Annotated in this window: 51 protein-coding genes (2 of these 51 cut by a window edge); 21 read left to right on the top strand and 30 right to left on the bottom strand. The window is 69.4% G+C overall.

What is annotated here, in order from left to right; all coding sequences use genetic code 11:
* The 6 genes from E3T22_RS11945 to dapA form a co-directional block, all read right to left on the bottom strand.
* Positions 1-509: the 5' portion of a DNA translocase FtsK gene (locus E3T22_RS11945; protein ID WP_088457928.1), read on the bottom strand. 2,404 nt of this gene lie to the left of the window's left edge; 509 of the gene's 2,913 nt are visible here — the first part of the coding sequence; it begins with the start codon at positions 507-509; its stop codon lies off the left edge, out of view.
* Positions 510-653: 144 nt separating this feature from the next.
* The gene (locus E3T22_RS11940) at positions 654-1,880 is read right to left on the bottom strand and encodes an ABC transporter permease (protein WP_088455719.1); all 1,227 of its coding nucleotides are present in this window, start codon (positions 1,878-1,880) and stop codon (positions 654-656) included.
* A complete protein-coding gene (locus tag E3T22_RS11935; protein ID WP_134408859.1) occupies positions 1,877-2,611 on the bottom strand; it encodes an ABC transporter ATP-binding protein in 735 nt (244 codons plus the stop codon). The genes E3T22_RS11940 and E3T22_RS11935 overlap by 4 nt, the downstream gene beginning before the upstream one ends.
* Positions 2,608-3,672: a hypothetical protein gene (locus E3T22_RS11930; protein ID WP_174776450.1), complete on the bottom strand. Its 1,065-nt coding sequence runs from the start codon at positions 3,670-3,672 to the stop codon at positions 2,608-2,610. Before E3T22_RS11930 ends, E3T22_RS11935 begins: the two co-directional genes overlap by 4 nt.
* 203 nt (positions 3,673-3,875) lie before the next feature.
* Complete coding sequence (locus E3T22_RS11925; protein ID WP_088455717.1) at positions 3,876-5,552, bottom strand: ribonuclease J; 1,677 nt, start codon at positions 5,550-5,552, stop codon at positions 3,876-3,878.
* A gap of 86 nt (positions 5,553-5,638) precedes the next feature.
* A complete protein-coding gene (dapA, locus tag E3T22_RS11920) occupies positions 5,639-6,616 on the bottom strand; it encodes a 4-hydroxy-tetrahydrodipicolinate synthase (protein ID WP_088455716.1) in 978 nt (325 codons plus the stop codon).
* Between the two features lie 113 nt (positions 6,617-6,729).
* Here dapA and E3T22_RS11915 point away from each other — a divergent pair, with 113 nt between their 5' ends.
* From E3T22_RS11915 to E3T22_RS11895, 5 genes are all read left to right on the top strand, one after another.
* On the top strand, positions 6,730-7,191 hold the full coding sequence (locus tag E3T22_RS11915) for a thioredoxin family protein (RefSeq protein WP_134480652.1): 462 nt from the start codon (positions 6,730-6,732) through the stop codon (positions 7,189-7,191).
* A complete protein-coding gene (locus tag E3T22_RS11910; RefSeq protein WP_134480651.1) occupies positions 7,188-7,703 on the top strand; it encodes a DUF4395 domain-containing protein in 516 nt (171 codons plus the stop codon). The genes E3T22_RS11915 and E3T22_RS11910 overlap by 4 nt, the downstream gene beginning before the upstream one ends.
* 98 nt (positions 7,704-7,801) lie before the next feature.
* Positions 7,802-8,227, top strand: coding sequence for an OsmC family peroxiredoxin (locus E3T22_RS11905; RefSeq protein ID WP_088455713.1), 426 nt, complete (start codon positions 7,802-7,804; stop codon positions 8,225-8,227).
* 3 nt (positions 8,228-8,230) lie between these two features.
* Positions 8,231-9,115, top strand: coding sequence for a TIGR01777 family oxidoreductase (locus tag E3T22_RS11900; RefSeq protein WP_088455712.1), 885 nt, complete (start codon positions 8,231-8,233; stop codon positions 9,113-9,115).
* 211 nt (positions 9,116-9,326) lie between these two features.
* The gene (locus tag E3T22_RS11895; protein ID WP_134480650.1) at positions 9,327-10,307 is read left to right on the top strand and encodes a hypothetical protein; all 981 of its coding nucleotides are present in this window, start codon (positions 9,327-9,329) and stop codon (positions 10,305-10,307) included.
* 152 nt (positions 10,308-10,459) lie between these two features.
* On the opposite strand, the gene E3T22_RS11890 is transcribed toward E3T22_RS11895, so the two are convergent.
* Both E3T22_RS11890 and dapB read right to left on the bottom strand, forming a co-directional pair.
* A complete protein-coding gene (locus tag E3T22_RS11890; RefSeq protein WP_088455710.1) occupies positions 10,460-10,903 on the bottom strand; it encodes a tetratricopeptide repeat protein in 444 nt (147 codons plus the stop codon).
* The gene (dapB, locus tag E3T22_RS11885) at positions 10,900-11,739 is read right to left on the bottom strand and encodes a 4-hydroxy-tetrahydrodipicolinate reductase (RefSeq protein WP_088455709.1); all 840 of its coding nucleotides are present in this window, start codon (positions 11,737-11,739) and stop codon (positions 10,900-10,902) included. The genes E3T22_RS11890 and dapB overlap by 4 nt, the downstream gene beginning before the upstream one ends.
* A 59-nt stretch (positions 11,740-11,798) precedes the next feature.
* On the opposite strand from dapB, the gene E3T22_RS11880 reads away from it, so the two are divergent.
* The gene (locus tag E3T22_RS11880) at positions 11,799-12,290 is read left to right on the top strand and encodes a GNAT family N-acetyltransferase (RefSeq protein ID WP_088455708.1); all 492 of its coding nucleotides are present in this window, start codon (positions 11,799-11,801) and stop codon (positions 12,288-12,290) included.
* A 65-nt stretch (positions 12,291-12,355) separates the two neighbouring features.
* Complete coding sequence (locus E3T22_RS11875; RefSeq protein WP_134480649.1) at positions 12,356-12,730, top strand: nuclear transport factor 2 family protein; 375 nt, start codon at positions 12,356-12,358, stop codon at positions 12,728-12,730.
* A gap of 20 nt (positions 12,731-12,750) precedes the next feature.
* Here the strand turns inward: E3T22_RS11875 and E3T22_RS11870 are convergent, their stop codons facing one another.
* The 3 genes from E3T22_RS11870 to E3T22_RS11860 all read right to left on the bottom strand — a co-directional run bounded on the left by E3T22_RS11870 (position 12,751) and on the right by E3T22_RS11860 (position 15,870).
* Positions 12,751-13,353 (bottom strand): histidine phosphatase family protein, encoded by a 603-nt coding sequence (locus E3T22_RS11870; RefSeq protein ID WP_088457927.1) that lies wholly within the window; start codon positions 13,351-13,353, stop codon positions 12,751-12,753.
* Between the two features lie 55 nt (positions 13,354-13,408).
* Positions 13,409-14,776, bottom strand: coding sequence for a pitrilysin family protein (locus E3T22_RS11865; RefSeq protein WP_134480648.1), 1,368 nt, complete (start codon positions 14,774-14,776; stop codon positions 13,409-13,411).
* 65 nt (positions 14,777-14,841) lie between these two features.
* Complete coding sequence (locus E3T22_RS11860) at positions 14,842-15,870, bottom strand: aldo/keto reductase (RefSeq protein ID WP_241983673.1); 1,029 nt, start codon at positions 15,868-15,870, stop codon at positions 14,842-14,844.
* A 264-nt stretch (positions 15,871-16,134) separates the two neighbouring features.
* Between E3T22_RS11860 and E3T22_RS11855 the strand changes: the two genes are divergently transcribed.
* On the top strand, positions 16,135-16,638 hold the full coding sequence (locus E3T22_RS11855) for a glutathione peroxidase (RefSeq protein WP_088455704.1): 504 nt from the start codon (positions 16,135-16,137) through the stop codon (positions 16,636-16,638).
* Positions 16,639-16,648: 10 nt separating this feature from the next.
* Here the strand turns inward: E3T22_RS11855 and E3T22_RS11850 are convergent, their stop codons facing one another.
* A complete protein-coding gene (locus E3T22_RS11850; protein WP_088455703.1) occupies positions 16,649-17,311 on the bottom strand; it encodes a VOC family protein in 663 nt (220 codons plus the stop codon).
* Positions 17,312-17,472: 161 nt separating this feature from the next.
* Between E3T22_RS11850 and E3T22_RS11845 the strand changes: the two genes are divergently transcribed.
* Entirely contained in the window at positions 17,473-17,952 is a 480-nt protein-coding gene (locus E3T22_RS11845) for an Lrp/AsnC family transcriptional regulator (RefSeq protein WP_088455702.1), read from the top strand.
* A gap of 99 nt (positions 17,953-18,051) precedes the next feature.
* Here E3T22_RS11845 and E3T22_RS11840 read toward each other — a convergent pair whose 3' ends face one another.
* The 6 genes from E3T22_RS11840 to E3T22_RS11815 form a co-directional block, all read right to left on the bottom strand.
* On the bottom strand, positions 18,052-20,340 hold the full coding sequence (locus E3T22_RS11840; protein WP_088455701.1) for a polyribonucleotide nucleotidyltransferase: 2,289 nt from the start codon (positions 20,338-20,340) through the stop codon (positions 18,052-18,054).
* Between the two features lie 258 nt (positions 20,341-20,598).
* A complete protein-coding gene (locus E3T22_RS11835) occupies positions 20,599-21,627 on the bottom strand; it encodes a dihydroorotate oxidase electron transfer subunit (RefSeq protein ID WP_134480647.1) in 1,029 nt (342 codons plus the stop codon).
* Positions 21,627-22,649 (bottom strand): dihydroorotate dehydrogenase, encoded by a 1,023-nt coding sequence (locus tag E3T22_RS11830; RefSeq protein WP_198414997.1) that lies wholly within the window; start codon positions 22,647-22,649, stop codon positions 21,627-21,629. The genes E3T22_RS11835 and E3T22_RS11830 overlap by 1 nt, the downstream gene beginning before the upstream one ends.
* A 188-nt stretch (positions 22,650-22,837) precedes the next feature.
* On the bottom strand, positions 22,838-23,479 hold the full coding sequence (locus tag E3T22_RS11825) for an FMN reductase (protein WP_088455698.1): 642 nt from the start codon (positions 23,477-23,479) through the stop codon (positions 22,838-22,840).
* Positions 23,476-24,678, bottom strand: coding sequence for an LLM class flavin-dependent oxidoreductase (locus E3T22_RS11820; protein ID WP_134480646.1), 1,203 nt, complete (start codon positions 24,676-24,678; stop codon positions 23,476-23,478). Before E3T22_RS11820 ends, E3T22_RS11825 begins: the two co-directional genes overlap by 4 nt.
* Positions 24,679-24,797: 119 nt before the next feature.
* On the bottom strand, positions 24,798-25,949 hold the full coding sequence (locus E3T22_RS11815) for an ROK family transcriptional regulator (RefSeq protein ID WP_134480645.1): 1,152 nt from the start codon (positions 25,947-25,949) through the stop codon (positions 24,798-24,800).
* 229 nt (positions 25,950-26,178) lie between these two features.
* Here E3T22_RS11815 and E3T22_RS11810 point away from each other — a divergent pair, with 229 nt between their 5' ends.
* Positions 26,179-27,888, top strand: a complete 1,710-nt coding sequence (locus E3T22_RS11810) for an alpha-glucosidase (protein ID WP_134480668.1) — start codon at positions 26,179-26,181, stop codon at positions 27,886-27,888.
* An 86-nt stretch (positions 27,889-27,974) separates the two neighbouring features.
* On the opposite strand, the gene E3T22_RS11805 is transcribed toward E3T22_RS11810, so the two are convergent.
* Complete coding sequence (locus E3T22_RS11805; RefSeq protein ID WP_088455695.1) at positions 27,975-29,513, bottom strand: amino acid permease; 1,539 nt, start codon at positions 29,511-29,513, stop codon at positions 27,975-27,977.
* Positions 29,514-29,770: 257 nt separating this feature from the next.
* Between E3T22_RS11805 and E3T22_RS11800 the strand changes: the two genes are divergently transcribed.
* Positions 29,771-30,325, top strand: a complete 555-nt coding sequence (locus E3T22_RS11800) for a type 1 glutamine amidotransferase domain-containing protein (RefSeq protein WP_134480644.1) — start codon at positions 29,771-29,773, stop codon at positions 30,323-30,325.
* 16 nt (positions 30,326-30,341) lie between these two features.
* Here E3T22_RS11800 and E3T22_RS11795 read toward each other — a convergent pair whose 3' ends face one another.
* Positions 30,342-31,157, bottom strand: a complete 816-nt coding sequence (locus E3T22_RS11795; protein ID WP_134480643.1) for a fructosamine kinase family protein — start codon at positions 31,155-31,157, stop codon at positions 30,342-30,344.
* A gap of 97 nt (positions 31,158-31,254) precedes the next feature.
* Between E3T22_RS11795 and E3T22_RS11790 the strand changes: the two genes are divergently transcribed.
* Together E3T22_RS11790 and E3T22_RS11785 are read left to right on the top strand one after the other, a co-directional pair.
* Positions 31,255-31,578, top strand: a complete 324-nt coding sequence (locus E3T22_RS11790; RefSeq protein WP_134480642.1) for a hypothetical protein — start codon at positions 31,255-31,257, stop codon at positions 31,576-31,578.
* Positions 31,575-32,207, top strand: coding sequence for a hypothetical protein (locus E3T22_RS11785; RefSeq protein WP_088455692.1), 633 nt, complete (start codon positions 31,575-31,577; stop codon positions 32,205-32,207). The genes E3T22_RS11790 and E3T22_RS11785 overlap by 4 nt, the downstream gene beginning before the upstream one ends.
* Positions 32,208-32,314: 107 nt before the next feature.
* Here the strand turns inward: E3T22_RS11785 and rpsO are convergent, their stop codons facing one another.
* Positions 32,315-32,584 (bottom strand): 30S ribosomal protein S15, encoded by a 270-nt coding sequence (gene rpsO / locus E3T22_RS11780; protein ID WP_088455691.1) that lies wholly within the window; start codon positions 32,582-32,584, stop codon positions 32,315-32,317.
* A gap of 285 nt (positions 32,585-32,869) precedes the next feature.
* Between rpsO and E3T22_RS11775 the strand changes: the two genes are divergently transcribed.
* Positions 32,870-38,365: a DUF4011 domain-containing protein gene (locus tag E3T22_RS11775; protein ID WP_134480641.1), complete on the top strand. Its 5,496-nt coding sequence runs from the start codon at positions 32,870-32,872 to the stop codon at positions 38,363-38,365.
* A 142-nt stretch (positions 38,366-38,507) separates the two neighbouring features.
* On the opposite strand, the gene E3T22_RS11770 is transcribed toward E3T22_RS11775, so the two are convergent.
* The 5 genes from E3T22_RS11770 to E3T22_RS11750 form a co-directional block, all read right to left on the bottom strand.
* Positions 38,508-39,185 carry a maleylpyruvate isomerase N-terminal domain-containing protein gene (locus tag E3T22_RS11770; RefSeq protein ID WP_088455689.1) on the bottom strand — a complete coding sequence of 226 codons (678 nt, stop codon included), beginning with the start codon at positions 39,183-39,185 and terminating at the stop codon, positions 38,508-38,510.
* 47 nt (positions 39,186-39,232) lie between these two features.
* Positions 39,233-40,228 (bottom strand): dihydroxyacetone kinase subunit DhaK, encoded by a 996-nt coding sequence (gene dhaK, locus E3T22_RS11765; RefSeq protein ID WP_088455688.1) that lies wholly within the window; start codon positions 40,226-40,228, stop codon positions 39,233-39,235.
* 93 nt (positions 40,229-40,321) lie between these two features.
* Complete coding sequence (gene dhaL, locus E3T22_RS11760) at positions 40,322-41,011, bottom strand: dihydroxyacetone kinase subunit DhaL (RefSeq protein ID WP_088455687.1); 690 nt, start codon at positions 41,009-41,011, stop codon at positions 40,322-40,324.
* Positions 41,008-41,811: an HAD-IA family hydrolase gene (locus E3T22_RS11755; RefSeq protein ID WP_134409554.1), complete on the bottom strand. Its 804-nt coding sequence runs from the start codon at positions 41,809-41,811 to the stop codon at positions 41,008-41,010. The genes dhaL and E3T22_RS11755 overlap by 4 nt, the downstream gene beginning before the upstream one ends.
* Before the next feature lies 1 nt (position 41,812).
* Positions 41,813-42,670: a class II fructose-bisphosphate aldolase gene (locus tag E3T22_RS11750; RefSeq protein ID WP_088455685.1), complete on the bottom strand. Its 858-nt coding sequence runs from the start codon at positions 42,668-42,670 to the stop codon at positions 41,813-41,815.
* Positions 42,671-42,813: 143 nt separating this feature from the next.
* On the opposite strand from E3T22_RS11750, the gene E3T22_RS11745 reads away from it, so the two are divergent.
* Entirely contained in the window at positions 42,814-44,391 is a 1,578-nt protein-coding gene (locus E3T22_RS11745; protein WP_240632420.1) for a Na+/H+ antiporter, read from the top strand.
* A 55-nt stretch (positions 44,392-44,446) separates the two neighbouring features.
* On the opposite strand, the gene E3T22_RS11740 is transcribed toward E3T22_RS11745, so the two are convergent.
* Complete coding sequence (locus E3T22_RS11740) at positions 44,447-45,571, bottom strand: AI-2E family transporter (protein WP_088455684.1); 1,125 nt, start codon at positions 45,569-45,571, stop codon at positions 44,447-44,449.
* 278 nt (positions 45,572-45,849) lie between these two features.
* Between E3T22_RS11740 and fdhA the strand changes: the two genes are divergently transcribed.
* From fdhA to E3T22_RS11715, 6 genes are all read left to right on the top strand, one after another.
* A complete protein-coding gene (gene fdhA / locus E3T22_RS11735; protein ID WP_088455683.1) occupies positions 45,850-47,067 on the top strand; it encodes a formaldehyde dehydrogenase, glutathione-independent in 1,218 nt (405 codons plus the stop codon).
* A gap of 137 nt (positions 47,068-47,204) precedes the next feature.
* Entirely contained in the window at positions 47,205-47,936 is a 732-nt protein-coding gene (locus E3T22_RS11730) for a molybdenum cofactor guanylyltransferase (RefSeq protein ID WP_134480640.1), read from the top strand.
* A gap of 2 nt (positions 47,937-47,938) precedes the next feature.
* Positions 47,939-48,064, top strand: a complete 126-nt coding sequence (locus tag E3T22_RS19480) for a hypothetical protein (protein WP_255453157.1) — start codon at positions 47,939-47,941, stop codon at positions 48,062-48,064.
* Complete coding sequence (locus tag E3T22_RS11725; RefSeq protein ID WP_088455681.1) at positions 48,064-49,257, top strand: molybdopterin molybdotransferase MoeA; 1,194 nt, start codon at positions 48,064-48,066, stop codon at positions 49,255-49,257. The genes E3T22_RS19480 and E3T22_RS11725 overlap by 1 nt, the downstream gene beginning before the upstream one ends.
* A gap of 129 nt (positions 49,258-49,386) precedes the next feature.
* Positions 49,387-49,989 carry an NADPH-dependent FMN reductase gene (locus E3T22_RS11720; RefSeq protein ID WP_088455680.1) on the top strand — a complete coding sequence of 201 codons (603 nt, stop codon included), beginning with the start codon at positions 49,387-49,389 and terminating at the stop codon, positions 49,987-49,989.
* Positions 49,990-50,091: 102 nt separating this feature from the next.
* Entirely contained in the window at positions 50,092-50,406 is a 315-nt protein-coding gene (locus tag E3T22_RS11715; protein WP_088455679.1) for a DUF6457 domain-containing protein, read from the top strand.
* 51 nt (positions 50,407-50,457) lie between these two features.
* On the opposite strand, the gene E3T22_RS11710 is transcribed toward E3T22_RS11715, so the two are convergent.
* The 3 genes from E3T22_RS11710 to E3T22_RS11700 all read right to left on the bottom strand — a co-directional run.
* Positions 50,458-52,836 carry an FdhF/YdeP family oxidoreductase gene (locus E3T22_RS11710; RefSeq protein ID WP_134480639.1) on the bottom strand — a complete coding sequence of 793 codons (2,379 nt, stop codon included), beginning with the start codon at positions 52,834-52,836 and terminating at the stop codon, positions 50,458-50,460.
* Positions 52,837-53,262: 426 nt separating this feature from the next.
* The gene (locus E3T22_RS11705; RefSeq protein WP_134409551.1) at positions 53,263-55,038 is read right to left on the bottom strand and encodes an FAD-dependent oxidoreductase; all 1,776 of its coding nucleotides are present in this window, start codon (positions 55,036-55,038) and stop codon (positions 53,263-53,265) included.
* Positions 55,031-56,756 carry the 3' portion of a molybdopterin oxidoreductase family protein gene (locus tag E3T22_RS11700; protein WP_134480638.1) on the bottom strand. It continues 431 nt past the right edge of the window, so only the last 1,726 of its 2,157 coding nucleotides appear in the window; its start codon lies beyond the right edge, outside the window; the stop codon is at positions 55,031-55,033. The genes E3T22_RS11705 and E3T22_RS11700 overlap by 8 nt, the downstream gene beginning before the upstream one ends.

The following is a 56,756-nucleotide window of genomic DNA, read 5'->3' as shown; positions in this document are numbered from 1 at the left end:
GTGGGCTGCCCGCCGAAGATGTGGCAGAGGCCGGAGACCGTGACCAGGAGCAGCGAGAGGCCGATACCGATGCGGCCGTTGTCGTGCACGGAGCTCGGATTGCGGAACAGCCAGATGGCGAAGAGCAGCAGGATCACCGGCAGGGCGAAGGCCAGCCGGCCGAAGAGGGCGCCGAAGGTCCAAGCATCCAGGGTCTGGGCCACCGGGTCGTTGATCAGGAACCACTCGATCACGGCGCCGGCGACGGCCAGCAGCACGAGGAAGAAGGGCAGGCCGTCGCGGCGCTCCTCTTTGGAGAGCTGCTCGGGGCCGAGCGCGCGGGCGGCGCCGCCGGCGACGTGGGCCAGACCCATCCACATGCGCACGGCGATGGCCGGCTTGGGCTCGGTCGGGGCGAATTTGACGGTCTTCTGGGTCGCGGTGCTGCCGGCTTTGGTGCGCGCGGTCGTTCCGGTGCCGCGCGCAGGTGTGCTGCGGGCACGCCCGGTCGACTTAGTGCTCGTAGCCATGTGTTCCACGGTACCGCCGACGGCCGACATCGGTGTGAGCCCACGCCCAATTACCCGGTCGTGGAAGGTCCCACGGCTCGCGAAAGCGGCTGTATGGCTGCTTCGAGAGGGCCGTGGCGACCACCCGGCCGCTTTCGCGAATGGTCAATAGCGGATGGCGTCGATGACCTTGACGCGCACCGCCACCAGCGCGGGCAGCAGGCCCGCGAGGGCGCCCACGACGGTGGCGCAGACCAGGCCGAGGATGGCGGCCTCCACGGGGAACGGCGGAAAGTCGGTGACCATGCCCTGGCTGATGAACTCCTGCAGCATGGGATTGGTGACGATGAGCACGGCTCCGATCACCCCCACCACGCCGGCCACCAGGGTCGCCACGATGCTCTCCATCATCACCGAGAAGAACACCCGGCCGGCGGTGGCGCCGAAGCTGCGCCGCACCCCGATCTCCCGGATGCGCTGCTTGAGCGTGACCAGGGCGATGTTCACCAGACCCAGCGCGCCGAGCAGCAGCACCAGGCCGGCCACTCCCCCGACGAGCAGCTTGATCGACGCGAACGGGTCCTCGTTGTAGGCAGCGTAGTCCTGTCGACTCACCGACACGTTCGTGCCGGCGCCGAGCGCCCCTTGGGCATCCCGCTGCAGCGCAACGATCAGGTCCTCGCTGATTTCCGGCGGCACCCATAGTTCGTAATTGGGGACGCTGCCGCTGGCCGCGAGCTGGTCGGCGGGAGTGAGAGCGGTGATGGTGTCCATGAGCAGGTACATGGCCGGCTCGGTCTCCCAGACGCTCACCGGGTAGACCCCGGTGATCACGGCGGTGGTCGGGGTGGCGCCCAGCAGCGTGGTGGTGGGGTGCGTGGCCAGGTCGGGCCGGCCGAGTCGGTCCCAGAAGACCTGGTTGACCAATACCGCCGGTGCGAGGCGGTCGGCGTCGTCAACGCTGAACCAGTCCCCCTCGGTGAGTGCCACGCGGTGCATGGTGCCGTACGGCTGGTCGACGCCGATCGCCTGCACGGGCACCGCACCATCCGTGAACTGCACGGTCTGGGTGGTGTAGAGCACCCGGCTGGCGTAGTCGATGCCGTAGCGCTCGAGCGAGGTGTCCCAGAACTCCTGCATGACATCCGGGTCGATGGCGCTGCCGTCGTTCGATCCGGCGTAGAGCGAGAGGGTGGCGCTGCGGCCGCCGCTGCGTTCGTTCTGTTCCACGATGGACTGCTGGGCCACCGCGCCGAGGCCGACGACGGTGGTGATGGCGCAGACCGCGACGGCCACGCCGATGAGGGAGAGCATCACGCGGGTCTTGTGGATGCGCAGTTCCTGCCAGGCCTCCACGAACGAGCCGACCACGTTGCTGAGCAGCCGGTTCATGCCGGCACCGTCGCCAGCTCGTCGTCGCGGACGACCGGGGCCACCGGGCCGCCGGCCACGGTGAGCACGCCGTGGTCCAGGCGCAGATGCCGGCTGGCCAGCGCCGCGATGGCCGGGTCGTGGGTGATGGTGATCAGGGCCGCGCCGGAGCCGGTGGCGACCTCGTCGAGGAGCGCCATCACATCCGCCCCTGTCTCGAGGTCCAGGGCGCCGGTGGGTTCATCGGCCAGGATCAACCGCGGACCGCGCACGAGCGAGCGGGCGATCGCCACCCGCTGCTGTTCACCGCCGGAGAGTTTGTCGGGCATGGCGCCCAGCCGGTGGCCGAGGCCGACCCGTTCCAGCATCGCGGTGGCGATGCGGGCCCGCTGCCAGAATTGTTTGCCCTGCGCGTAGAGCAGCGGGGTCATCACGTTCTCGAGGGCCGTGCGGCCCTGGAGCAGGTTGAACTGCTGGAAGATGAAGCCCACGTCGCGGCCGCGCACCCTGTCGCGCTCCCCGGAGGAGAACGATCTCACCGGTCGACCGTCGAACTCGAGGTCACCCGAGGTGGGGTTGTCGAGCAGGCCGAGCAGGTTGAGCAGGGTGGACTTGCCGGAGCCGCTGCGGCCCACGATGGAGACCCTGTCGCCCACCTCCACGTCGAGGTCGACGCCGGAGAGGATCGTCAGCGGTGGGCCGTCGACGAGCTGGACGGTGCGGGTGACGCCGGCCAGGTGCAGGAGCGTCAATGGAGGGTCATTCCGGGCTCGGGGCAGACCTCGCTGCCGTCCGGGGCGGTGCTGCAGCCGCTCACGGCGGTGGCGCCGGGTACGAACTGGTTGATCAGGTCGCCCTCGGCCAGCCCCTCGACGATCTGCACCGAGGTACCGTCGTTCATCCCGAGTGTCACCGGGCGTTCCTCGGTTGTGCCGTCGGGCAGCACGAACCAGACGACCCCGGTTTCGGCAGAGCCCTTCACGGCCGTGGTGGGCACGACGAGCACGTTCTCGGCCTTGCCGCCGGCGATGGTGATCTGGGCGGCGAGGCCGGGGAAGACCGTGACCTCGGCCGGGATGGCGCAGCTGACGGTGGTGCCGCCCGCCCCGCCCGTGCCGGTGCCGGTGCCGGTGCCCGACGCCGGATTGGTGCCGCCGCCGGAGCCGCCGGCATCCGCCCCGGCCAGCGGGGTGGTGATGCGCAGGCCCGTGCAGGTGAACGGGGCCGGACCGTTGGTGATGGCGATGGACGCCTCGGTGGGCTGCGTGACGAGACGGTATTGCTGCTCGGGGCTGAGCGATCCGCTCACCGAGTAGCTGGGCGGCGCGACCTGGCCGGTGGTGTCCCCGATGGCGACGGACTGGCCGTGGATGACGGTGAGGGCGCTGAGCACGCCGTCGGCGGGGGCGAAGACCTTCTCGAAGGTGACCGCCGGTTTGGGCTGGGTGATGGCGATCATCCCGGTGGCGGGGTCCGTCGTCTCAACGGGGTCGCGCACGGTTTCGACCTTGATGTCGTAGATCTTGTCGCCGGCGGCGACGGTCGCTCCGGCGGCGAAGAAGATCTCGTCGACGGTGCCGGCCGCGACGGCCTTGACGGGCACGGCGGCATCCGCCGACACGGTTCCGGGCAGCGTCACATCGTTGGTGATCGTGCCCAGGGCAACCGGGATCTGCGGTTCCACGACCTGGCCGGTCGGCTGGGCCGGGTCCTGGGCTTCCGCGGCGTCGGCGAAGAACGCCAGCTTCACCAGGGCCACCGCGATGGCCGCGACGACGAGCAATCGGAGGATCGGAAAGACCCATTTGCGCATCACATTCACTGATTTCCCCCATGCTCGCATCGCACCTGACGGTGTCGACTGGCACGAGCCTAGGGGCAGTTCCGGCCCGTCGAGGCGGCTTTCGGGCAAAATCCTCCTGAAGGATGACCCCCGGTGTGCGGGGACCCAAGAACGCGTCAACCCCCGGCGCCGAGGGCGGCCGGGGGTTGACAGTGGTGCTGTGCAGCGGGCGGTTACGCCTCGATGATCATCGGAACGATCATCGGGCGGCGGCGGAACGACGCCTGCACCCAGCGGCCGACGGTGCGGCGCACGACCTGCGTGAGCGCGTAGGTGTCGTGGGTGCCGTTCTGCGCGGCCTCGGCCAGGGCGGCCTCGATCTTGGGCCGGACGGAGTCGAAGACCGAGTCGTCTTCGGCGAAGCCCTTGGCGTGGATCTCCGGGCCGACGATGACCTTGCCGGTGGACTTGTCCACCACGACGATGATCGAGATGAAGCCTTCCTCGGACAGGGTGCGCCGGTCGGTGAGGTCGGCTTCGGTGATCTCACCGACGGTGGAACCGTCGACGTAGACGTAGCCGAGGTCGAGCTGGCCGACCTTCGTGACGTTTCCGTCGCGCAGGTCGAGAACGGTGCCGTCCTCGGCGAGGATGGCCCGTTCGACGGGCACCCCGCTCTGCACGGCGAGCTTGGCGTTGGCCACCAGGTGGCGGTATTCGCCGTGCACGGGCAGCACGTTCTTCGGGCGGAGCACGTTGTAGACGTAGAGCAGCTCGCCGGCGGCGGCGTGTCCGGAGACGTGCACCTTGGCGTTGCCCTTGTGCACGACGTTCGCGCCGAGCTTGGTCAGGCCGTCGATGATGCGGTAGACCGCGTTCTCGTTGCCCGGGATCAGGCTGGAGGCCAGAATGACGGTGTCGCCGGGGCCGACCTCGATCTGGTGTTCCTTGTTGACGATGCGGCTGAGCACCGCCATCGGCTCGCCCTGCGAACCGGTGGACATGTAGACGATCTTGTTGTCCGGGATGTTCCCGGCCTTCTTGAAGTCGATGAGCACACCGTCGGGCACCTTGAGGTAGCCGAGGTCGGCGGCGATGGTCATGTTGCGCACCATCGAGCGGCCCAGCAGGGCCACGCGGCGGCCGTTGGCGTGAGCGGCATCGAGCACCTGCTGCACCCGGTGCACGTGGCTGGAGAAGCTGGCGATGACCACCCGGCGCGGGGCGCGGGCGATGACGTCTTCCAGGACCGGGCCGATGGCGCGCTCGGACGGCGTGAAGCCGGGAACGTCGGCGTTGGTGGAGTCGACCAGGAACAGGTCAATGCCCTCTTCGCCCAGGCGGGCGAAGTCGCGGAGGTCGGTGATGCGGTTGTCCAGCGGCAGCTGGTCCATCTTGAAGTCACCGGTGTGCAGCACGCTGCCACCCTCGGTCTTGATGGCGACGGCGAGGGCGTCGGGGATCGAGTGGTTGACCGCGACGAATTCGAGGTTGAACGGGCCGAGGCGTTCCTTCTGGCCTTCCTTCACCTGCAGGGTGTAAGGGGTGATGCGGTGTTCCTTGAGCTTGGCCTCGATGAACGCCAGCGTCAGGCCGGAGCCGATCAGCGGGATGTCCTGGCGCAGCTTGAGCAGGTAGGGCACCGCGCCGATGTGGTCCTCGTGGCCGTGGGTGAGCACGACGCCGACGATGTCTTTCAGGCGGTCCTTGATCGGGGTGAAGTCCGGCAGGATCAGGTCGACACCGGGCTGGTGCTCCTCGGGGAACAGCACGCCGCAGTCGACGATCAGGATTTTGCCGTTGATCTCGAAGGTGGTCATGTTCCGGCCGATTTCGCCGAGTCCGCCGATGGGCGTGACGCGGAGTGTTCCCTTGGGGAGCGCGGGCGGTGCGTATACGTCGTTGGGCATAAGCCCTCCTATTGTGGAGTTGGTGGTGCGTGAAGTTAGTGGTGGGTGGAGTTGGTGCTGCTGTTGATCCGTGGTGCGTTTATCTTTTAGCGTGTGGTTCCGGCGACCTTGGGCAGCGCCCCGCCGGCGGCGGCGTTGCGGTCGGGGCGGAAGTTGGTGAAGTCGACGCCGGGGATGTTCCGGACGAGGTCGATTTCGTCTTCGATCATGGCGGCCTCGGATTCCTCCGGGCCGACCAGGGGCAGGCGCACGCGTGGGCTGCTGATGCGACCCAGCCCGTGCAGGATGTACTTGGCCGCGACGGTGCCCGGCACGTGGGTCATCACGGCGCGCACGAGGGGTTCAAGCTGCTGGTGCGCGAGCGTGGCCGCCTTGAGGTCACCCGCGTTGACGGCATCCACCATCTGGCGGTACGGCTTGGCCGCGATGTTCGCGGTGACGCCGATCAGGCCGGTGGCGCCGATCGACAGGTGCGGCAGCACGTTGGGGTCGTCGCCGGAGAAGTAGAGCAGGTCGGTCTGGTTGAGCACCCGGCTGACCTGGGCCAGGTCGCCCTTGGCGTCCTTGACGGCGAGGATGTTCGGGTGCTTCGCGGCGCGCAGGATGGTCTCGTAGGTGATCGGGATGCCCGTGCGTCCCGGGATGTCGTACAGGATCACCGGCAGGTCGGTGGCATCCGCGATCATGCGGAAGTGCGTGAGAACACCGGCCTGGGTGGGCTTGTTGTAGTACGGCGTGACGATCATGTTGCCGTCGGCGCCGGCCTTCTCGCTCTGCTTGGCGAGTTGCATGGCGTGGGCGGTCTCGTTCGAGCCGCCGCCGGTGATGATCTTGGCGCGACCGGCCGCAACGTCCTTGCCGACCTCGACGAGCCGGATCTTCTCGGGGTCGGTGAGGGTGGAGGTCTCGCCGGTGGTGCCGGTGACGACGATGCCGTCGGCCCCGGCGGTGATGACGTCGTCGATGTGCTTCTCGACGTCGGCCCAGGCGACCTCACCGTCAGCGGTAAAAGGTGTCACCAGGGCGACGAGGACCTGCCCGAAGGGGTTGTAAGGAGTAGACACGTTTTACAGGTTATCGTCTAGCGCGCCCTCCCGCGCCTCCACGCCTGCCCTCGCGCGCGTCATCTGCCGTCATACGAGGGGTCTGAGGCCCGCCGCGGCGTAACCTCGCCTGCATGAACCCCGCCGCCGCCCTGCTCGTTCTGGTGTTGTTGGTCGCGTTGACCACCGCGCTGGGACTGGTCTGGCGCCGTCGGCAGGGCCAGCTCACGAGCTCGACCGACTCGGTGGATGCCGTCACGGCCGCCCAGCTGGGCCTGACCGTGTCGAACACGCCGATGGTTTTCGGCGCCGAGGCGACGCTGCTGCAGTTCTCCACCGAGTTCTGCGCCCGCTGCCCCGGCACGAGCGTGCTGCTGGGCCAGGTGGCGGATGCCCGCACCGGCGTGCGGCACGTGGAGGTGGACCTCACCCATCGCGCCGACCTCGCCCGGCGGTTCAAGGTTCTGCAGACGCCCACCACACTGGTGCTCGACAGGGCCGGCCGGGTGCGCGCCCGGGTGGGCGGTGTGCCGAACCGGGCCGCCCTGCACGCGCACCTCGATGACCTTGCCCGAAACGTTCAGGAGTCCCGATGACCCAGCCAGAATCCGCTGCGACGGCTTCCGCCGCCGCCGCTGCCGCTGCCGGGAAGCGGACGGGCATCGACCCGCGCGGCCCCCGGTTCGGCGCGGCCGTCACCGCCGTCGTGCTGCTGGCGGTAATCTTCCTCGCCCTCGTCGGAGCCTCCGACGCCGCCCTGGCGCTGCTCGCCGTGCAGACCGCGGTGTTCGCCTGGGGCACCATCGCCGGGGCCGCCCGGCATCCGTACGGGTGGTTCTACAAGGCCCTCGTGCGCCCGCGGCTCGGCCCGCCGGCCGAACTCGAAGACCCGGCCCCGCCCACCTTCGCCCAGGGTGTCGGCCTGCTGGTCGCCCTGACCGGGGTGCTGCTCGGCCTGGCCGGGGTGATCGTGGCCGTGCCCCTCGCGGCGGCGGCCGCGTTCGTGGCGGCCTTCCTGAACGCGGCCTTCGACTACTGCCTGGGCTGCCAGCTGTACCTCCTGCTGGTGCGGGCCGGCGTCCTCGGGCGCAGCCCGGCGGCGCCCTGACCGGCGGGACTGGCGAACCTGCCCGTCGCCCGAGGATTCCCTGTGAACGGTTCAGGCCCGGCGGATAGGCTGGTGCTCCACTTCCAGGAGGTATCACCATGGCCCTGACCAGCGAAGCAACCACCGTATGGACCGGAGACCTGACGACGGGTTCCGGCACCGTCACGCTCGATTCCTCGCACGGCGGGTCGTTCCCGGTGAACTGGAAGGCCCGGGCCGAGGGCACCGCCAATACGACCAACCCCGAGGAGTTGCTGGGCGCGGCGCACGCATCCTGCTTCTCGATGGCACTGGCCCTGATCCTGGCCGACGCCGGACACACCCCCACGAGCATCCAGACCACCGCGGCGGTCACGTTCGTGGCCGGCACCGGTGTCACCGGCAGCCACCTGCTCGTCAGCGCCAACGTTCCCGGTGTCACCGAGGCGGAGTTCGAGGCGTTCGCGCAGGACGCGAAGGTGAACTGCCCGATCTCGCAAGCGTTGACCGGCATCCCGATCACCATCGAAGCCGAACTGGCCTGAGCGGTGCGCGTACTCATCTCCGGAGCCTCCGGGCTCATCGGCACCGAACTGACCCGCCAGCTGGAAACGGCCGGCCACACCGTGCTGCGTCTGGTGCGACGCCCCGCGCGCTCCAGGTCGGAGGTGCGCTGGGACCCGGCGACACTGACCCTGGATCCCACCGTGCTCGACGGCGTGGACGCGGTGATCAACCTGTCCGGCGCGTCGATCGGGCGGTTGCCATGGACCAAGTCCTACCGCCGCCAGATCATGGAATCGCGGGTGCAGGCCGCTCGTACCCTCACCGACGCCATGCGCCGGGCCGGCACGCCACCGACGGTGCTGCTGAACGCGTCCGCCGTGGGGATCTACGGCAACCGGCCCGGCGAGGAGCTCACCGAGGAGTCCGCACCGGGCTCGGACTTCCTCGCCACCGTCGTCACGACCTGGGAAGCGGAGGCCCGGCTGGCCCCTGAGGGCACCCGGGTGGTGCTGCTGCGTACCGGCCTGGTGCTCGCCAAGGGCGGCGCGCTGAAGCCCCTCATGCCGATCGTCCGGCTCGGCCTCGGCGGACCGCTCGGCCGTGGCAGCCAGATCTGGCCGTGGGTAAGCCTCCACGACGAAGCCGCGGCGATCGTGCACCTGCTCACCTCGGAGCTGAGCGGCCCGGTGAACCTCACCGGCCCCACCCCGGCAACGGCCAACGAGGTGATCCGGGCCGTGGCCTCGGCGCTGCGCCGGCCGTTCTTCCTTCCGGTGCCCGAGTTCGTGCTGACCCTGGCGCTGCAGGATGCCGCCCGGCAACTGTTGCTCGCCGACCAGCGGGTGAGCTCGGCGAAGCTGCAGGCCGACGGGTTCCGTTTCACCCACCGTACGGCCGCCGAAGCTGTCACCTGGATGCTGCGCTAGGCCTTTGGGGGGCGCGATCTCGTTATGCGGGGTACGCGCCGTTATGCGGGTGGCGCGCCACCCGCATAACGGCGCGTGACCCGCACTACGCATCCCAGGGGGCCGCCCCGCGCGATGGCTGGGCAGTCCTCCACAGGGGCGCCGGCCCGATGTTGTGAACGACCACGGTTCGATCGCCGTGGCCGCGGCACCCGGCGCCGACACTCGCTGGATGACCGATCGTCGAGAACACCCGTCCTTCCCACCCGAAGTGCTCCTGGCCGCCGACTATCGGCGAGCCCTCGGCGCCGATCTTCGCCTGCGTCGCGGTGCCGAGCGCGGTTACCTGCACCGCATCGGCTGGGGCCAGCACTGCCCCGCGGCGGTCTGGGCCGGCCTCGACCGTGACCAGCGGTATGCACTGAGAGTGCGGGCGGCGGCGCTGGCCCGACGAGGCGCGTTGCCGCTCTCCCACCAGTCGGCCGCGGTGCTGTGGCACCTACCGCTGCAGGCACCGTGGCCCGATGAGGTGCACTTCCTGGGCCCGCGTGCAGCCGGCGGCCGCTCTGACCCGGGCATCCGCAAGCACACGGTGGGCTTCGACGCCCGCGATGTGGAGCTGAAAGACGGAGTGCTAGTCACCTCGGTAGCCCGCACGGTGATCGAGCTCGCAACGATTGTGGACCTTCGGTCGGCGGTCGCCGCGGCCGATCGGGCTCTGGCGGTGGATCGGACCGGTCGCATCCTGCCGCTCACGGACCGGGTGACCCTGCTCGAAACGTGGCACCGGATGCTGCCGTTCCGCGGTTCGGTGCGGGCGCGCACGGTGATCGACTTTGCCACGCCGCTCTCGGGCTCTCCAGACGAATCGGGCAGTCGGGTGACGATCGCGCTGGCCGGACTTCCCGAACCCGAGTTGCAGCATCCGTTCGTGATCGAGGACCGCACCGTCTTTTCAGACTTCTTCTGGCGGGGCGTGCGGGGTGTTGGCGAGAGCGACGGTCGAGTGAAGTACTTCGATCCCGTGCTGCTCGCCGGACGCACCCCGGCAGAGGTCGTGTACGAGGAAAAGCTCCGCGAGGATGCCATTCGGCTGCAGGTGCTCGGCTTCGTTCGCTGGGACCATGCCACCGGGATGAGCGTGCCGCGGTTGTCGGCGCGGCTGGCGCACCTGGGCCTCACGCCGGGGCGCCCCCGGCTGGCCGGGCGCTGAGCGGGCCGGTGCGGCGCGGAGCAGGCCGGGCGCGAGGTGGGCGACTCGAGGTATGCGGGTAAGGCGCCGTTATGCGGGTGGCATGCCACCCGCATAACGGCGCGGCACCCGCATGACGGCGCGGCACCCGCGCGACGGCGCACGCGCCGAGCTCAGGCCGCGGACTTCTCCAGGGCCATCGCGGTGCGAAGCGCCGAGCGGGCGCGGCGGCGGTCGCCCGACGCGTCGTAGGCCAGGCCGAGGCGGAACCAGGCCCGCCAGTCCTGCGGCGCGGCATCCACGGCCTCTTGATACTGCGGGAACTGAGCGTCCGCCGCCTCGCGGTATGGCCGGCCGCTCGGGCGGCTGGGTAGGTCGTTGACCGGCAGGGCACCCTCGGCGTCGAGCTGCTTGACCAGTCGTTCGCACCGGATGCCGAAGCTGATCTCGCGAACCAGCGCCCACGCGCCGATCAGCGGCAGCACGATGAGCGCAACGCCGATGAGGATGCCGACAGGGTCACCGCTCTGCACGAAGAGCACCGCGCGCCAGCCGACGAGCACCAGGTAGAACACGAGCAGGAGTGCCATCACGACGACGGCGATGCGGCCCTTCATTCGCCGGGCTCCATTTCGGCATCCTCGGGGCCCGGCGGTGGCCCAGCAGGCGGCTCGTCCGGCGACCCGGCGGACGCCGCGGCGGGCTCGAGCACCTCACCGGTGAGCCCCAGGTCGATCAGCTGGTCGAGTCCGACGGTCACCCCGACGCAGTCGCGGGCGGCGGCCAGGGCCACCAGGATGCCGCGCTCGTAGGCCTCGGCGGAGAGCGTGTTGTGCGTGATCGTGAGGGTCTCCCCCGAGCCGCCGAAGATCACGTCCTGGCGGGCCAGCACGCCGGCCAAGCGCAGGCTGTGCACCGGCACCGTGGCGACCTGCTGGCCGCGGGCACGCTGGTCGACGTGCGGCGCGGAGACCGGGCCGAGGCCGGCGCGGGCGGCGGCCATCAGCTCGGCGGTGCGCACGGCGGTTCCCGACGGGGAGTCGACCTTGCCGGCCTGGTGCGCCTCGACGATCTCGATGGAGTCGAAGAATCGGGCGGCGAGGGCCGCGAAGGCCGTGCCGAGCACCGAGCCGAGTGAGAAGTTGGGGATGATCACGGCGCCGACATCCGTGCGGCCCTTGAGTTTGTGGCCGAGCGCGTCGATGCGGGGCTGGGACCAGCCCGAGGTGCCGACAAGCACCCGGATGCCGTTGTCGATGGCGAAGTCGACCACGCCCTGGCTGACCGCCGGAACGGTGAGGTCGATCGCCACATCCGCACCGAGCATCTCGGACAGGGCACTGGTGGAATCAAGCCGGGCGACCACGTCGTACCCCGGCGTACTCTCGACCAGGCCGCCGACCAGGCGGCCCATCTTGCCCGTTGCGCCGACGATGGCCACCCGTGTTGTCATGCTGCCAATCTACCAACCGGGGCGGTTGCCCCCGGCACCGAGGCACGTACCCTAGGGGCATGCCTGAATTCACCGCGGTCTCCGTCACGGATGCGGGGTCCATCACCCTGCTCACCCAGTACTTCAGCGATCGCGCGTCCACGTTCCCCTCCGCCGGCGGCTATCGCACCACGTTCCCGGCTCCCGAACAGTTCGTCCCGCCGCGCGGCCAGTTCCTGCTCGTGAGCGAGACTCAGGGGTCGCGCACCTTCGTGGGCTGCGGCGGCATCCGTCGAATCGATGACGGCGCGGATGGTGCGGTGCGGTTCGAGGCGAAACACCTCTGGTTGCAACCGGAGGTGCGCGGCCGCGGCTGGGGCACCCTGCTGCTCGCCGAACTCGAAACCCGGGCCAGGGCGTTCGGGGCCACGGAGCTGGTGCTCGACACGAACTCGAGCCTCGAGGCGGCCGGGGCGCTGTACCAGCGCTCCGGCTATCAGGATGTGCCGCCATACAACGACAACCCGAACGCCACGAACTGGTACCGAAAGGTACTCGCCCCGGCCCCCTGACCCGTCAGTGCTGGCTGCTCTCACAGCAGGCGGCGCAGATGCGCGGTAGGAGGAGGCCGGTCGAGATGACGGTCACACGCGACACGCTGACGGGGTTCCTGGCGGCGTTCAACAACCACGACCTGGACGCGATCATGGGCTATTTCGCCGATGATTGCGTCTTCTACCTGCCCAGGGGTGCAAAGCCTCGGGGCAATCGTTTCGTGGGCAGGGCCGAGGTGCGGGCGGGGCTCGCCAGCCGGTTCGAGGGCATCCCGGACGTGCACTATGGCGACGACCGGCACTGGGTGTGCGGTGATGATCTCGGAGTCTCCGAGTGGACGCTGACCGGCAGGTCAGTGTCCGGCCAGCGACTCGACGTGCGCGGCGTCGACCTGCTCGAATTCGATGCCGCCGGCAAGATCCGCCGCAAGGATTCCTTTTGGAAGATCCTCGACTGAGGCGGGTTACCGCCTCGCCCCTAGAACAACAGCGGGTCCGGCAGGCCGGTTCGAAGCTCTACAGGCAGGTGGCCGAGATCGTTGTGGGTGACCAGCGACCACGGCCGGCCGGGCTTCTGCTGCAGCACGGTGAGGCCGCAGTTGGCCTGGTTGATGCTGATCCAGCGCCAGTCGGGGGCGCCGAGCACCTCGCGGACGAACCAGGCGATCACGAAGTTGTGGGTGATCAGCAGGTCGTGTCGGGGACCCCGGTGCGGATGCAGGAATTCCGCGACTGCGTCCTCCATCTGAGCGCGGCCGGCCTCGATCTGGTCGTCGCTGACCGAGTTGAAGAACGGCGCGTATGCTTTCGGCATCTCCGGCGCCCGGCCGGAGGGAACGCAGTCGAACAACAGCGGCGACGGCTCCGAGGTGAGCGACGGCAGCCGGTCGGCGATGATGGCCGCCGTCTCCGCGGCGCGTTGCAGCGGCGAATGCCAGGCGCCGGTGAACGGCACCCCGCCCAGGCGTTCGGCGATGAGGTGCGCCTGACGCTTGCCCCGCGGTGACAGCGGGCCGTCCGGCAGGCCGTATTCGGCATCCTGCTGTTCACCGTGTCGCACGAGGTAGAGGTACTGGGGCATCATCGCCCTTTCGGTTGATGTCGTAAGAAGTCGAACGGGGCTCGCCGTGAACCGATCAGTTCGGCGGGAGGGGCGCCGCCCGGCGGGACAGCACGGCGTCGAAGGCGTCCTCCTCGAGGGCGCCGACGGCGGCCACGGAGAACGGCCGGGAGACCATGTCGGCCGCCAGCTGCTTCACATCGTCCGCGGTGACCAGCGCGAGGCGCCGCAGGGCCTCGTCGAGGTCGACGAACTCGCCCAGCGTGATCTCGGAGCGGCCGAGCCTGGACATCCGGGTGTCGGAGTCTTCGAGGGCTAAAGCGGATGCGCCGGAGAGCTGACCGGAGGCCCGCTTCATCTCGTCGGCGGTCACACCGTGCTCGGCGAGGCGGTGCAGCTCGTCGAGCATGATCTCGGTGACCTGACCGGCCTTGGCCGGGGTGCAGCCGGCGTACATGCCGAAGATGCCGGCATCCGAGTAGCCGGGCGCGAACGAGTAGACGGAGTAGGCCAGGCCGCGCTTTTCGCGCACCTCCTGGAACAGGCGCGACGACATGCCGCCGCCGAAGATGGAGGTGAGCACATTCATCGCCACGCGGCGGTCGTCGGCGGCCACGAGGCCCGGCACGCCGATCAGCAGGTTGGCCTGCTCGAGCGGACGGTGCACCACGCTGATGGGCTGGCCCTGGCTGATCACCGCGGCGGCGCCGGAGCGGCGTCCCACCGGTGCGGCGTACTCGCCCAGGTCCCAACCGGCCTGCAGCAGCGACCGGGTGACGGCGGCCACGAGCACGTCGTGGTCGACGGCGCCGGCAACGGTCACGACAAGGTCTTGCGGGCGGTAGTTGGCCCGGTAGTGCTCCCAGACGGCGTCTCGGGTCGCGGCGCGGATGGTGTCCGGGCTGCCGCCGATGGGTCGGCCCAGCGGATGCGCGCCCATGACGGCCTGGAAGAAGCGTTCGTTGGCGACATCGGCCGGGTCGTCGTCGGCCATCGCGAGTTCCTCGAGGATGACGCCGCGCTCGGTTTCGAACTCCGCGGGGTCCAGCAGCGACGAGGTGATCATGTCGGTGAGCACCTCCACGGCCATGTGGAGGTCGCGATCCTGCACCTTGGCGTAGTAGCAGGTGTATTCCTTGGCCGTCATGGCGTTGTGTTCGCCACCGACGGCGTCGAACGCGATGGCGATGTCCAGCGCCGAACGCTCTGCGGTTCCCTTGAACAGCAGGTGCTCGAGGAAATGCGTGGAGCCGAAGTGACCGGGCTGTTCGTCGCGGGACCCCACGGCCACCCAGTAGCCGATGGTGAGGCTGCGGCTGCCCGGCACCTGTTCGGTGACGATGCGCACCCCGCTGGGGAGGACGGTGCGCCTGACGAGGGACTCACCAGCGGCCCGAAACGAGAGTTCGGTCAGGTCAAGGGGAAATTCAACGGCACCGTTCATATCCCCTCAACCTTACGACACCGGCGGGACCGGGCCCCGCTGGACGCGGCGGGCCTGGGCGCCGGTCAGGCCGACACCTTGTCGAGGTCGACCATGTCGGCACGGCCCAGCCGCACGGCGGCCGCGGCGACCAAGGCATCCACCTGTTCCGGCCGGCTCGCGCTGGCGACCGGGGCCACGACACCGTCCTTGGCCAGCAGCCAGGCCAGCGCGATCGTCGACGGCGCCACCCCGTGGTCCTCCGCGATGCGTTCGAGCACGCCCAGCACCTTGAGGCCGGCCCGGTTGAGGTACGCCGATGCGCGGCCGGCCCTGATGGTGTCGGTGAGGTCGGCTTTGGAGTGGTACTTGCCGGTGAGGAAGCCGTGCGCGAGGGCGAAGTACGGCATCACCGCGACACCCTGCGCCCGGCTGACCAGGGCCAGAGACGATTCGAACGAGACCCGGTTCATCAGGTTGTACGGGGTCTCCAGGGCCACGAACCTGGGCAGGCCGTTGGCGGCGAGTACCCGGGCCTCCATCAGGCGTTCCGCTGTGAAGTTGGACGCCGCGAGGTGCCGCACGGTGCCGTTGGCGATGAGCATCTCCATGGCGCCGAGGCTCTCCTCCAGCGGCACGTCGAGGTCGTCGTAGTGGAAGTGCAGAAGGTCGATGTGGTCGGTGCCGAGCCGCTCGAGGGAGGCGTGCACCGCACCGACGATGCTGCGCGGCGAGAGGCCGGGGTTGTCGCGGTTGCGGCCGATCTTGGTGGAGACGATGGTGTCGTCGCGCAGACCGCGGGTGCGCATCCACGACCCGATCAGCACCTCGCTGCGTCCGGCGGCGTAGCTGTCAGCGGTGTCGAGGAAGTTGCCACCGAGTTCCCAGTGCCGGTCGAGGATCGCCATGGCGGTGTCGCCGTCGGTGGTCCAGCCGAAGACGCTGCAGCCCAGCGCCAGCGGGTGCACGGTGAGGTCGGTGTCGCCGATGGTGCGCCGGATGTCCGGGGCGGCTGGGCGGTCGTGGTCGGGCAGCTGAACCGGAGCGGTGTGCTGGACCTCCACCGGGCGGGTTTGCAGGATGAGATCGGCTGTCGTCAGGCTGTCTGGTGTCACCCGCTCCGTTGCTACATGCTCCGTTGCCACATGCCCCGTTGACACACGCCCCGTCGCCACGCTGCCTCTCATGCCTTCACCGCCCCTCGGACGGACCAGCGCGGCTGCCGCGCGGACCCGTGTAAAGCCGAGAATAACCCGATCCGGCCAATCCGCCGGGGGCGCGCGGCAAGCGTTACACAAATGTGCGGCTTTACCCCCCGTTTAGCCGAAAATAGGCCTTCGGTGAGCTCTCTCGAAGGGTCGGGGAGTAGTGTTTCCGGCATGTCCGACTCACCGCTGTACGGCGTCCCGCTCACCCTCATCGACGGCACCCCGACCACGTTCGGCCGGTTCGCCGGCAAGACCGTACTCGTGGTCAACGTGGCATCGAAGTGCGGCTTCACGCCCCAGTATGCCGGCCTGGAGGCGCTCTACCGCCGTTTCGCTGACGACGGCCTGGTGGTGCTCGGGTTGCCGTGCAACCAGTTCATGGGCGAGGAACCCGGCAGCGAAGAGGACATCCAGCAGTTCTGCGAGCTCAACTTCGGGGTCACCTTCCCGCTCACCGCCAAGGTGGATGTGCGCGGCAAGAATCAGCATCCGCTGTACAGTCAGCTCACCGCGTTCCGGAAGGGCATGCTGCCGGGGCTGATCAAGTGGAACTTCGAGAAGTTCCTGGTGAACGGCGACGGCGTGATCGTCGACAGGTTCGCGTCGACGGTGGAACCTGAATCGGCACAGCTCGTCGCCGCGATCGAGAAGGCCCTGGCGCGCGAGGCGGCCTGAGCCACGCCGGTCAGGCGTCCCAGCTGCACACGCAGAGCTCGTTGCCCTCGGGGTCGGCGAGCACCCACCAGTCCGGGGCGTGTTCGTCGGTGAGCAGCACTCCCCCGACGTCGATGATGTCCTGCACCCGGTCCTCACAGTCCGCGACGGGCACGTACACGTCGAGGTGGATGCGGTTGCGCTCGGTGCGTTGGATCTCCATGTGCTGGAACCACACCTTGGGGCCACCGCCGCGAGGATCACGCAGTTCGATGTCGTCCGCGGGACCGGACTCCACATAACCCAGCCCCACCCGCCAGAATGGGCGCACGGCCTCGGCGTCGGCGCAGTCGATGGCCACGTCGGCGCGGCTGGGCACCAGACGGGTGGCGTGCGCCTCCTGCTCGGCGGCGAGTTCCTGGATGCGCAGTGCGAGCCGCAGATCCCGTTGGGTGATGCCACCCACATCGTGGCTCGTGAGCTCGAACTCCACGGACCCGTAACCCAGTTTCACGTCTGGGTGATGATTCTGGGCGTCGGCGTCGGCAGCGACGGCATCCACCAGGTGCACGGCCGCGGCGAAATCGGCCGTGCGGTAGGTGGCATACAGCGTTCCCTCCAGATGCAGGAAATCACCCCCGGAGAGCACCGATCGGGTTTGAGCGGGAGTCAGGGTCTGGCGGGTGTCGTCCATCCGACCACTCTTCCGTGCGGCGTCGGCCCGGTCAACCCTGGGCGAATCGTCGACTTGCCGCACGCTGACCGGTGCGGACTTCCCGCCCGCGCAGCGAATGTGGGCCACGGTGTGCACTGTGCCCTGTTCAGGGGCCAGCGCGCATGCTACGGTCAGGCAGTATGCACCACTTGGACAGAGTCGATCTCGAGTTGCTCCGTGCGCTGTGCGCCACCCCCGACAGCACCTATGTGGGGCTCGCCAACACGCTCGGGCTCTCCCGCAACACCGTGCAGGCCCGGATGAGCCGGCTCGAGGAGTCCCGGGTGTTTCTCGACTTCGATCGCCGGGTCAGTCCGGCCGTGCTCGGCTATCCGCTGACCGCGTTCATCGAGGTCCACATCGTGCAAAAGCGCGCCGCCGACATCATCGCCGAGCTCAGCCGCATCCCCGAGATCGTGCAGGCGCACGGCATGAGCGGCGCAGCGGATCTGCTGGTGCGGGTGGCCTGCGCCGACTCCGAAGACCTGTTCAGGATCGACCGCACGATCCTCGCCTGCGAGGGCGTCGAACGCACCGAGACCTCCCTCGCCATGGGCGAGCTCATCCCGTATCGCATCGTTCCCCTGCTGGAGCGGGGCGTGCAGCCCAGGTCGGGCTAGCTGCATTCTGCAGACGCGAAAAGGCCCGCCCTGCCGAAGCAGGACGGGCCTTCCGTCTGACCGGCACACCTGGCGAGAGGTGGCCGGCAGAACTAGTGACTAACCTTCGGCCGGAGCTTCGGGTCCCTCGGATGCAGCGTCACGACCGTGCGTGTCGGCTTCATCGGCGAGGACCGGGGCGAGCGAAAGCTTGCCGCGGTCGTCAATCTTGGTGATCTCGACGAGGACCTTCTGGCCCACGCCGAGGACGTCTTCGACGTTCTCCACGCGCTTGCCGCCGGCGAGCTTGCGCACCTCAGAGATGTGCAGCAGGCCGTCCTTGCCCGGGAGGAGCGAGACGAAGGCGCCGAAAGCGGCGATCTTCACGACAGTTCCGAGGAACTGCTCGCCAACCTCGGGGTTGGTGGGGTTCGCGACGGAGTTGACCATGATGCGAGCGGCCTCGGCCGACGGACCATCGACGGCGCCGATGTACACGGTGCCGTCTTCCTCGATCGAGATGTCGGCTCCGGTCTCGTCCTGGATCGAGTTGATCATCTTGCCCTTCGGGCCGATGAGCTCGCCGATCTTGTCGACGGGGATCTGCACGCTGATCACGCGGGGCGCGGTCGGTGCCATCTCGTCGGGCTTGTCGATCGCGGCGTTCAGCACGGCGAGGATCGTCGTGCGAGCATCCTTCGCCTGCGTCAGCGCGCCGGCCAGGACCGACGCGGGGATGCCGTCGAGCTTGGTGTCGAGCTGGATCGCGGTGACGAACTCAGCCGTGCCGGCAACCTTGAAGTCCATGTCGCCGAGGGCGTCTTCGGCACCGAGGATGTCGGTCAGAGCCGCGTAGCGGGTCTTGCCGTCGACGGTGTCGGAGATGAGGCCCATCGCGATGCCGGCGACCGGGGCGCGCAGCGGCACTCCGGCGTTCAGCATGGACAGGGTGGAGGCGCAGACGGAACCCATCGAGGTGGATCCGTTGGAGCTGAGCGCCTCGGAGACCTGACGGATGGCGTAGGGGAATTCCTCACGGCTGGGCAGCACGGGAACCAGGGCACGCTCAGCGAGCGCTCCGTGGCCGATCTCGCGACGCTTCGGCGTACCGACCCGACCGGTTTCACCGGTGGAGTAGGGCGGGAAGTTGTAGTTGTGCATGTAACGCTTCTTGGTGACCGGGCTCAGGGAGTCGATGGTCTGCTCGAGCTTGAGCATGTTCAGCGTGGTGACGCCCAGGATCTGGGTCTCGCCGCGCTGGAAGATAGCGGAACCGTGCACGCGCGGGATGACCGCAACCTCGGCGTCGAGCGGGCGGATGTCGGCCAGGCCGCGTCCGTCCATGCGAACACCCTCGTTGAGCACGCGTGAGCGCACCACGAGCTTGGTGACGGACTTGTACGCCGCGCCGACCTGGTTGTTGGCGGTTGCGGGCAGCTCGCCGGCTTCGACCTTGGCCGCGATGGCGGTCTTGACGGATGCCTTGAGCACGTCGTCGGCATCCTGACGCGCGATCTTGTCGGCGATGACGTAGACGTCCTTGAGTCCCTCGTAGGCCAGGGCTGCGACGGCGTCGTAGGTCTCCGGGGTGTACGGCGGGAACAGCGGGTAGTTGCCGGTGGGCTTGGAGGCCGCGGCGGCCACCTGCTGCTGGGCGACGATGAGCTGCTTGATGAACGGCTTGGACGCCTCGATGCCCTCGGCGATGACCTCTTCGTTCGGCTTGATGGCGCCGCCCTGGATCAAGGTCCAGGCGTTGTCGGTCGCTTCGGCCTCGATCATCATGATCGCGACGTCTTCGCTGCCATCGGCATCCGTCACAACGCGGCCGGCGACGACCATGCTGAACACGGCCTCTTCGACCTGCGAGTGCTTCGGGAAGGCGACCCACTGGCCGGAGCCGTTGTCGTCGGGGATGAGGGCGACGCGGACGCCACCGATCGGGCCGGAGAACGGCAGGCCGGCGATCTGGGTCGACATGGACGCGGCGTTGATGGCCAGGACGTCGTAGTACTCGTCGGGCGCGATGGCCAGAACGGTGACGACAACCTGGATCTCGTTGCGCAGTCCGTCGACGAACGACGGGCGCAGCGGCCGGTCGATCAGACGGCAGGTGAGGATCGCTTCGGTCGACGGGCGACCTTCGCGGCGGAAGAAGCTGCCCGGGATGCGGCCGGCGGCGTACATGCGCTCTTCGACATCGATGGTCAGCGGGAAGAAGTCGAAGTTGTCCTTCGGCTGCTTGCTGGCGCTCGTGGCGGAGAGAAGCATGGTCTCTTCGTCGATGTAGGCAGCGGCTGAGCCCTGTGCCTGCTGGGCGAGACGCCCGGTTTCGAAACGGATGGTGCGCTTGCCGTACTTGCCGTTGTCAATAACGGTTTCGGCGAACGTGATTTCTGGACCCTCCATATGGGGGTTCTCTCCTTTGTTTAGACTCGTTTGCCCGTGTGGCGCGCGAGTGGGACATCGGAGCAGGAACAGGCAGGACAAGCTGCCGAACATGTGTTGGGCGCTGACCTTGCTGGCCACCAGTAGAAATTCACCAACACGCTCTGTCTCGAGCTGAGCGTTGGGAAACCACCACCGAGGACCAGCGTCCTGCCAGTCTGCTCCGGGTATAACCGATGGATCCGAAGATCCACCTGAACAAGCGTAGCAGAGCGGGGGTTAAACGACAGGGATGCGGGCGTCGAAGACCGGCCCGTCGGCGCAGACCAGGGGGCCTTCGACGCTCGGGTCGGTGCGTACCGGGGCGGCACAGCCGTGGCAGTAGCCGAGCCCGCACGCCATGTGGGCCTCGAGCGAGGCCTGCACGGGTACCCGCCAGTGCGCGCCGAGTTCCGCGGCGAGCCTGGCGAGGACGCCGGCGCCGCAGACCATGATCACGTCGGGCGCGGTGCGCTCGGGGGTGGCACCGTCGAAGTGTGCGCGGAGGCTGTTCTGCAGTGTGAGCAGGTCGCTGGAGCCGTCGTCGTCGGTGGCCTCGATGATGCGGACGCCCAGCTCGGCGCAGTCGGCGCGGCCGAGCAGCTGCTCGACACTGCGTCCGCTGAGCACCATGGTGGTGCGGATGCCCGTTGTGCGGGCGTCCTCCGCGGCGCCCATCACGCCGCAGATTCCCACGCCCCGGCCGATCAGCAAGGCGGAGCGGGTGCCGCTGTCGAATTCGAAGCCGCGACCGAGCGGACCGGTGATCTGCAGGGTGTCGCCGACGGGAACGGCGGCCAGAGCTCGGGTGCCGCGGCCCACGACGCCGTAGATCATTTCCACGGTGCCGGGCCGGTCGGCGGTCGCCGGTCGGCGGCGATGGATGGCCATGGGGCGGGGCAGCAGAATCGTGTCGCCGGCGTGCGGCGGCACCGTGATCATGAGGAACTGTCCGGCCAGCGCGGTGTGGGCGATGGTGCTGCTGGCCACGACAAGGCGGCGGTAGCGCTCCCCCACCGGCTCGTGCACGAGCACCTCGGCGTCGTCCCAGACCGGTTGTGGGCGCGGCACGGTCTGGCGCGGCCGCACCGAGACCAGGCCGTCGAGCGCCTGGGCATCCGCCTCGGCGAACGCCCGCGCCCGCGCTGCGGCCTCGCGGCTCTGGCGGTACGCCTCCCGCCGGTCGAGCTCGTCGACGCCGTGCTGAGCCTGTCGAAGTAGACCTGGTGACGGGGCGCCTTCCGAGGCCAGGCTCGCGTCAGCGCTCATCAGGACACCTCCCACTCGAGCAACTCGCGAATACTGCCGACCCCGGCGTCCTGACACCGCTGCCGCAACCCCCGCGCCACCTCCACCGCCGCGAATGGCCGGGCGAAGCTGGCGGTGCCCACCTGCACGGCGCTGGCTCCCACCGAGAAGTAGTCCAGGGCGTCGTCAACGGTCTGTACCCCACCGCAGGCGATCACCGGGATCTGCACCGCCCGGGAGGCCAGCCAGACCAGCCGCAGCACGATCGGTTTGATCGACGGCCCGGACAATCCGCCGATGACATTGCCGAGAATCGGGCGGCGGGTGAGGGCATCCAGCGGCATCGCCGGAATGGAATTGGCCACGCAGACGGCGTCGGCGCCGGCCTCCTCGGCGGCGCGGGCACAGTCGGCGATCGAGGCCACCAGCACCGGCAGCTTCACGATGATCGGCTTGACGGTGACGAGGCGCACGGCGGCGACCACCTCGCGAATGGCCGCCGGATCCGAGCCGATGTCGGTGCCGTCCCGGTCGAGGTTGGGGCACGACACATTCAGTTCGAAGGCGGCGCCGTTCTCCCCCAGGGCCGCGACGACCGGGGCGTACTCGCTCGGCCGGTGGCCTCCGACGCTGATGATGGTGGGCACATCGAGGGCCGCGTAGCGCGGATGAAGTGAGGCCAGGTAGCCGGCCGGGCCACGGCTGGGGATGCCGACGCTGTTGACCATGCCCGCGGGGATCTCGGTGAGCCTGTGCACGGGGTTGCCGCCGCGGGCCGAGCCGAAGACGGTCTTGGTGACGGTGGCGCCGAGTTCGGTGACCGGGATGAGCGCGCCCAGTTCCGGACCGAAGCAGCCGGAGGCCGGCATCACCGGGGTGCGCAGCGTGAGGCTGCCGATCCGAACGGAGAGGTCCACGGCCGGGGTTCCCGGCGGGTCGAGCAGGTCGGGATCGGCCGCGAAAAATGCGGCGCGGGCATCCGGAAAAACGGTGCCGTCGAGAAGGGCGACCATGAAAGACCTGTCTGTCTGCGCGGTTGTCACGGCTTCCGTCTCTGCGGAAGCACTCTCTCCAGCGCACTGCGCTCCAGTCTGCCGCCCGCCCCGAGGACCGGGCAGAGCCGAAAGTCCCGGCGGTGGCGACGCGCGATCAGTGCCCAAGCACGCGAAAGCGGCCGTGTGGTCACCTCGGTGAACTGAGCTGACCACACGACCGCTTTCGTGGAACAGGACTAACGAGGAGGGAACATCCCGGCGGGGTTGAAGTCCGCGGGCAGCTCGAAGGGGTCGCGCACCCGGCTGGACCGGTCGGATCGGGCGACGAGAGCCGACAGCTCCCCCGCCGCGCGTTCGATCCGGGCCGGCAGGGTCTGCACCCGGCTGTCGACGCGGCCGCCGTCACCGCTGCCCCAGTCCTCCGACGCGGCGAACACCGAGGTGGGCACCACCACGGAGTGCAGGTAGGTGAACATCGGCCGCAGCGCGTAGTCGAGCGCCAGCGAATGCCGCGGCGTTCCCGCGGTCGCGCCGATCAGCACCGGCTGGTCGGTGAGGGAGCGGTTGTCGATCACGTCGAAGAAACTCTTGAACAGTCCGCTGTAGCTGGTGGTGAAGATCGGGGTGACGGCGATCAGGCCGTCGGCCGCGGTGACGGCCTCGATCATCTCTTCCAGGCGCGGGTTGGCGAACCCGGTGAGCATGTTGTTCATGATGTCCTGCGCGTAGTCACGCAGTTCGTAGGTCAGCACCGTGGTGCTGACGCCCTCGTCGGCCAGCCGCGTCACGGTGGCCGTGGCGAGCTTGTCGGCGAGCAGCCGCGTGGATGACGGCTGGCTGAGCCCGGCGGAGATGACCGCCAGGGTGCGCTCGGTCATCGCTGCGCTCCCGTCGTGCCGGCGCCGGCCAGGCCGAAGGCGGCACCGCTCGCCCGGCGGTGCGGGGCGATGGCGGCGGAGGTGTCGAGGTCATTGCGCCCGGCGGATGCTGCGGCAACCGGCGCCCGGGAGGCGGCGAGCACCAGGGATTCGTGGGTGGGGCCATCCGGCACGTCGGCCGGGCGGTTCTTGGCGAACTCCTTGCGGAGCACGGGCACAACCTCCTCGCCGAGTAGGTCGAGCTGCTCGAGCACGGTCTTCAGCGGCAGGCCGGCGTGGTCCATCAGCCAGAGCTGGCGCTGGTAGTCGCCGACATAGTCGCGGAAGCCGAGGGTGCGGTCGATGACCTCCTGTGGGCTGCCGACGGTGAGCGGGGTCTGCGAGGTGAACTCCTCCATGCTCGGGCCGTTGCCGTAGACCGGGGCATTGTCGAAGTACGGCCGGAACTGACGCTTGGCATCCTGTGAGTTCTTGCTCATGAACACCTGGCCGCCGAGCCCAACCATTGCTTGCGCGGCGGTGCCGTGGCCGTAGTGCTCGAACCGGTTGCGGTAGTACTTGACCATCTTCGCGGTGTGCGAGGCCGGCCAGAAGATGTGGTTCGAGAAGAAACCGTCGCCGTAGTACGCGGCCTGCTCGGCGATCTCGGGGCTGCGGATGCTGCCGTGCCAGACGAACGGCGCCACACCGTCGAGCGGGCGCGGGGTGGACTGGAAGCCCTGCAGCGGGGTGCGGAACTGTCCCTCCCAGTCGACGAAATCCTCACGCCAGAGCCGGCGCAGCAGAGCGTAGTTCTCCAGCGCCAGCGGGATGCCCTGGCGGATGTCCTGGCCGAACCAGGGGTAGACCGGGCCGGTGTTGCCGCGGCCCAGGGTGAGGTCCACCCGGCCGTCGGCGATGTGCTGGAGCATCGCGAAGTCCTCGGCGATTTTCACCGGGTCACTGGTGGTGATCAGCGTGGTGGCGGTGGAGAGGATGATGCGCTCGGTTTTGGCCGCGATGTAGCCGAGCATCGTGGTCGGCGACGAGGGTACGAACGGCGGGTTGTGGTGCTCGCCGGTGGCGAAGACGTCCAGCCCCACCTCTTCGACCTTCTGCGCGATGGTGAGCATGGCCTTGATGCGGGCGTGCTCCGTCGGCGTCTGACCCGTGGTGGGATCGGTGGTCAGGTCCCCGACCGTGAAGATTCCGAACTGCATTTCCAGCCTCCAAAACTCAATGCGTCTGCATGTATATAGGTGTCAACGGCGGATGGCCCGATCCTATTCCCGACCCGGCGTCGCGCGTGGAGGAAGGGCTGTCCTGACGGCCCGTCGGGTCAGTCCGCCACGGCGAATCGGGTCAGGGTGTGCTGGATCGCGACGGCCGCCGCTCCCCTGGCCCAGGACGACGTGCCGCTGTCGTCGACGGTGATCTGCAGCGGCGTCGCCTCGGCATCGCGGTCCCCGTGGGCCGCCGCCACGATCTCGTCCGCCACCACCTTCCACAGTCCGATGCCCTCGCCGGAGAGCACGACGGTGTCGACCATCGCGATGTTGGCGATCAGGGCCACCAGGCGGCCGAGGGCGCGTCCGGAGGCCTGGACGACGGACAGTGCGGCGGGCACTCCCGCCGCGGCCAGCGCGAGCGCCTCGTCGTACTCCACCGCCCGGCCCAGGGTGTCGCTCACCTGCGCCCGGATGCTGCCCTGGGTGAGCATGGCGTCCGAGCAGCCCCGGTGTCCGCTGCCGCATAGCGGCCCGTTCGCATCCAACGGCACGTGTCCGCCGAGGCCGAGGCCGGAGTCCCGGGTGCTGATCACCCGGTCGTCGACCACGAGCCCGTAACCCACGCCGACGCCGATCGTGAGCACGGCGAAGCTGGCGGTGCCCCGGCCCGCACCGAACCACTGTTCGGCGGCGGCCAGCCCCACCACGTCATTCTCGACCAGCACCGGGACGCCGAGGCCGGCTTCCAGCGCGGAGGCCAGGTCCACGTCACGCCAGGCCAGGAACGGCGCCCGGGCGACGACCCGGGAGCCGATGACCTGGCCGCCGACAGTCACCCCGAGTGCCGTGATCGGCGCACCGTTGGCGAGTTCGAGCACCAGAGAGCGCAGCTGCCGCACCACCCCGGCCACGTCAGTGCCGTCGAGCCGGCGGTGGGCCGAGGAGAGCTCGTTCACGCGCAGGTCGGTGAGCACGCCGAAGGCGCTGTCGCCGGTGAGCTTGACCCCGACGTAGCGGCGACCCTCCAGGCGCACATCCAGCGGCTTGGTGGGGCGGCCGACCCCGCTGATCAGGGTGTCGCTGACCTCCACAAGCAGGCCGCTGTCGAACAACGGCTTGCTCAGCCGGGTGAGACTCGCCGGGGACAGTCCGAGGCGGCGCCCCAGGTCGCTGCGCGAGATCGGGCCGTGCATGAGAACGGCACGCGCGAGGCCCATCGAGGAGTCACCGATCGATGGCGCGGCCCCGGTACTGCCGTACATCGCGGTCGCCCTTTCCTGGCCCCCGAATCGGGTTGGCTCTCATCTTGACATAGCCGCCCCGCCGGCGCACCGACTGGCGCACCACCCCACGGCACCCCCGCAGTGGTGCCGCCCGAACACCGGACGCTACATTGGACGGACGACTTTTTTCTGCAGCTAAACCAATTCGCGTGACACCGGATCGCCCGCGCCCGCGCCGGCCCCGGCCAGGGAGGACCCCGTGACCAATCTGCACAGCCGCACCGCCGGCACCGACCCCGCCGACACCCAGGACGGCCCGCACACCGCGGCGCCGTGGTGGACCACGGCCGTGGTGTACCAGGTCTATCCGCGCAGCTTCGCGGACTCCAACGGCGACGGCGTCGGCGACCTCGGCGGGGTGCGCGGCAAGCTCGGTTACCTCGCCGAGCTCGGCGTGGACGCGATCTGGCTCTCGCCGGTCTACCCGTCCCCACAGCACGACAACGGCTACGACATCCGCGACTACCAGGACATCGACCCGGTGTTCGGCAGTCTGGCCGAATTCGACCTGCTGCTGGCCGAGGCCCACGAGCTCGGCATCAAGATCGTGATGGACCTGGTGGTCAACCACACCAGCGACGAGCATCCGTGGTTCGTCGAATCGCGCTCGTCGATCGACAACCCCAAGCGCGACTGGTACTGGTGGCGCCGGCCCGGCGCGGCCGGCGCCGAGCCGAACGGCTGGGGCAGCGCATTCAGCGGCCCGGCCTGGACCCTGGATGAGACCACCGGTGAGTACTACCTGCACCTGTTCGCCACGCAGCAGCCCGACCTCAACTGGGAGAACCCCGAGGTGCGCCAGGCGGTCTACTCGATGATGAACTGGTGGCTGGACCGCGGCGTGGACGGGTTCCGGATGGACGTGATCAACTTCATCGCCAAGCAGGTGGAGCTGGTGAGCGGGCCGGCCGCGGCGACCGGGGGTGGTTCGCCGACGGGCGCGCAGATCCACGAGTACCTGCAGGAGATGCACCGGGCGGTGTTCGCCGGCCGCACCGGAGAGCACCTGACCGTGGGCGAGATGCCCGGTGTGAGCATTCAGGATGCCGTGCTGTTCACGGATGCGGCCCGCGCCGAGGTCGACATGATCTTCCAGTTCGAGCATGTCTCGCTCGACCAGGGCATGCACAAGTTCGACCCGCTGCCGCGCAGCCTGGTGCCGCTGAAGCAGAGCCTGGCCCGCTGGCAGGTCGGCCTGGCGGAGACCGGCTGGAACAGCCTCTACCTGAACAACCACGACCAGCCGCGGCTGGTGTCGCGGTTCGGCAACGACACCGAGTTCCGGTACGAGTCGGCCACCCTGTGGGCGCTGGTGCTGCACCTGCACCGCGGCACGCCCTACATCTACCAGGGCGAAGAGATCGGCATGACGAACGTGACGTTCGACACCATCGACCACTACCGGGACATCGAGTCACTCAACCACTACCGGGAGGCCGTGGAGCAGTTCGACCAGTCGCCGGCGAGTGTGCTGGCCGGGGTGCACGCCATGGGGCGGGACAACGCGCGCACACCGATGCAGTGGGACGACTCGGCCCACGCCGGGTTCAGCACCGAAACGCCGTGGCTCGCGGCCAACCCGAATTTTCCGCGCATCAACGTGGCGACCGACCGGGCAGCCGCGCGCAGCGTGTTCGCGTTCTACCAGCGGCTGATCCAGCTGCGGCACACCGATCCGGTGGTGGCGCTCGGAGCGTTCGAGCTGATCGAACCCGACCACGAGCAGCTGTACGCGTTCACCCGCATCCTGAACGGCGTGACGTTGCTGGTGCTGGCGAACGTGTCGGATGCGCCGCTGACGGTGCAGGGCGAATGGCTGCCGGATGACATCTCCGGTGCCGAGCTGCTGCTGGGCAACTATCCCGGTGACGGTTCCGCGGCGCTCCGGCCGTGGGAGGCCCGCCTGTATCGGCTCTAGCGGCATCCGCTCGCTTCCGGTGCCGAAGCGGACTTCTGCGTCCGGCGTACCGGACGCAGAAGTCCGCTTGAGGAACAGTTGCGCGGCTACTTGCCCTTGAGCGAGCGCTCCTCGCGTTCGATCTCCTCGCGGCGGGTCGCGTCGACGATGAGCTTGGCGTTGATGCCCACCAGGGAGTGGCGGCGACCGTAGGCGAAGTAGACGACGAAGCCGAGGGCCAGCCAGACCGCGAAACGCGCCCAGGTGAGGGTGGTGAGGTTCAGCATCAGCCAGAAGCAGAGCACTGCCGAGAGGATCGGCAGGAACGGCGACAGCGGCACCTTGAACGAGCGCTTGAGGTCGGGCCGCTTCTTGCGCAGCACCACGACGGCGATGCTCACGAGCACGAACGCCGACAGGGTGCCGATGTTGATCATCTCTTCGAGCACACCCACGTCGGTGAGTCCGGCGATCAGCGCGACCGCCGCGCCGGTGATGATCTGGATGCGCACCGGCGTGCGGCGCTTCTCCGAGGTGACGCTGAGCCAGCGCGGCAGCAGGCCGTCGCGGCTCATGGCGAACAGCACCCGCGAGAGCCCGAGCAGCAGCACCATGATCACCGTGGTGAGGCCGGCCAGGATGCCGATGGAGATGACCTGGGCGGCCCAGCCGGCGCCCACGGCGATGAAGGCGGTGGCCAGCGACGCGTTGGGGTCATCGGCGAGCACGGTGTACGGCACCATGCCGGTGAGTACGAGGCTGACACCGACATAGAGCACGGTGACGATGGCCAGGCCGGCGAAGATGCCGCGCGGCAGGGTCTTCTGCGGGTTCTTGACCTCTTCGGCGCTGGTGGCAACCACGTCAAAGCCGATGAAGGCGAAGAACACCAGGGAGGCGCCGGCGAGCAGGCCGAAGATGCCGTACTGCGCCGGGGCGGCGCCGGTCATGAACGAGAACAGCGACTGGGTCCAGACGTCGCTGCCGACGCCATCCGTGGTGGGCACCGACTCGGGGATGAACGGCGAGTAGTTGGCCGGGTTGATGAAGAACGCGCCGACGACGATGACGAAGAGCACGATCGCCACCTTGATGATGGTGAACACGCTGGCGACGCGGGCGGAGAGCTGGGTGCCCAGCACCAACAGCGTGGTGAAGACGGCAACGATCACGAACGCGCCCCAGCTCACGTCGAGCCCGATCACGTTGATGGTGGCGGGGATGTCCCAGTTCCAGAGGGCGAAGACGTTACTGAGGTAGATGCCCCAGTACTTGGCGATCACTGCCGCGGCGGTGAGCATCTCCAGGATCAGGTCCCAGCCGATGATCCAGGCCAACAACTCGCCCAGGGTGGCGTAGGTGAAGGTGTACGCGGAGCCGGCCACGGGCACGGCGGAGGCGAACTCGGCGTAACACATGATCGCGAGGGCGCAGGTGACGGCGGCGAGCACGAAGGCGAGCGTCACGGATGGTCCGGCGTAGCTGCCGGCGGCCTTGGCACCGACCGAGAAGATACCGGCGCCGACGGCGACCGCGACTCCCATGATCATCAGGTCCCAGGTGCCGAGGGTGCGTTTAAGGCTGTGCCCCTTTTCCAGGGAATCCTCGATCGATGACTCGATGCTCTTCGTGCGCCAGAGACTCATGGGGGTGTCCATTCCGTGTAAAGCTCAAGTTTAGGGCGACACGTCCACCAGTGGCAGACCAAAAGTCCCAACCCGGCGCTGCAGAGCCCTGCCGGCCGGGCCGGGCCCGGCAAGCGATACCGATTCGGGTGCCGGTGCAACCTCAATGTTTCGTGAGTTTCCCTGCAGGCGCGCCGGCTCGTGGCTACCGTGGAATGGTCGTCCGGTTCACCCGGCCGGCGAACACGATCGTGAACACCGATGACAGGGAGAGAACCATGACGACCACCGAGCTTTCCGGCAAGCGCATCGCTTTTCTACTCACCGATGGCTACGAAGACAGCGAACTGTCCAGCCCCTGGCAGGCCGTGACGGATGCGGGCGCCACCGCCGTGCTGGTATCCCCCGCCACCGAAAGCGTCACGGGCAAGAAGGGCCACTCGCAGTACGTCGACCTGGCCGTCGCCGAGGCAAAAGCCGACGACTTCGACGCTCTCGTGCTGCCCGGCGGCGTCGTCAATGCCGATCACCTACGCATGGACGAGGACGCGGTCTCCTTCACCCGGGACTTCTTCGCCGCGCACAAGCCGGTGTCGGCTATCTGCCACGCCGCCTGGATCCTGATCGAGGCCGGCGTGGTGGAAGGGCGCACGCTCACCTCGTATCCGAGCCTGAAGACCGACCTGCAGAACGCCGGCGCCACCTGGGTCGATGAGGAAGTCGTGGTGGACCAGGGCCTGGTCTCCAGCCGCACCCCCGCCGACCTGCCGGCGTTCAACGCCAAGGTGATCGAAGAGGCGCGCGAAGGCACCCACGCGGGGCAGACGCTGTAGCCCTCACCCCGGCCGGTCACTCCGCGGGCGGGTGGGCGGCGGGTAGCTCGAGCACGGCTTCGGCGGCCTGCTCGAGTGCCCGGCCGTACGCCGCGCCGTGTCCGGCCGCGTGCACGGCCAGCGGATGCAGCTGGTGCAGCGGCGTACGCGCCCGCCAGCCCGGCACCAGCCGCGATGCCGACTCGTAGCCCGCGGTGATCTCCTCGAGGTACGGGCAGCCGAACAGGGCGAGCATCGCCAGGTCGGTTTCGCGGTGGCCGCCGTGCGCGGCCGGGTCGATCAGCACGACCCCGTCGGCGGACCACAACACGTTGCCGGTCCACAGGTCGCCGTGTATCCGGGCCGGCGGGGCGCCGTCATCGAAGTCGCCGGCCTCGATGCGCGCGCAGGCCGCGTGCACGGCCTCGGCCTGCCGGGCCGTGATCCCGCCCACGTCGACGGCGATATCCAGGTACGGCAGCACCCGGTAGCGGGCGTAGAACACTCCCCAGTCGCTCTCGTAAGCGCTGGGGAGGCTCCGATTACCGATGAACAACGGGCCGCTCCAGTTGTCGGGTGGGGCACCGAACGCCGCGGCGCCGGCCGAGTGGGTCACCGACAGCTCCGCGCCGAACGCTCGCGCGGCCGACCGGCTGGGTGGCATTTCGTCGATGGTCTCCAGCACGATGTGCCCGGGCTCGAGGTCGAGCACCTGGGCGGTGCGCACTCCCCCGGGTATCGCCAGCCAAGCCAGGCCGGCGGCCTCGGCCTCGAAGAAGCCGGAGGGGGCACCGTGGTGCCGCTTGTCGAAGCCCCGCGGGTCGCCGCCGGGTGAGCTGACGAAGTCATTCATCCCTCCACTCTTACCGCTTGCCCCATCCGGCGCTACGGGGAGACCGGTGCGTCAAGGATTGCTTGACAGAACTTCGCTGTCAATGCATCCTTGACACATGAACACAAAAAGTTCCCTTTCCCGCCCGCGCTGGTATGCCGCGGCCGTGGTCGGCGGAGTGGTGGCGATCGCCGCACTCTCCACCGCGGCCATCCTCGTCGACCACGACCCGGCCGACTCCGTCTTGGGCTTCCTCACCGGAATGCTCAGCGTTCTGCTGGTCACCGTCATCCTGTGGACCGAGATCGGCCGCCAGAGGGTGGCCAGGCTGCGCGACACCGTGGCACTCGACAACCTGGAACCGCTGCGCGACGCGACCGACGCCGACAGCGCGGGACAGCGGCTTGCCCAACGTCGTGACCAGCGGACGGACGAGCGATGACGGCGCCGACACCCGAACATTCACCGACGTCGCTGACGGCCGCAGAGGCCGCCGCGGTGCGCGACGCGGTCGCCGAAGCGGTGCTCGGCAGCCCGACCGGTCTCCGCGCCGACCTCGAGAGCGACCCGGATGCGTACCTCCGTCTGGTCGGTGCCAGCCGCACCGCCGCGGAGGAAACCAGCCGATTGCTGCGGGACTCGATCAACGGCGCGCGGGCCGCCGGGCACAGCTGGGACGCCCTGGGCCGGGTGCTCGGGGTAAGCCGGCAGGCCGCCCAGCAGCGATTCTCCTCGGCGAGCCAAACAGGCTCCGCCGGCCCGGCCGCGGCCGCGCACGACGGCGAGCCCGGGCATCCGCGCCGCAAGGTGCTCAGCCCGGTCACCGCGTTCGACGAGATGGCCATACTGGCGATCGAGGGCCGCCGCGGCTGGCACGTCGTGGATTACGGCACGCTGTACCACGTGCTGGAGGCCTCGGACCGGCAGTGGGAGCACCGCCGGCTGCTGTGGACACCGGGAAACGCGGCTCGACGACACCTCGAGGCCGAGGGCTGGCGTCTGGTGGGCGAGACGACGTTCCCGTGGGGTTATTACACCCGGGCACTGGACTCGGCGGCCGAGCCGGCCTGACAGCGGCGGCCTGACGGCATCCGGGGTACACAAAACGGGCCGCCACCTCAAGGGTGACGGCCCGTTTCGAAGAAGATCGCGTTATCAGCGAACCATTCGGCTACTACCTAGCGGCGCAGGCCGAGACGCTCGATGAGCGAGCGGTAGCGGCTGATGTCCACGTCGGACAGGTAGCCGAGCAGACGGCGACGCTGACCAACCAGGAGGAGCAGGCCACGACGCGAGTGGTGGTCGTGCTTGTGCTCTTTGAGGTGTTCCGTGAGGTCAAGAATGCGCTGCGTGAGCATTGCAATCTGGACTTCGGGGGAACCCGTGTCGCCCGGGTGGGTAGCGTACTTTTCGATGATCGCCTTCTTAGCATTAGCTTCGAGTGCCATAGATGGGATCCCCTTTCTCTCACTGCGCGGTGCTCGGGGCAGAATGCCTGAGCTCTCTTTATCCGCGGCCGTTGAACGGCAACCTCAAGATCTTAGCAGAGTTCGGCCAACCCGTTCGGATCGGGGTTCCCCTCCCCGGCGGGAGCGCGGGCGTGACACCGGACACACCGGTTCGTTCGGGCACGGGGTGCACCACGTCGGGCTCACACTCGCCGATGATTGAATGGTCCCCCGCACGGGGGCCGAGTAACACCAGCACCAACCCGCACGACACGAGGAGCACCCATGGAATCGACCGGCCCGGACTCGACCACCCTGGACTCAGCTGCACCAGACTCGGCCGCACTGGACTCGACCGCACTGAATACGGGCCGCCCGGCCACGAACGGCGACATCACCCTCTCGCTCACCGCGACGCCGGTGCTCAGCTATGCCCTGGCGCACAATCGCATCAACGTGGTCGGCCGGGTGGGCGTCGACAACCGTGGGCCCGCCGTGCGGGAGGCCGTGCTGCGGCTCGAGGTGCTCAGCGCCGGCGACACCCTCGGTACCGCCCGTGATCTGCTCGTGGACCTCGCCGCTGAGCGCACCTTGACCTTTACGGATGTCTCCCTGACCGTCGACCCCACCGCGATGCTGCTCATCGAGGAGCAGCGCCCGGCCGAGATCCGGGCCAGCCTGCTCGTGGCCGGCGTCGTCGTCGCCGAGGCGGGCGAGCCCATCCAGCTGCTCGCCGCCCAGCAGTGGATCGCCCAGCCGGTGGACCTGGCGCTGGAGATGCTCTCGGCGCACGTGCTGCCCAACCACCCCGAGATCGCCACCCTGCTCGCCGAGGCCGCTGCCGCGCTCGAGGCCCGCACCGGGTCGGCGGCCATGCCCGGCTACCAGTCGGGCCCGGACAGGGTCGACCAGGTGGTCGAGGCGGTGTTCGTGGCCATGCGGTCCCGCACCATCCGCTACGCCACCCCGCCGGCCAGCTGGTCCGACGACGGCCAGAAGGTGCGCACGCCCGGCGAGGTGCTGGGCACCACGACCGGCGAGGGCACGTCGGGTGGCGTCGGCACCTGCCTCGACACCGTCGTGGTGATGGCCGCCGCCCTCGAGCAGGCCGGGTTGCATCCGCTGCTCTGGGTGGTCGCCGGGCACGCCTTCCTCGGCTACTGGCGCGAAGAGGAGACCCTCGGCGCGCCCGCGCTCACCGACGTGGCCGAGGTGATCAACCTCATCGATCTCGACCTGATCCGGCTCGTGGAGACCACCCAGGTCACCGACCGTGACACCGGCACTCCGGTCACCTTCGCCCAGGCCCAGCGCTCGCCGTATCTGGACTGGCTCGCGGACCTGGCCACCGTGATCGGAGTGGTCGACGTGGTGCGGTCGCGGCGCACCCACATCCTGCCGCTGCCGGCGCGCACCGTGACCGCCGACGGCACCGTGGTCGTCACCGAATACCGGCCGGCAGGGGTCTCGCCCGGCGGGCCCGTCGTCGTCAACGAAACGGATGCGGCCGCGAACGATGCGGCCGACGCGCCCACCGCAGTCGCCCCGTCCGGCCGCTCCTCGAGCACGCCGCCGCGTATCTCGCAGTGGAAGAACGCCCTGCTCGACCTGAGCTTGCGCAACCGACTGATCAACTTCACCGAACGCGGCGCCCTGGCCCTGACGGTGCCCGACCAGCACCTGGCCGGCGTCGAAGACCTCGTCACCGATGGTGCCGGGCTGACCCTGCTGCCCGCCGACCGGATGACGACGACCGACCGGGAGCGCGGCATCCGATTCGGCCGGGATCTGCCCGCCGACCAGCTCGCGGCCCTGCTCGCCGACAAGAAGGCCGTGTACGCCGACGTCACCGACGCCGCCTACGCCACCAAGCTGCGGGCGCTGGCCTACAAGGCCCGCACCGTGGTGCAGGAGACCGGCGCCAACAATCTCTACCTGGCCTTCGGCTCGCTGGTCTGGACCGCGAACGACCGGGAGCTCCGCAGCCCCCTGGTGCTCGTTCCGGTGGTGCTCGAACCGGCCGGCCGCGGCGGCGACTACCGGGTCCGGCTCGACGAGGCCGGGGCGTCCACGCCCAACTACTGCCTGCTCGAGAAGCTTCGGCAGCTGCACGGCCTCACGATCGACGGCCTGGCGACCCCGGCCGCCGACGCGACCGGAATCGACCTGGCCGCTGCGTTCCGCGCCACCCGCGAGGCGCTGCTGGCGGCCGGTTTGCCCTACCGGGTCGAGGAGACCCTCGACCTGTCGATCCTGCAGTTCGCCAAGTTCCGCCTCTGGAAGGACCTCGACGAGAACTGGCAGACCCTGGCCGAGAACTCCCTGGTGAGCCACCTCGTGCATACCCCCACCCAGCCGTTCGTCGACCCGGTGGCCCTGCCTGCGCCCGCCGACCTCGATGCTCTCGGCGCCGAGTGCCCGGTGCCCGGCGACTCGTCGCAGCTGGCCGCCGTGGCCGAGGCCATCGCCGAGCGCACCTTCGTGCTCGAGGGCCCACCCGGCACCGGCAAGTCGCAGACCATCACCAACCTCCTCACCCGCGCGGTCTATGAGGGAAAGAAGGTGCTGTTCGTCGCGGAAAAACGCGCGGCCCTGCAGGTGGTGCAGGCCCGGCTGAACGAGGTGGGCATGGGCCCGTTCGCGCTCGACCTGCACGACAAGGCCAGCAAGCCCGCCACGGTGCGAGCCCAAATCCGGCAGGCTCTCGAACACGAGGTGACGGTGGACGGCCAGGGGCTGAAGAACGACCTCGACGTGCTCGGCACCGCCCGGCGCAGCCTGGCCAGGTACACCGATAGGTTGCACGAACAGAACGGCGCCGGCCTGTCCTTCTACTCCGCCCGCACCGCACAGCTCACCGCCGACGTCGACGTGCGGGCCCTGCCCGTGCCGGCCGACCTGCCCGCGCGCATCACGGCCGACGAGCTCGACGAGCTGCGGCGGATGCTGCGGGATCTGCCCGATGTGACCGATCCGGCCCGGCCGCGGCCGCAGCATCCGTGGGCGTTCATCACCACGCCGCCCGCCGGCCCCCTCGACCTGGCGACCGTTGCCCGCGCCGCGCTGGAGCTCGACGAAGCCCTGGCCGCGCTCCCCCGCGCCGACGAGACGGCCGGCTCTGGCGCCGCGGCGAGCGTCGTGGCCGCCGCGGCGAGCCCTACCGAATTCGTCACGTTGAGCAGTCTCGCCGCCGCCGACCGGGTGCCGCTGGTCACCCTGGACGGCACCCGCTCCCCGGATTGGGCCTCGGCCGCGGCCGCCGCCGAACAGGCCACCGGCACCTTTGTGCAGGCCGAACACCCGGCACTGACCGTGCTCGAACCCGGCGCACTGCGGCTGGACGCCGCGGCCCTGCACCGGGACGCGCAGGCGGCGGATGCCTCGAGCTTCTTCGGCCGTCGCGGCCGACGGAAGGCCGTGCTCGCGCGGCTGGCCGCGGAGATGCGGCCAGGGGCGAAGCTGCCCCTCGGCTCCCTCACCACCGTCACCGGCCAGCTCGCCGACAGCCAGGCCCGGCTGCACGCCCTGCGCGGCCTGGTGCTGGCCGTGGATGGCGTGAGCATCGCGGATGATTGGAACCCCCTGGTCGGCTCCGCGCCGGTTGCTCCGGCGCAGACCGGGCAGACTACGCAGACCGGCCCGACCGGCCGCGACGAGCTCGCCGCCCGCCTGGCCTGGCTGCGCTGGGCCGGTGGTGTCGTCGCATCCGAGCACCGCGACCTCAGCGTTGACTTCGTGGCCGCCCTGCGCGGTTACCTCGACGCCAGCACCGAACCGGATGCCGCACTCGCCACCGCACTGAACCGTGCGCTTCTCGCCCTGCAGGCCGTGATGACGGCCACCGGCGCCGGACCGGCCGCCATGGCAGGCTGGGCCGCGGACGGCGGCCTCGTCGCCGTCTGGTCCCGCGGCCGCGAGGAACGGGACGCCCAGGCACCGGGACTGCCCACCCTCACCCGGTGGATCGCCCTGCTCGAGCACCTCGAACCGCTGGCCCGGCTCGGGCTCCCGGCTGCGCACACCGCTGTGCTCCGCGGCGAGGTCGACGCCGACGACGCCGGTCTGGCGTTCGAGAAGGGGCTCGCCACGGCATCCGTCGCCGAACGCGGCTCGGCCACCACCCTGGACCAGTTCGACGCCGCCGCCCAGAACCGGTCGATCACCCGCTTCACCACGTCATCCGGTGCGGTGCGCCGGCACCTGCCCACCTTCATCCCGTACAGCGTCTTGCGGCGGCGCACCATCGGCGCGACCCCGGACGCCGCCGGCGACTCCGGGAACCCGGGCACCGAGACGGCGGCCCGGCTCGGCCTGCTCAAAAGGCAGCTGGACCGGCAGCGCGGCGGCATGGGAGTGCGTGAGCTCATGCACGAGTTCGGCGACCTGATCACCGACATCCTGCCGTGCATGCTGATGAGCCCGGAGTCGGTGGCCAGGTTCTTCCCCGCCCAGGCCGGCCTGTTCGACATCGTGGTCTTCGACGAGGCTTCCCAGGTGCGGGTGTCCGACGCCGTCGGCGCCATGGGGAGGGCCCGGTCGGTGGTCGTCGTGGGTGACAGCAAGCAGATGCCGCCCACCTCGTTCGCGGAGTCGACCATCGGCTCCGGCGAGGAGGACGGCGACACCCTCGAGTTCGTGCGCGACGAGGAGTCGATCCTGTCGGAGTGCGTGCAGGCGCAGGTACCCAGCAAGTGGCTGTCCTGGCACTATCGCAGCCAGGACGAGTCGCTGATCGCCTTCAGCAACCGCGCGTACTACCGTGACCGGTTGTCCTCGTTCCCGGCTCCGCACCATGGTGCGGGCACGGATGCCGGCTCCGGCTCCGGCCCCGGCTCCGGCTCCGGCTCCGCGGGCTACGGTGTGAGCCTCCGCCGGGTCGACGGTCAGTTCCTCCGCAGCGGTAAGGGCAAGTCGCTGCGCACCAACCCGGTCGAGGCCCAGGCCATCGTCGCCGAGATCCTGGCCAGGTTCGCCGCCGAGCCCGAAGAGACCCCGTCCATCGGCGTGATCACCTTCAACGTGCAGCAGCGGGCCCTCATCGAGGGCAGCCTCCGCGACAGCGGCGATGAGCGCATCGTGCACGCCCTCGACACCGACACCGACGGCCTGTTCGTCAAGAACCTGGAGAACGTGCAGGGTGACGAGCGCGACACCATCCTGTTCTCCACGGCGTTCAGCGCGGATGCCTCGGGCCGGCTGCCGCTCAACTTCGGCCCGCTCAACCTGCCCGGCGGCGAACGGCGCCTGAACGTGGCGATCACCCGGGCCCGGCGCCAGGTGATCGTGTTCAGCAGCTTCGCGCCCGCCGACCTGCGCGCCGAAGAGACCATCTCGGCCGGGGTGAAAGACCTGCGGGCCTACCTGGACCTGGCCGCCGGCGGCGCCGACGGGCTCGCCACCCCGCTGCGCCAGTCCGGGGCGTTGGACCGGCACCGGGAGGAGATCGCCGAGGCCCTGCGCGAGCGCGGCTTCGCGGTGCAGGCGGACGTGGGGCTGTCCGACTTCCGGGTGGACCTCAGTGTGGCCACGACCGGGGCGCCCGGGCATCCGGTGATGGCCGTGCTGCTCGACGGCCCCACCTGGGCCGCCCGCCGCACGGTCTCGGACCGGGACGGCCTGCCCGTCGAGGTGCTCTCCAGGCTGATGGGCTGGCCGGCCGTGGAGCGGGTGTGGTTGCCCGAGTGGCTGGACGACCGCGACGCGGTGCTGGATCGTCTCGCCGAGAAACTCGACGCTCTCGACGCCGCCCGCCAGGCGCACGAGGCCGCCGCCCTGGCGTAGCCGAGCCGCCGCGGCCTGGCCTCCCTCGCGGCAGGTCTACGCTCCCGCGGCACGTCGTCGTCCCGCCGGCACCCGTTCTAACGCGGGCCGCCGAGCACAACACGGGCCGCGGGGAGCAACACGGGCCGTGACGATAGTGCGCTCAGAGCACGGAGAACCCGGCGGGCAGCGGGGCACGGCCGGTGGCGGCGCGCAACAGGGGTGCGGACAGGCCCTTGTGGGCGGCCAGGTCGGCGAGCACGTGCAGGGTCGCGGCGGCGGCGGGCTCGGGCACGGTCTGGTCGGCGGCGGGTACTCCCTGGCTCTGCAGCAGGTCGCTCGTGTGCACGGTGAGTTCCAGGGTGCGCGACGGCAGGTACTCGGCGATGCGGATGCGCCCGGCCGGCGTATCCGCCGGCTCGGAGCCGTCGAGGGTGGCCACCCGGGCCAGCACCCTGGCGGCGAGCTCCGCAACCGCGACCGCGGGCTGGGCACCGAGGGTGGCGGCGGTCTCCCGACCGCGTTGCGCGATCAGCTCGGGTGTTCCCGCGGCGAGCGCGCGCTCGAAGTAGGCCGCCGGCGTGGTCACCTCGATCGGGGCGGCCACGCCGACGGCATCCTCCTCTGCCGCGAGGTCGAGGTAGGCCTCAATGGTGGACAGGGCCCGGCTGGTGTGCCCGACGAGGTCGCGCACACTCCACTCGCCCAGGCCCAACTGCCCCCAGACCTCGTCATCCCCGGCGGCGCGCTCGGCGATGCCTGCGGTGACCGCCACGAACCACCTCGCGGCCGAATCGAAAGCGAAAACCGCGTCTGACCAGTCCCTGGGAGTCTCACTCATGCCCACAGAGTAGCCGCACCGTGCCCGCTCGTGCAGAACGCGCCGGGCTAGAACACTCGCGCCGCGATTTCGGCCGGCGCCGCCAGCAGCGCCTCGATCTCGTCGTCGAGCCGCACCAGGGTCAGTGACGCCCCAGCCATGTCGAGGGAGGTGCAGTATTCACCCACGTAGCTGCGTCCCACCGTGATGCCCAGCTCGGTGAGCCGCTCGTGCGCCCGCCCGAACAGGATGTAGAGCTCGCTGATCGGGGTTCCACCGAGCCCGTTGATCATCAGGGCCACCCTGTCGCCGGCCACATAGGGCAGGTCCTTCACGACGGCATCCAGCATCTCGTCGGTCATCTCGTTGGCCGTGGTGAGCTTGGCCCGCCGCCGGCCGGGTTCACCGTGGATGCCCACACCCACCTCGATCTCATCGTCGCCGAGCTCGAACAGCGGTGATCCCTTCGCCGGCGGGGTGCAGGAGGTGAGGGCGATCCCCATGGTGCGGGTGACGCTGTCGACCTTCTCCCCGATCCGGACCAGCTCGTCCAGGTCCGCGCCCTGCTCGGCGGCGGCGCCGACGGCTTTCATCACGAAGAAGTTGCCCGCCACCCCGCGCCGGCCCACGGTGTAGGTGGAGTCCTGCACGGCGACGTCATCGTCGATGAACAGGGTCTTCACGTTGACACCGTCGGCGGCGCTGAGCTCCTGCGCCATTTCGAAGGCCATCCGATCGCCCGTGTAGTTGTTCACCAGCAACAGCACACCCTTAGGAGAGGCCAGCAGCTTGGTGGTCTCGTACACGTAGTCCATCGGCGGTGCAGAGAACACGTCGCCGGGGCAGGCCGCGTCGAGCATGCCCTTGCCGACCGTCATCACGTGCGCCGGTTCGTGCCCGGAGCCCGAGCCCTGGATGATCGACACCCTGTCGGGGTTCGGGCTGTCGGCTCGCATGATCAGGTTGTACGCGGGCACATACTTCAGTGTGTCGGGGTTGGCCAGCGCGATGCCCTTGAGCATCTCCGGAACGTACTGCTTCGGATCATTGACGAATTTCTTCATGGCTCCCTCTCTGGGCGGTGCTCGGTCGGTCGTGTGCTCGGTCGGTGCGTGTGCCTTTCGGATACGGGTGCGTGTGCGTGTGCGGTGCGACGCTCAGTCCGTGTGACTGGATGGCCGTTCCGCGTCGTTCGGGGTGCCGGCGGATGAACCCACCCGGGCATCCCACTCGGCGCTCAGCCGCTCGAGGATCACGGCCACCGCCACCGCGCCGGGGTCCGGCGAGCCGATGCTCCGCTCCCCCGTGTAGCTGGCCCGGCCCCGACGGGCCTGCATCATGGCGGTCTGGTCGGAGGCTTGCCGGGCGACCGCGGCCATGCGGTGCAGGGTGGCGGGCGCGTCGGTGCCGGCCGTGACCTCCTCCTCGAGGGCATCCGTCATCGGCACGAGAGCGTCGAGCAGGGTCTTGTCGCCCACGTCGGAATTGCCGCGCGACTTGATGCCGGCGATTGCGCTGCGCAGCATCGCGACGGCGTCGCCGCCGCGCACCTCGTCCCTGCCCTTGACCGCGAGGGACGCCCGCAGGAACGCGGTTCCCCAGAGCGGCCCGGAGGTCCCGCCGATCCGCCCGGAGATGACCATGCCCACCTTCTGCAGGAACGCGCTCGGGCTGCTGCGGTCGTACTCGTCCCAGTCGGCGAGGACGATTTCGAAGCCCCTGGCGAGCGAATAGCCGAAGTCACCGTCGCCGACGACGGCGTCGAGGTCGCCGAACTCCTTCTCGTTGTCGACCGCCGTCTGGGCGATGCTGTGCACGACGAATTCGGTGTCGGCCAGGCTGGTCATGGGGTCTCGCTTCCTGTTCTTGAGGTGCCGGGCAGGGTGAGGATCGTGACGAGGTCCGCCAGCCGCAGATACGGGCCGGGGTGGATGCCGGCCGGGTCGGCCAGGATCTCGGCGGCGGGCCCGGCGGGGTCACCGAGGGACGAGACCACGAGGGCGGCGCCGTCGAAGTCCTCGTCGGCCGTGTAGCTGCTCACGGTCACAACGGTCGCAAGCCCGGCGGCGAGCGCGGCCCGCAGCCCGTTCTCGCTGTCCTCGATCACCAGCGTTTCGCTCGGGTCGACGCCCAGCGCACGCAGGGCATACAGGTAGATATCGGGCGCGGGCTTTTTTGCCGGAACGATGTCGCCCGCGAAGACGTGGAACCCCGCAGCGAGGTCGGGCCCCACCGCGTGGGTGAGCACCGCCCGCACCGACGCCTCGGCCGAGGTCGAGGCCACGGCGAGGGTCCAGCCCGCCGCGGCGGCTTCCTCGGCGAGGCGACGGATGCCGGGCCGGGCCGGCAGCACCCCCGCGGCCACGCGTTCGGTGTAGATCGCGGTCTTGCGATGGTGCCAGGCCAGGATGGTCTCGTCCCAGGCCGCCGGGTCCTCTGGCAGACCCAGCTGCCGGGCGACGTCCGGGGTGAGGATGCTCCGCATCCGTTCCTTTCCCCCGCCGATCCTCACCTTCTCGGCGTAGTCGGCGTCACTCCAGTGCACGGGCACCCCGAACTCGTCGAAGGTCTGGTTGAACGCCGGCAGGTGGCCGTCCCGTTCGGTGTCGGCGAGCACCCCGTCGCAGTCGAAGATCAGTGCCGGCATCTCAGGCCTTCCCCGCGCTGCCGAACTGTTCGGCCAGTCCCCTGGTGAGGTTGACGATGTCGGTGCGCACCTTCGCGAACAGCGACGGTGGGTCCCACTTGTCGCGCGCCTGGGCATCCGTGAGGAAGGAGAGGTTGGATTTCATGTAGGTGATCTTCAGTGCCGTGGAGATATTCACCTTGGCGCAGCCCCGAGCGATGAGGTCGGTGAATTGGGCGTCGGTCATGCCGCTGCCGCCGTGCAGGGCGATCGGGATCGGGTGGGCGGCGACGAGGTCGCTCACCCGCTGGAAGTCGAGCACCGGTTCCCGCTTGTACACCCCGTGCGCGTTGCCGATCGCCGGCGCGAACACGTCCACGCCGGTGGCCTCGAGGAACCTGAGCGACACCGCGAGGCTCTGCCTGGCCGCTTCGGTGTCACTGCCCACACCGTCTTCGACGCCCGTGATGGACTCGATCTCGCCCTCCACGTGAGCGCCGAACGTGCGGGCCTGCCGCACCACCTCGATGGTCTGGCGCTGGTTCTCCTCCACCGGCAGGGTGGAGGCGTCGAACAACACCGAGTTCCAGCCGCGTTCGAGGCACTCGGTGATCACATCCCGGTCCGGGCAGTGGTCCAGGTGCAGCGCGACGGGCACGTCGATGCCGGCGGTCATCGCCGACCACATGGCGAAGAGCACGTCGGATCCGATGGACTTGACGGTCTTCACCGAGGTTTGCACGATCACCGGCGAGCGGGCTTCGACGGCCCCGGCCAGCACCGCCTCCATCGTGAGGTCGTTCACCACGTTGATCGCGGGAACGCCGTATTTCTCGGCGAACGCACGATCGACGATCTCCTTGAGAGTGCTCACGGCCATGTGCGCCTCGCTTCCTCGCGTGTTTGCTGGGGATCGTAGGCGTCAACACACCAACGGGCAATGGCGGACGTGACTGGATGCTGCAGCACCCCTCGCCGCACAGCCCTCCCGCGGCGGCGCGGCGCTCGCGCATAATTGTCGCTATGGACCCCGTCAGCACCATTGTCTGGATCGTCGTGTTCGTCCTGGTCACCGTCACGGTGACCGGCTTCTCCCGGCGGATCGGCTGGTCGGCGCCGTTCGTCCTGGTGGTCGTCGGCGCGGCCGCGTCGTTCCTGCCGTCGGTGCCACGCATCGAGCTCGAGCCGGAGTTGGTGCTCTACGGGCTGTTGCCCCCGCTGCTGTTCGCGGCGGCCATCCGCACGTCGATCGTGGACGTGCGGGCCCGGCGGGACGGCATCCTGCTGCTGTCGGTGGGCCTGGTGGCCTTCACCGTCGTGACAGTGGGGCTGACCGCGTGGCTGGTGGTGCCGGCGATTTCGCTCGCTGCCGCGTTCGCGTTCGGCGCCGTCGTGGCACCGACGGATGCCGTGGCGATCACGGCCATCGCCGGGCGGCTGGGCCTGCCGCGGCGGGTGGTCACGGTGCTCGAGGGTGAGAGCCTGCTCAACGACGCGACCGCGCTGGTGGCCCTCAACGCGGCGATCGCGGCCATCCTGAGCACGGTGAGCCCGCTCTCGGTGACCGGCGACTTCGTCGTCGCTGTCGTCGGCGGTGTGGGCGTCGGGCTCGCCGTCGGGTTCGTGCTGGCCGTGATCCGTCGGCAGTTGCACGCGCCGGTGCTGGACACCAGCCTGTCGCTGGTGACGCCGTACCTGGCGTTCATCCTCGGCGAGCTGGTGCACGGTTCTGGGGTACTGGCGGTGGTGATCGCCGGCCTTTTCCTGGGCTACCGTGCGCCGGTGATCCAGTCGGCGGAGGCCCGCATCGCCGAGTCGATCAACTGGCGCACCATCCAGTTCCTGCTGGAGAACGCCGTGTTCCTGTTCATCGGCCTCAACCTGGCGTCGATTCTTGAGGGGGTGCGGCTCACCGGCACGGGGTTCTGGACCACGGTGTGGATCGCTCTGGTGATCCTCGCCGCCCTGCTCGTGTCGCGTTTCGTGTGGATGGCCATCACCACGTCGATCTATCGGTACGGACCGCGGCGGTTGCGGGAGCGCGGTTGGAGCTGGCGCACCGGGGTGGCCGTGTCGTTCGCGGGGATGCGCGGGGTGGTCACTCTCGCGGCGGTCTTCCTACTCCCCCCGGAGACACCCCAGCGCGAACTTCTGCAGCTGCTGGCCTTCGTGGTGGTGGTCGGCACCCTCCTGCAGGGGCTGGCGCTGCCGTGGATCATCCGCCGGTTGCGCCTGCCGCCGCCGGACCGGACCCAGGAGAGGATCGAGGCGCAGATGCTCCTGGCCGAGGCGCAGACCGCCGGCCTGGCCCGGCTCGACACCGAGGTGACCGACGCCGACGAGGACCGGGTGATCGGCCGGTTGCGCACCAACGCCGTGTTCCTCGCGGATGCGCTCGACAACCCGGCTCCGGATGAGGCGGAGCCGCTGCCGGCCGCGTACAACCGGCTGCGGCGGGCCATGATCGAGGCTGAGCGGGAGGCCGTGCTGACCGCCCGGGCGGACGGCCGCTACCAGGAGCCGGCCATCCGCTCTGCGTTGGCCTTCATCGATGTGGAGGAGTCCGCGCTCAAAGCCGGGTCGCCCAAGCACCAGGAATGAGGTGGCGGCGCGCGGAGCACCATCGTGCTCGCGGCCAAACGGCCCGGGCGAGCGGCTAGGCCAGCTTGGCCTGCCCGGTGAGCGCCGGCGGCTCGTTCCAGGTCTTGACGATGGCCCAGCCGACGGCGGCGATGGGCACGGCGAGCACGGCACCGATGATGCCGGCCACGATGGTGCCGGCGGTCAAGGCGACGAGGATCACCAGCGGGTGCAGCTTGAGGGACTGTGCCATCACCACGGGCTGCAGGAAGTTGCCCTCGAGCTGGTTGACGACGATCACGATGCCCACCACGATCAACGCGATGACCCAGTCGGTGGCAACGAGCGCCACGAGAGCGGCCAGGATACCGGCCACTGTCGCACCGATCAGCGGGATGAAGGCCGTGAGGAACACGATGACCGCCAGCGGCAGTGCCAACGGCACCCCGAGCACGGCGAGGCCGATGCCGATCGCGGCGGCATCGACGAAGGCGATGATCGCCGTGCCGCGAACGTACCCGCCGAGCACCCGCACCGAGGTGGTGCCGATGCGGCGACCGCGCTGCAGGCGCTCGCCGCGGAACGGGCGCAGGAAGAACTTCCAGATGACGTCGCCGTCCTTGAGGAAGAAGAACAGGATCACGACGACGAGCACGGCGCCGGTGATGATCTCGGTCGCCACAGACACCCCGGCGAGGGCCCCGGAGCCGAACTGGCTGCTGGTGAGGAAGTCGATGCCCTGGTCGCGGAAGTCCTCGAGCTGGGCGGAGTCGAGGGCCAACGGCCCCTCGGTGAGGTAGGTGAACAGCTGGTCGATGCCGTCAGAGGCGCTCGTCACCAGCTCGCTCCACTGGTTCTCGACGGCGACGACGATCAGGGTCACGATTCCGCCGAACACGACGATGGCGGTCAGCAGGGTGACCCAGGTGGCCAGGATCGGCGACAACCCCCGGCGGCGCAGCCATCCGATGACCGGGCTCAGAGCGGATGCCAGGATGATCGCGATCAGCAGCGGGATCACCACGAGCTTCACCTGCACGAGGATGAAGATCACCACGGCGACGAGCGCCAGAGCGAGCAGGATCTGCCCGCTGCGGAGGCCCAGCCAGCCCAGCTTGTCGGTCAGCAAGGTGCGCAACGTCGTCGGACCGTCGGTTCGGGGCTCGGCCCTGCGGGCGCCGGTGTTGTCGGGAATTCGCATGTGACCACCCTAAACAAGGTTCCCCGACATAGCCCGGTAAAACGCGCGAGTTTGTGCACAGCCACAGGCGGATTTTGGGATTCGACACCCACACGATACACACGTTTTGCTCCACCGACACCCTTGAAATTCCCAGTGTGGTGGAGTGCCATGGAGGGTGTTCCGGCGCCCTGTGTTGCTGAGAGCGAACCACCGAGGAACACCACTGAGGATGCCGCGCCACAAGCGCGAACCGACCGGTTCAGGTGTCACGACAGGTATCAAGGAGGATACAAATAATGGCAGGAAACAGAGCAGTTGCTTACGAAGGTCCGGGCAAGGTCGACGTTATCGACATCGACTACCCCACCTTCGAGCTGAAGGACGGACCCGGCGTCAACCCGGCGAACATCGGCCGCCAGGTTCAGCACGGTGTCATCCTGAGAACCATCACCACCAACATCTGTGGCTCCGACCAGCACATGGTGCGCGGACGCACCACGGCTCCGATGGGTCTGGTCCTCGGCCACGAGATCACGGGCGAGGTAGTCGAAGTCGGCCGGGACGTCGAGTTCATCAAGGTCGGCGACATCGTGTCGGTCCCGTTCAATATCTCCTGCGGTCGCTGTCGCAACTGCAAGGAACGCAAGACCGGTGTCTGCCTGAACGTGAACCCGGACCGTCCGGGTAGTGCGTACGGGTATGTCGACATGGGTGGCTGGGTCGGCGGGCAGTCGCAGTACGTGCTGGTCCCGTACGCGGACTGGAACCTGTTGAAGTTCCCCGACCGGGAGCAGGCGCTGGAGAAGATCCTCGACCTCACCATGCTGTCGGACATCTTCCCGACCGGGTTCCACGGTGCCTTCACCGCCGGCATCGGCGTGGGCTCAACGGCCTACATCGCCGGCGCTGGACCGGTAGGACTCGCCGCGGCAGTCTCGGCGCAGCTGCTGGGTGCCGCCGTGGTGATCGTGGGTGACCTCAACCCCGAGCGCCTCGCACAGGCCCGCAGCTTCGGCTGTGAGACCGTTGACCTCACCAAGGGTGAGCCGCAGGATCAGATCGAACAGATCCTGGGGGTGCCGGAGGTGGATGCGGCGGTCGACGCCGTCGGATTCGAAGCGCACGGACACGGCAAGGATGCCGGAACTGAGAAGCCGGCAACCGTGCTGAACTCGCTGATGAGCATCACTGCGGCCGGCGGTGCGCTCGGTATTCCGGGGCTTTACGTCACGGGCGACCCGGGAGCTGCGACGGAAGCAGCCAAGGTGGGTTCGTTGTCGCTGAGCCTGGGTACCGGCTGGGCCAAGTCGCTGTCGTTCACCACCGGGCAGTGCCCGGTGATGAAGTACAACCGGCAGCTGATGATGGCGATCCTGCACGACCGCGTGCAGATCGCCAAGGCCGTGCACGCACAGCCGATCAGCCTCGAGGATGCCCCGCGCGGGTATGCCGAGTTCGATGCGGGTGCGGCGACGAAGTACGTGCTCAACCCGAACGGCTATCTCAAGGACTGAGATCTCAGACCTGACTGGCCTGTAGGCAGCATCCGGGACCGGGCCGCAGCACGCGGCCCGGTCCCGGCGTGTTGTGCCGGGCGCGGGTAGCCTGATCTGGTCGCGTACCTGCGGCTCCGAGCGCAAGGACCGCCCCGATGCCCCGCCATGACACCCCCACCACGCCCTCCGAGGCTGAGCGGACGGACGGCTCCGGCCTGGGTTGGGACGCGATCATCGTCGCCGGCGGCAGGGCCAGGCGGCTCGGCGGCATCGACAAGACCGCCCTGGTCTGGCGAGGCCGCAGCCTGTTCGACGGAGTGTTGGCCGCGACCACCGGCTGTCGGCGCACCTGCGTGGTCGGATCAGACGCTGACCTCCCCGCCGATGTGCTGCGCGCCGTCGAGCAGCCGCGCTGGGGCGGTCCGGCCGCCGCGATGGTGGCAGGCCTCGAGGCACTGGCCCGCGACTCCGGCGGCGCCTCCGCGGGCACGGGTTCCGCGGGCACAGGTTCTGCGGAGTGGATTGTGGTGCTCGCTGGCGACCTCGTGCACGCTGACGACGCCGTGCCGTACCTGCTGGCCGAACTCGACAGGCTCTTGACCGCCCCGCCGGCCCACGCCGCGCAGACCGACGCCGTGGCGCACCGATCCATCGACGGCCTGATCAGCGTCGATGCCGCCGGCCGGCGCCAACCGCTGCTCGCCGTCTACCGGCGTGCGGCCCTGGCCTCCTCCGCGCTGCTGCGTCCGGCCGACAACCTCTCGGTGATGGGCCTGATCGGCCCACTCAACCTGGTGGAACTGCGCCTCCCCGACGCCCTGGCCGAGGACGTCGACACCCCGGCCGACGCGGCCAGGCTCGGCATCGTCCTTCCTAATACTGGCTAGCCTTGACTCAGGCGACACTGTCGTCGACCATCCTCGAGGAGCCCGTCATGCCCATGATCCACACCGGCCGATCGGTCCGAATCGGTTCACGCGACACCGGCAACCAGGCCCGCGGCGTGGTCCTCTGATGGAGTGGCTGGAGGCCAGGGCCGCCGTGCACAGGGCCGGCGCGGAGATGCCCCGCGCCACCGAGATGGTGGCGCTCCCGGACGCCGTCGGGCGCACCCTTGCCGGCGCGGTGCACTCGCTGACCGCCCTGCCGAGCTTCGCGTCCTCGGCCATGGACGGCTGGGCCGTCAGCGGCGACGAACCGTGGATTCTGGGCGAACCGATCCTGGCGGGTGACCCTCCGCCGACGAGGGTCCTCGCGGCCGGGACCGCGCGGCCCATCGCCACAGGCGCCTGCGTGCCCGCCGGCACCCACGGCATCCTGCGCACGGAAAACGGTGAGCTGGTGCCGGGGTCTGCGGCCGGCACCGTGCCCACGCTCATCCGCTCGGCGCACACCGGTGCACACGAGCCGGCACGCGGCGAGCATGTGCGCGCCCGCGGTGAGGAATGCGGACTCGACGAACGGATGCTCGAGCCCGGCTGCCTGCTCACGGTTCCCAGGGTCGCTCTCGCTGCGGTGACGGGCCACGACACCCTCACCGTGACCACACAGCCGACCGTGGAGCTGCTGCTGCTCGGCACCGAGGTGATCGAGTCCGGCATCCCCGGTCCCGGGCAGGTGCGGGACGCGTACTCCCCAGAGTTTCCGGCCCTGCTCAGCGGACTGGGTGTGCGGCTGAGTGCACTGCGGCGGCTGCCCGACGACCTCGACCTGACCATCGACGCCATCCGATCGAGCACCGCGGCACTGGTGATCAGCACCGGAGGCAGCGCCCGCGGCCCGGCCGACCACCTGCGCGCCGCACTCAGCGCACTCGGGGCCACAGTGCTCATCGACGGCGTGCGGATGCGCCCCGGCCACCCCGTGATGCTCGCCCGCCTCGCCGACGGCCGCCTGATGCTCTGCCTGCCCGGCAATCCGCTGGCCGCGATGCTCGTGCTGGCCAGCCTGGGCGTACCGCTGATCGACGGTATGCTCGGCCGCCCGCTGGTGCCGCTGGGCCGAGTGACCCTCGCGCACGACATCGCCAACCTCAGCGGGTCGACTCGGCTGGTGGCGTACCGGCTCACGGACGACGGCGCGGTGCCGACGGCGCGTCAGGGTTCCGGCATGTTGCGCGGACTCGCTGAGGCCGACGGTGTGGCCGTGGTGCCGGCCGGCGGTGCGTGCTCCCCCGAGCCCGTCGCCACGATTCCGCTGCCCTGGTAGCCGGAGTGCTGACCCTGTCGGTGACCGGGTCGGAGTGCTAAACCGGAAGGGATCGACAGATATGGAGGCCGTGGGTCCGCTGCGTGAACTTCGGATGCCCTGTCGACAGATTCGGGAAAGAAGTCAGACATGGCGACCTACACAATCGGCTACTTCGTTGGCAGCCTGAGCAGCACGTCCATCAACCGCACCCTGTCCACGGCGCTGATCGCTCTCGCCCCTGAGGAGCTTGAATTCACCGAGATCACGATCGGGAACCTGCCCCTGTACAACCCGGACTTCGACGCGGACTTCCCGCCGGCCGGCCGGACCCTCAAGGCGGCCATCGACTCGTCGGACGGGATCCTCTTCGTCTCCCCGGAATACAATCGCTCGATCCCCGGCGCTCTGAAGAACGCGATCGACTGGGGGTCCAGGCCGTGGGGCACCAATTCCTTCGCACGCAAGCCCACCGGCATCATCGGCGCGTCCCCTGGCGGCATCGGAACCGCGGTCATGCAGTCGTCGATGCGGAGCGTCTTGAGCTTCCTCGATGCGCCTCAGCTGAATTCGCCCGAGGCTTACATCAGCTTCGACGCTGCCGTCTATGGTCCCAACGGCGAGGTCACCGACGAGTCCACCCGGTCATTCCTTCGCCACTATATGGAGGAGTATTCGGCTTTTGTGCAACGGGTGCTCACCGCGAACGCGCCTGGACACATCGGTGACGAGGACCCGAACTCCAGAAAATGACGCAGACAGTCCCGGGGGAAGCCCGAACGATTGCCGCGCCGCCGCTGAGATGCTATTCCTGAAGCGCACGTTCCGTGCCGTACCCGGCCAGAAGGAGACCCCATGAACGCCCCCGAAAACGACACCGGCCGGCTGGACGACCTGAGTCAACGGCTGACCCAGGCACTGCAGATTCTGGACCTGAAGGTCGACTACCCGCTGCTACTCGACCTGGCCGCCGAGACCACCCGCGCCGTAGGCCCTGCCGGCGGACCGATCAGCACCTTCCTGGTGGGATACGCGGCCGGCATGACGAGCACCTCGAGCAAACAGGCCACCACCGACGCCGTCGAGCGCGCCGTTGGAGTAGCCAGGCAGGCCACCCGGAAGAGCGGTGACGGCGGCATCGACGACGGGTGGGCGAACACCGCCCAGTAGTCGTCAGTCCAGTAGCCGTCAGTCCAGAGCCGTCAGCACAGGCGCCCTCCCCTACATGGTCGGCACCGCCTCGACGGTGCGCGCCGGCTCCACCCGCACGATCACCGCCTTCGAAACCGGCGTATTGCTGCCCTCCGCCACATGGTCGAGAGGCACAAGCACGTTCGCCTCCGGGTAGTACGCCGCCGCACAGCCCCGTGCGGTGGGGTATGACACGGCCCGGAACCCGCGCAGCACCCTCTCGACGCCGTCGTCGTACACGCCATGAACATCCACCATCTGCTCATCGTCGAGGCCGAGTTCGACAAGGTCGTTGGGGTTGATGAACACCACGTGACGGCCCTTCTTGATGCCGCGATACCTGTCGTCGTGCCCGTAGATGGTGGTGTTGAACTGGTCATGCGATCGCAGGCTCTGCAGGATCAGGGTGCCGACGGGCCGGTCCAGGTACTCGAGGTCGTTGACGGTGAGCATGGCCTTGCCGGTGGGGGTGGGGAAGGTGCGGGAATCGCGTGGCCCGTTCGGCAGCAGGAAGCCGCCGTCCTGCCGGATCTTGGCGTTGTAGTCGTCGCAGCCGGCGACGACGTGGGAGATGTGCTCCCGGACGAGGTCGTAGTCACGCTCGAATCCCACCCAGTCCACGCCCACCTTGGTGCCCAGCACCGCCCGGGCCAGGCGGCTCACGATGGCGACCTCCGACAGCAGGTTCGGTGCGACCGGGCGCACCTTGCCCCAGGACGGATGCACGGCGCAGACGGTGTCCTCCACCGACACGAACTGCTCCCCCGTGGCCTGCCGGTCGATCTCGGTGCGCCCCTTGGTCGGCAGGATCAGCGCCTCGTCGCCGACCACGGCATGCGACCGGTTCAGTTTGGTGGAGACCTGCACCGTCATCTCGGCACCGCGCATCGCGGCCTCGGCGGCCCCGGTATCGCTGATCGCGCCGACCAGGTTGCCGCCGAGAGCCATGAAGACCTTAACCCGGCCGTCCCGCAGTCCCCTGATGGTCTCGACCGAGTCCATCCCGTGCTCCCGGGGCGGATCGAAGCCGAACTCCCGTTCGATGGCGTCGAGGAACGCCGGCGGCATCTGCTCCCAGATGCCCATGGTGCGGTCGCCCTGCACGTTGCTGTGCCCGCGGATCGGCGATGCACCCGCGCCGGGCTTGCCGATGTTGCCGCGCAGCAGCAGCAGGTTGATGATCTCCTTGATCGTGGCGACGCCCTTTTTGTGCTGGGTGAGCCCCATCGCCCAGGTGATGATCACCTTTTCGGCCCGAAGGTACCGGGCGGCGAGCTCGTCGATGTCGGCGGTTTGCAGGCCGGTGGCGGCCAGCACGGCCTTCTCGTCGACCTGGGCGAGGTGCGCGGTGAGTTCCTCCAGCCCCTGGCAGTGCTCGCGCAGGAACTCGTGGTCGAGCACGGTGCCCGGGTTCGCGGCCTCCGCGGCGAGCACCCGCTTGGACACCGCCTGTAACAGGGCCATGTCGCCGCCGAGCCGCACCTGCACAAATTGGTCGGCCATTTCGGTGCCGTGCCCGATGATGCCCTTCACCTTCTGCGGGTTCTTGTACCGTCTGAGCCCGGCCTCCGGCATCGGATTGACCGCGACGATCTCGGCGCCGTTCTCCTTCGCCTCCTCCAGGGCGGTCAGCATCCGGGGATGGTTGGTGCCCGGATTCTGGCCCATCACGATGATCAGGTCGGCCTTGCCGAAGTCGTCATAGGTGATGGTTGCCTTGCCGATGCCGATGGTTTGCCCCATCGCCCAGCCGGACGACTCGTGGCACATGTTGGAGCAGTCGGGCAGGTTGTTGGTGCCGAAGGCGCGCACAAAGAGTTGGTAGGCGAACGCGGCCTCGTTCGAGGTGCGGCCGCTGGTGTAGAAGGCGGCCTGATCCGGCGAGTCCAGCCCGTTGAGCTTCTCGGCGAGCAGTCTGAACGCCTCGGCCCAGCTCAGCGGCCGGTAGTGGTCGTCGCCGGCGGCCTTGTAGACCGGTTCGGTCAGCCGCCCCTGCATGCCCAGCCAGTATTCCGAGCGGTCACGCAGGTCGCTGACCGGATGCTCGGCCCAGAATTCGCTCCCGATGGTGACGGGAGTCGCCTCCCAGGTGACGGCCTTGGCGCCGTTCTCGCAGAACTCGAAGGTCTTGCGGTGGGTGGGGTCAGGCCAGGCGCAGCTCATGCAGTCGAAGCCGTCTTTTTGGTTCATCGCCAGCAGGGTCTTGCGGCTGCGGCTGACGCCCATGCCCGCCAGCGCCGGGATGGTGGAGTGCAGCACTCCGGGCACGCCCGCCGCCCAGGACTTGGGCGAACCGACCTCGAGGGTGGACTCCCCCGCCTCGTCGGCGTCGTCGAGGTGGACCGGGCTCTTCTCGCGCGCCTGGTTGGCCCCAAACGGTGGGTTCGTGGTCACTTTTTTGGGCGTCATCCTGGGCATCCCTTTCGCCGGCCGGGATCAGCCGGCACTGTCGCGCCGGAGCCCGGAAACACTGGACCTACCCCCTCAGGGCTATCAGCATCCGGCGCTCACGGCAAGGACCCGGCAACGTTCAGGGCACACTCTGGGCGGCGAAGCGCTCGAGCCCGCAACGCCGAGTTCCGCCAAAACGCTCCTTCGGGCGCATGGGACCCCCAGCCCACCCGAGTTGCCACTTCGGGCCCTCTCCGCAAGCCCGAAGGGGCGCCAACTGCCATCTCGCCTGCAGCGCGCCCCGCGCCTTGCCAGTTCACGCCCTCTCCGCTGCGCTGCAGGGGCCTCAAGTGTCAAGTCATCGCAGGGCCCTGCGCCGAGATATCGCACCCTTCTCCCTTTTGGCGCCGACGGGCTGCTTTCCGGCACGTCGGCGCTGCGGGCTCAGCCGACGATCTGCGCCGCGAAGCGCTCGAGCACCTCGCCGATGCGGCCCTTGCAGCCGCCGCAGCCGGTCCCCGCGCGGGTGGCCGTGCCGATGCAGGCCACGGTGGTGTTGCCGGCCTGCGCCGAGGTGGTGATCGCCTCCACCGTGACACCGTTGCACCAACAGACCGTGGACTCCGGCGCGAAGGCGTCGCCCGCGGTCGCGGGGTCGTAGTCGGGACCATCGAACCGCAGCAGCACCGACCGATCGGCGGGCAGCTCACTGCCGCGCTCGAACAACAGGGTGAGCTCGGCACCGGTACGGGGCATGCCCACACAGACGAAGCCGGTGAGGATGCCGCCGCGAGTGACCATTTTCACGTAGCGGCCGTGCTCGGGGTCGGCCCACTGCGCGACGGCCAGGGGCGCCGGATCGGACGAGCATCCGTGCGTGTGCGCGGTGCCGCCGTATCCGGCGTCGTCGCACCTGGCATCGACGTCGAACGGGTCGGCCGCGGTATCACCGGCGGCGACCACGTCGATGCCCTCGGCCTTGAGCATCACGACGGATGCGCCCGGTCCGGCCGCAAGCGCCGGTGCCGGTTCAGCGGTCACGGCGGCAGCTAGCACGGCCGGCCGGCCCGCTGCGACACCCGCCCTGATCTCGGCGCTGAACCGGGCAGCGAGGCTGTCGGCCTGCCGCCAGCCCGGCCCGATCAGACCGGACGGCCCACCGGCCGGTGCCATCCTGGCGCCGTTCCACGCTGCACCGGAGTCGGCATCGGCCGGACGGCCAGCCACATGAGCGCAGTCCCCGATGGCGTGGATCGCCGCATCCGCCCAGCTTCGCAGCGACTCGTCGACCAGGATGCCGGTGGATACGGGCAGCCCGGCCAGGTGGGCGAGTTCGGTGCGGGCACCCACACCGCAGGAAAGCAGCAGCAGGTCGCCGCTGATCTGCTTGCCGTCGGCGCAGATGAGGGCTTCGAAGCGTTCCACGCCGTCGTCGTCGTGGTGAAACAACACGCTCTCGGCGCGGGCGTGGTTGACCATGGTGACGCCCGCCCGGCGGGCGCTCCGGGTGAGCACCGAGCCGCCGCCGCGGTCGAGGTTGCGGTTCATCGGAATCTCGCCGTGAAAGACCACGCAGACCTCGGCGCCGGCGGCCGCGGCCGCGAGCGCGATCTCCATGCCGAGCACTCCGGCACCGAGCACCACGATGCGCTGACCGGCCTGCACGGCCGCCAGCACGGTGGCGGCGTCGGCGAGGTCGCGGAGCGCGCTGACACCGCAGGGCAGCGGCGCGCCGGCCCAATCCAGTGCAGCGGCGCCGAGGCCGCCGGCATCCGCACCGGGTTTTATCAGGCCGCGCCGCACCCGCTTGACGCCGTCCAGGGTGGGCACATTCGCGCGCGCCCCGGTGGCCAGCACCAGCCTGTCGTACGGCACTGAGCTGCCGTCGCCGAGCGTGACCGTACGGATGGTGCGCTTCACTTCGGTCACCGTGGTGCCGGTGAGGATGCGCGCGCCGGCAGCCAGGGCCCGGCTGCCGTCGGTGAGGTCGAGGGTGTCCCGGTCGGTGCGACCCACGGCGTAATCGGCCAGGAGCACCCGGTTGTAGGCGTGCACCTCTTCGGCTCCGACGACGGTGAGCTCGGCCAGACCGGCCTCGACGAGCGGCAGGAGCTCGTCGACGAACCGGGCGCCGACCGGGCCGTAGCCCACGACGACGATGCGTTCGGGGGCGGCCGGGCCGGGGGAATCGGGCAGCTCGGCAGAAGTGTGGTCAGGCATCCGCCATCGCCCTCTCGTGGTCGGGAGCCGACAGGCCGGGCGCATCGATTGCCCGTACCCGCACGGCGGTGCGTTTGAACTCGGGCATGCCGGAGACCGGGTCGGTGGCGCCGGCGGTGAGCAGGTTGGCGCGCTGGTCGGCGGGAAAGTGGAAGGGCAGGAACACAGTGTCAGGCCGGATGTCGGCGCTCAGCTGCGCTCGGCACCGCACGATGCCACGCTCGTTGGCCAGCTCGACCCAACCGCCGTCGATCAGACCCAGGCTCGCGGCGGTGGCCGGGTGCACCTGCATCCGGGCCTCGGGCTGGGCCTCCGACAGCTCGGCCACCCGCCGGGTCTGCGCACCGGATTGGTAGTGCTCGAGCAGCCGGCCGGTGATCAGGGTGAGCGCACCCCGCGTCTGGGCCGGCGCCGCCACGGCGCGCGGGGTCACGGCGACGATGCGCGCGCGGCCGTCGTCGTGAACGAACCGCTCGAGGAAGAGCCGCGGGGTGCCGCCGGAGCCGGCCGGGTAGGGCCAGTACGCGGGCTCCCCCGTGGCGAGCAGGGCGTAGCCGAGGCCTGAGTAGTCGGCGATGCCGCCCTCGGTGGCCCGGCAGAGTTCGTCGAAGACCTCGCCGGGTTCGGCGCTGTACACGCCGGGGGCGTCCAGGCGCCGGGCGAGCTCCTGGAAGATCCACAGTTCGCTGCGCACCCCGGCCGGCGGGTCGATCGCACGTTGGCGGCGGAGAATCCGGCCCTCGAGCGAGGTCATGGTGCCCTCCTCCTCGGCCCACTGGGTGACCGGCAGCACTACGTCGGCCAGGGCGGCGGTCTCGGAGAAGAAGAAGTCGCTGACCACCAGGAAGTCGAGAGCCGCCAGGCCCTGGCGCACCCTGTCGGCGTCGGGCGCGGAGACCACGACGTTGGCACCGTGCACGAGCAGGGTGCGGATGCCGCCGGGTTGGCCGAGCGCGTTCAACAGTTCGACGGCGGGGATGCCCGCACCCGGGATCTGCTCGGGCGTCACACCCCAGACCCCGGCGACGTGGGCGCGGGCGGCGGGGTCGGTGATCTTGCGGTAGCCGGGCAGCTGGTCGCACTTCTGGCCGTGCTCCCGGCCGCCCTGCCCGTTGCCCTGGCCGGTGAGGGTTCCGTAGCCGGAGTGCGTCGTGCCGACGAGGCCGAGCACCAGCGCGAGGTTGATCGCGGCGGTGGCGGTGTCGGTACCGTCGACGTGCTGCTCGACGCCCCGGCCGGTGAGGATGTAGGTGCCCTTTCCGGCGGCGAGCCGACGGGCGAGGCCCTGCAGCTGCCAGACCGGAACACCGGTGTGTTCCTGCACCCGCTGCGGGTACCAGCCGGCGACACTGAAGCGCAACTGGTCGAGGCCGGTGGTGCGCCGGGCGAGGTAGTCGGTGTCGGCGAGACGTTCGGCGAGGACCAGGTGGGTGAGCCCGAGCAGCAGCACCAGGTCGGTGCCGGGGGCCGGCTGCACGTGCATGCCGGCGCCGTCGTCGGTGAGCCGGGCGGTGGCGGTGCGGCGCGGGTCCACGACGATGAGACCGCCGGCCTGCCGGGCACCATCGAGGTGGCCGATGAACGGCGGCATGGTCTGCGCCACATTGGAGCCGAGCATCAGGATGGTGTCGGCCGCGTCGAGGTCCTCCACCCGGAACGGCAGGCCCCGGTCGAGGCCGAAGGCGCGGTTGCCGGCCGCCGCGGCGCTGGACATGCAG

Origin of the sequence: Cryobacterium sp. TMB3-10 (assembly GCF_004402305.1) — a bacterium.
GTDB lineage: Bacteria > Actinomycetota > Actinomycetes > Actinomycetales > Microbacteriaceae > Cryobacterium > Cryobacterium zongtaii.
Note: the sequence above shows the minus strand (reverse complement) of the source record. Positions and strands in the feature narration are given on the sequence as shown.

Excerpts from the sequence above, each read along its gene's own strand:
- E3T22_RS11880 (WP_088455708.1), top strand. The coding sequence starts at position 11,799 with ATGCCTGAATTCACCGCGGTCTCCGTCACGGATGCGGGGTCCATCACC.
- E3T22_RS11785 (WP_088455692.1), top strand. The coding sequence starts at position 31,575 with ATGACGGCGCCGACACCCGAACATTCACCGACGTCGCTGACGGCCGCA.
- E3T22_RS11875 (WP_134480649.1), top strand. The coding sequence starts at position 12,356 with ATGACGGTCACACGCGACACGCTGACGGGGTTCCTGGCGGCGTTCAAC.
- E3T22_RS11895 (WP_134480650.1), top strand. The coding sequence starts at position 9,327 with ATGACCGATCGTCGAGAACACCCGTCCTTCCCACCCGAAGTGCTCCTG.
- E3T22_RS11905 (WP_088455713.1), top strand. The coding sequence starts at position 7,802 with ATGGCCCTGACCAGCGAAGCAACCACCGTATGGACCGGAGACCTGACG.
- E3T22_RS11870 (WP_088457927.1), bottom strand. The coding sequence starts at position 13,353 with ATGCCCCAGTACCTCTACCTCGTGCGACACGGTGAACAGCAGGATGCC.
- E3T22_RS11815 (WP_134480645.1), bottom strand. The coding sequence starts at position 25,949 with ATGTACGGCAGTACCGGGGCCGCGCCATCGATCGGTGACTCCTCGATG.
- E3T22_RS11720 (WP_088455680.1), top strand. The coding sequence starts at position 49,387 with ATGGCGACCTACACAATCGGCTACTTCGTTGGCAGCCTGAGCAGCACG.
- E3T22_RS11850 (WP_088455703.1), bottom strand. The coding sequence starts at position 17,311 with ATGGACGACACCCGCCAGACCCTGACTCCCGCTCAAACCCGATCGGTG.
- E3T22_RS11865 (WP_134480648.1), bottom strand. The coding sequence starts at position 14,776 with ATGAACGGTGCCGTTGAATTTCCCCTTGACCTGACCGAACTCTCGTTT.
- E3T22_RS11840 (WP_088455701.1), bottom strand. The coding sequence starts at position 20,340 with ATGGAGGGTCCAGAAATCACGTTCGCCGAAACCGTTATTGACAACGGC.
- E3T22_RS11805 (WP_088455695.1), bottom strand. The coding sequence starts at position 29,513 with ATGAGTCTCTGGCGCACGAAGAGCATCGAGTCATCGATCGAGGATTCC.
- E3T22_RS11890 (WP_088455710.1), bottom strand. The coding sequence starts at position 10,903 with ATGAAGGGCCGCATCGCCGTCGTCGTGATGGCACTCCTGCTCGTGTTC.
- E3T22_RS11725 (WP_088455681.1), top strand. The coding sequence starts at position 48,064 with ATGGAGTGGCTGGAGGCCAGGGCCGCCGTGCACAGGGCCGGCGCGGAG.
- E3T22_RS11930 (WP_174776450.1), bottom strand. The coding sequence starts at position 3,672 with ATGCGCAAATGGGTCTTTCCGATCCTCCGATTGCTCGTCGTCGCGGCC.
- E3T22_RS11740 (WP_088455684.1), bottom strand. The coding sequence starts at position 45,571 with ATGCGAATTCCCGACAACACCGGCGCCCGCAGGGCCGAGCCCCGAACC.
- E3T22_RS11795 (WP_134480643.1), bottom strand. The coding sequence starts at position 31,157 with ATGAATGACTTCGTCAGCTCACCCGGCGGCGACCCGCGGGGCTTCGAC.
- E3T22_RS11715 (WP_088455679.1), top strand. The coding sequence starts at position 50,092 with ATGAACGCCCCCGAAAACGACACCGGCCGGCTGGACGACCTGAGTCAA.
- E3T22_RS11835 (WP_134480647.1), bottom strand. The coding sequence starts at position 21,627 with ATGAGCGCTGACGCGAGCCTGGCCTCGGAAGGCGCCCCGTCACCAGGT.
- E3T22_RS11820 (WP_134480646.1), bottom strand. The coding sequence starts at position 24,678 with ATGCAGTTCGGAATCTTCACGGTCGGGGACCTGACCACCGATCCCACC.
- dhaK (WP_088455688.1), bottom strand. The coding sequence starts at position 40,228 with ATGAAGAAATTCGTCAATGATCCGAAGCAGTACGTTCCGGAGATGCTC.
- E3T22_RS11910 (WP_134480651.1), top strand. The coding sequence starts at position 7,188 with ATGACCCAGCCAGAATCCGCTGCGACGGCTTCCGCCGCCGCCGCTGCC.
- E3T22_RS11710 (WP_134480639.1), bottom strand. The coding sequence starts at position 52,836 with ATGACGCCCAAAAAAGTGACCACGAACCCACCGTTTGGGGCCAACCAG.
- E3T22_RS11750 (WP_088455685.1), bottom strand. The coding sequence starts at position 42,670 with ATGGCCGTGAGCACTCTCAAGGAGATCGTCGATCGTGCGTTCGCCGAG.
- fdhA (WP_088455683.1), top strand. The coding sequence starts at position 45,850 with ATGGCAGGAAACAGAGCAGTTGCTTACGAAGGTCCGGGCAAGGTCGAC.
- E3T22_RS11770 (WP_088455689.1), bottom strand. The coding sequence starts at position 39,185 with ATGAGTGAGACTCCCAGGGACTGGTCAGACGCGGTTTTCGCTTTCGAT.
- E3T22_RS11775 (WP_134480641.1), top strand. The coding sequence starts at position 32,870 with ATGGAATCGACCGGCCCGGACTCGACCACCCTGGACTCAGCTGCACCA.
- E3T22_RS11915 (WP_134480652.1), top strand. The coding sequence starts at position 6,730 with ATGAACCCCGCCGCCGCCCTGCTCGTTCTGGTGTTGTTGGTCGCGTTG.
- rpsO (WP_088455691.1), bottom strand. The coding sequence starts at position 32,584 with ATGGCACTCGAAGCTAATGCTAAGAAGGCGATCATCGAAAAGTACGCT.
- E3T22_RS11800 (WP_134480644.1), top strand. The coding sequence starts at position 29,771 with ATGACGACCACCGAGCTTTCCGGCAAGCGCATCGCTTTTCTACTCACC.
- dhaL (WP_088455687.1), bottom strand. The coding sequence starts at position 41,011 with ATGACCAGCCTGGCCGACACCGAATTCGTCGTGCACAGCATCGCCCAG.
- E3T22_RS11925 (WP_088455717.1), bottom strand. The coding sequence starts at position 5,552 with ATGCCCAACGACGTATACGCACCGCCCGCGCTCCCCAAGGGAACACTC.
- E3T22_RS11745 (WP_240632420.1), top strand. The coding sequence starts at position 42,814 with ATGGACCCCGTCAGCACCATTGTCTGGATCGTCGTGTTCGTCCTGGTC.
- E3T22_RS11790 (WP_134480642.1), top strand. The coding sequence starts at position 31,255 with ATGAACACAAAAAGTTCCCTTTCCCGCCCGCGCTGGTATGCCGCGGCC.
- E3T22_RS11940 (WP_088455719.1), bottom strand. The coding sequence starts at position 1,880 with ATGAACCGGCTGCTCAGCAACGTGGTCGGCTCGTTCGTGGAGGCCTGG.
- E3T22_RS11755 (WP_134409554.1), bottom strand. The coding sequence starts at position 41,811 with ATGCCGGCACTGATCTTCGACTGCGACGGGGTGCTCGCCGACACCGAA.
- E3T22_RS11845 (WP_088455702.1), top strand. The coding sequence starts at position 17,473 with ATGCACCACTTGGACAGAGTCGATCTCGAGTTGCTCCGTGCGCTGTGC.
- dapB (WP_088455709.1), bottom strand. The coding sequence starts at position 11,739 with ATGACAACACGGGTGGCCATCGTCGGCGCAACGGGCAAGATGGGCCGC.
- E3T22_RS11855 (WP_088455704.1), top strand. The coding sequence starts at position 16,135 with ATGTCCGACTCACCGCTGTACGGCGTCCCGCTCACCCTCATCGACGGC.
- E3T22_RS11730 (WP_134480640.1), top strand. The coding sequence starts at position 47,205 with ATGCCCCGCCATGACACCCCCACCACGCCCTCCGAGGCTGAGCGGACG.
- E3T22_RS11705 (WP_134409551.1), bottom strand. The coding sequence starts at position 55,038 with ATGCCTGACCACACTTCTGCCGAGCTGCCCGATTCCCCCGGCCCGGCC.
- E3T22_RS11825 (WP_088455698.1), bottom strand. The coding sequence starts at position 23,479 with ATGACCGAGCGCACCCTGGCGGTCATCTCCGCCGGGCTCAGCCAGCCG.